Raw genomic sequence first — 57,671 nt, forward strand, 5'->3', positions numbered from 1 at the left:
CGTTCGCGACCATGATTTGTTCTAGAGGCGTCTTCTCGACTTTCTTTCTTCGATTTCTCTGTGTGATGTTCACCGTCATTTCTTATATCACGCTCACCGCACGGTTGGCTTGATCTGCGTTCTAATGTAATTGCAATCTTCATTTTCTGGACGACTCAAAGCCTGTCTGCTGGCACCTCTATCTCGACGTGAGTGAGGCCCGAAGGTTCAATCACACCACATAATGGGATCATAGTCCAGCATATTACCCTCGTACCGTACACGGAGCTTAGATTTTCAGTATTCCTCGAGACCAGGGCTCGAGCACACGATTGAAGACTCAATGTCGTCCTCCAACACCGCCAGTCCAGAGTTCGTCGACCTCGCGATCAGCACAGTGAATCAGACGAAGCACCACTACCGACTTATTCTCTCCAAGATCAACACCACCGTTGATCTCGCAACCATCGACCGAAACCGTATTTTGACTCACCCGTAGTCGACCGATAGAATCGCCTCGACTCGGGGGAACTGTCCCAAGCAGTCACCGAGTAGCCATTGGTCGCCTTGAACAGACCGACACTGCTATCATCAATCGAGTTCCCCGGCGACTACGAGCCATGATCGTGTAGTAATTCGTTCGCCGGTCGAGTTCGTCTTTCTCGACGAGACCCTAGCACGCAGTTTTTGACAGCTATCAATGAACTCGACTGCCACACCGTTACCTGCTTGACCTGTATAACCGCTTGTTGGGTAGCTGTGAAGAGGATCAGAGAACCGTTCTATAACACCCCTCTTCCCGCACCACAATTCGCCACTCATTTTGCGAAGCGATTTGTATTGGAAACAAGCATGCCGACTGAAGCCACCGTCTACCGGGTCCTCCTCGCCATGGCCGACGACATCGACCAAGAGCGAACTATCGCAAGAGACGTTGTCATCGATTGGAACTCGACGACCGGCCGTACGCAGGACATTCACCTCGAGCCGGTATCAGCCGTCCACGTCGATCTCGATAAGACCGACCTCGAGGAGGAGATCGACGCGGTCCTAGGGACGTTCTGGACGACCGTCGACGACACGAGAACAGGCGGAACGAGCCTCACTGATACGATACGACGGCTCGCACTCGAGGGTGATATACCGTCGATAATCGGGTTCTCAGAGCAGAACGTCCCCACGAGCAAACTCGACCCGGAATCGTACACGGCTGTTCAGGACTTCAGGGAGGAGTGCCGGGAGACGGGCTACTTCACGTACGCAACCCAGGAGGAGTACGAGAGTAGGCTCCAGCAGTCACTCTCTCGGATGATGGACGAACTCCTCGCCGATCCGCGGAGACCGTTTCTGGAGCAGGCGGACCACGACGGACCGAGCGAGTACGACGTCGAGGTGGATCACGATCGACTGCAATTGTCCGCGGCGATCCACCGCGAACAGGACGTGCGGAACATCGATCGGATCGTGGACCAGCTTCAGGAGCGAGACATTGAGCCGCCGTATCGCGTGCTCGACGCGGGATGTGGCTACGGAACGGTCACGAAGAGCCGGTTTGGCAACGACGATCGCTTCGACGTGATCGCCATCGATCAGTCGCGAAACGCACTCGAGGTCGCCAAAGACCAGTACAACGCTCCGAACATCGAGTATCGCTGGCTCGACGTGAACAACCTCCCTGACGCCGACTTCGAGACGTTCGATATAGTCTTCGCCGCCTACCTGTTTCACCACCTTGCGAACCAGGAATCCGTGCTATCGCTCCTCTGGGAGGCTGTTCGAGACGGTGGCTATCTGCTGGTCCGGAGTTGCGAAGACGGACAGCATCTGCACTACCCACCGGACGAGGATATGGAGTGGGTCGTCGAATTTACGGACGACATCCCGGGGAGCAGCGATCGCACCCACGGTCGACGACTCCCGACTCACATGAAGCGTCTCTCACCAGAACCCACGGACGTCTGGTTGGACCTGGAGAACTACCACACCGTGGGTTTGAGCAGTTCGGAACGGCGGGATTACTGGACGGTGTTTCACTCTAACCGTCTCCACTACGCGAAAACGCGAGCGGAACGTGCTGATGCTTCTATCGAAGAGAAGCGTCTCTATCAGCGGATGGCCGAAGCGATGGAAACACTCGAGCAGAAAATCACCGGGAACGAGCACGTCTTTGACGCAAAAAGTGTGCCAGTGGCCGTTGCCGTGAAATGATTTCGTTCTAATTATTGGTGCCACTCTGGATTCCGTTACGTATCCAACCTCAAGGAGACCGAACTTGGAACGTTCATACAGAGGTCCATCATGATCGGAAACAGTCGGTCGTCCGATGAAAGCAGAGGGCCCTAAAATAGCCTAGTCGCCTGATGAATTCAAAGTATCTGACAGTCAATACGGGTGGACCACACATCGTTCAGTACAGAGCGCGTATCGGTCGGAGGGGAGTTCTCGAACTCGAGTGAGTTCCTTATTAGTCCAACAGACGTTACTACTAGGGGAATCAGACGAACGAGCAGTCTGAGAGCGAGTAAACTGCTATTGTTCTTCCGACCAATAGTCTTATTGCATTGGTCCGTGTACCAATGGCCGAGGATGGCCTCACTGACCGGCGACGACCTCGATGGCGTAAGTGAGGGGAGGAAGTATCCCGACGGGACCGTTGTCCGCGTGTTTTGCATGCGGACAGACCGGGACGCATACCCGTCTGGGTGGGCCTACAAACTCCACTACGGCGCGACGGAGCCCGATCCGCCCCAAACGCTTGACGATGGGACGATTCGTCGGTACGACAACTCGCACGAGGATACGAAAGGGCACGAACTGCACGTCGCACCCGATCCCGACCCGGATATACTCACGTTCCCCGGAATGGTCGAACTCTGGGAACGGTTCTGGAGCGAGATCCCGAAATCCGAGTTCGAGGTCACGTGAGATCATCACACCACGGTGATACCCATGAACGATACCACGCCGCCGCTGCACCCGATGGAGCGCGAACAGCTTCAGGCAGAATCAACCCTCGTCGTGACTGTAAAGTCGTCCAGTGAGTTTCAAGACGATGTCTCCGACGGTATCAAAGCGCTCGAACAGGGCGACGCGGTGGATTCTACGCCGACGCTCTCGTTCACCAGCTACGACGACCTCATGGAGACGCTAACACCGCGCGTCCTCGATCTCATCGAAGCCATCCGCCAGGAAGAACCATCTAGCATCAACGAGACCGCGCGGGTTGTTGACCGGGACGTGAAAAACGTCCACGAAGAACTCAGTCGACTCGCCCAGCTGGGTATCATCTTCTTCGAGGAAGATGGCCAGAGTAAGCGCCCGGTCGTCTGGTTCAACGAACTCGTCATCAACCTCCCGTTCGATCCAGATTCTGGCGATACGGCAGCCGTCGCACCGTAGGTCTTAGGAGTTTTTTCACCGTCTTGGAAGTAATGGCTGGAAATTTGAGCAATCCCTTCTTACGGATTTGTCGAAACACTCAAAGAATGATGTTTTTGCTCCATCCAGCGGTCAATACAGCGACCACTTTTGCCGGTGGCATCGGCGAACGTGGGAGACGCTCGCCTTAACCCCCGGCAAAACCCGTTGATGCCGAAAGGCTGCCGTCGCGGGATTTCACCCTGATCCGGCGGACAACCGCTCGCTCCGCTCGCAGATGCTGCGCAGTACCGCAGTGTTCCATTCGTACGAATAGTGTTCGTCAGGTTCGCCGGAGCTGAATCACTCAGTACAGCGGTTGCACAGTTCAAAATCGTCTGTTACCTACGATCGGATAGCAGTTGCTGCAACTTCATCGGCCCGCCCGATGAGTTCTGCATCTAACGTTGATGCCTCACTGTGGTTTGACTCGTATGAGAGAGCACGATATGTACAACACCACCCCCAATCTTGACAACTGCGAACGATTGCGTTGAAGAGAGCAGGATACTAACCACATCTGATTTTTATTGATTTAAGTACTTACATAGTTTTATTATGTAGTGAATAGCAGTATCTAATTGTGGCAGGCGATGGTCGACAGTAATGAAAATGCAGAACAGTTGTGCCACGAACTGATATCAAATTGCAGTGATATTCAATGAACGGAACTGGTGAAACCGCGAACCGTAACGCGAGAGGTAGCTGATATGGAAGGGAAAACAGTCACCACGTCGGTCTCTATACGACCGGCAGATGCGTTGTTTCTCAGTTGGGCAACCGGGATCAACGCGTCCGGACTCTTTCGGGAAGCACTGTCCGAGCAGATGGCGTACCGTAACATCGACCGCCAACGACTCGTCGAACTCGTCGAGCGAACGGTCCAAGACGGCAGTCGGGACTTCGACGAGTTGCGCGAACGGACGTCCTGTCTCGAGGATCTCGAGGCTTTACTCGATGGCCATGACCAGCCCACACCCTCGTGCGATGAGTAAGCATACTTCCTCCAGAGCTGTCGAATCGCTTAACGAGTCATCAACGACATCGGCATTCAGCAGAGTGCGGCCAGCGGCGTTGACTTTGGCAGCCGGCCTTATGCTCTGTCTCGTCGCCGTCACACCAGCGATGGCACAGAGCGGTGTCGGCGACGTCTACTGCGGGACCGGCGTCGAAACCGGGATCAACATCGTTTTCGGTGCCCTCGCAGGACTCGGCCTTCCGGCAACGGCCTTCTTCATCGGTCGATCAGGCCTCTCGTACATGCGAGCAGGCGGTAATCCCGAGAAGAAGAACAAGGCCAAGGAGAAACTCGTTATGTCGGTGATCGGGTTCGGGATCATCGTCTTCGCGCTGATCTCGCCGGAGCTCATCGACAAGATCGGCAGCCAGATGGGATTCTCCTTCTCGGACTGTGTGAAGCCGTTGTGAGGAGATGCGATTGCGTTCCTTCCCTCCACCATCATGCCCTCCCCACGAACGATCGCCGTCTTGGTCGGAGCATTGCTCGTCTGTAGTACCGCTTCGACTGTGATAGGAACGGCTTCCGTCGCGACCGCCAACGAGAGCGAATACGGGACGACGATTCCAGACGACGGACCAGCGTACGGAGTCAACAGTAGCGACTTCTATCGACTCTGGTCGAACGATGTCGACGATGGCGGACTGTCAGAGGACGAGTTCGAGGACGGTGAAGTCGACCCTCGAGAGGGTGCCGAACGAGCGCTCGCCCGATCGACCGATATTCCGTTCGAACACCCGCCGAAAGCTGCCGAGGACTGGACCCGAGGTGACTTCCAGGATTACAACTCCGGTGGATCTGAAGAGTCCGTCGCTCCCGCTGATGCCAACCTCACGGACGGGACCTACATCAAAGACGCGTTCGTGAGTATCGCTGCCGTCCAACCCTCGACGATCCTCCACGACACCAACGCGACGAACACGACCCAGTACGTCGCCCCGGACGGTGAGGTCCTGGCAGTGAGCGATTTCCGGGTAGCTCTCCCAGACGACGAGAAGACCGATAGGGAGCGCGTAGAGTGGTCGCTCGTCGATACGTCGATCGAGACGGTCACTCTCGAGGCCGACGGACAGACGCTGAGTACGGACGACGGCCACCGATCGATACTGGGGTATTCAAATCTCTCCGATTCGGTCACGCTCGAGGTCGAAGCCACGATCTCCGCCGAGCTGGAAGCGGAAACAGAGAGTTGTACCGACTGGAACGCGAACTCAGAAGTCTGTGAGGAGTGGGAATCGTACGACGATACGATCTCCGTAGAGCAGACCGTCAGAGATACGCAGTCGGTCGTAGTGAACCAGCTGTCAAACGTCTCGGGGCGCCGGGTAAACTTCGAGGCGAAGTCGGATCGCGTCGGTGCGGCCGTCCACCCGGACACGGAATGGTCGACGATCACCGTCGACGGTGACATCCGGGCTCGCAGCAACTGGTGGTTCTACACGGCCGGGACGCCGGGGTGGGACGAGATGGTCACGCACAAAGCGAACGGGTCGACGACATCCGCGTCGTCGGTTCGTCCGGTCCAGGTCCACGCGTTTCCGAGTGAGGCTGAACCCCACGTGCCGACGGAACTTGCGAACGGCACCGTTCCGCTCCGGATCGAGGAGACCTGGGGAGAGGAACGGACCGGGCCAGAGCTTCCGTCGGTGATCGACCTCGAGACGGCCAGCCCCTACACGAACGCGGACTCGGTCGCCCTCAGCTCGGAGACCCTCGACGAAGGTGCGCTCGAGGAGGTCACCGTCGACGGTATCGTCCGCGGACAATCCGAGACGGTAACGTTGAGTGAGCTGCAAGCGGTTCACGAAGCGAATCTCACGCTCACGGTCACGGAGGACAATTCGACTCACGCGACCGTTCGGGCGGAGGTGACGGATACGACGACCGGCGACCCGGTTTCGGGTGGTCGGGTCGAAATTGGCAATCAGTCCGTACCACTCGACCAGAACGGGACGGCTGTTATCACGGTCCAGAATCCGGGCCTCACCATCCGTGGCGAATACAACCCCGAAGGGTGGTGGCGAACCGACCAGCCCTACTCGTCGGCAGCGACCACTACGATCGTCCCGCGCGAGTTCCTCGGCTTCCAGACGTTCGTCGATCTCGTCATCGTGACGCTACTGTGGTTCTTGCCCGTCGCGCTCCTCGCGTTCGGCGTCGACTACGTGACCAACGGCGAATTGCTCGGCCTCAAAAGACACTCAAGAGACAGGTAATAGTACGAATGAACCAAAAGAAGATATTTCAGCACGGAATCGACCGTAGAACGCTCCTCGCTAGCGTCACGAGCGGTATCACTGGCCTCGCGGGGTGTGCATCAGGTATCGACAGTGATCGCAACTCGAGTGACGCTGCGAACGGTGAGAACGAGACGTTCCTGACGATCGAGTGGGACGGTCCCACGTTGATCGCGACGCTTGCGAGCGACGTCTCTGCCAGCCACGTCGACCTCGTCGACTCGAACGGGGAGACGTTCAGACGAGATCACCCGCGAGACACGTCCGAGGTAGCCTACACCCTGCTCGGAGAAGGGAAAGACGGCTACCAGCCCGGAGAGTATCGACTGGTCGCCTCCGACGGGGACTCGATCGTCGACGAAACCGCGCTGTCCCTCGAGCCCGAACTGACCATCACGGACCTCAAGCGCGCCGAGGACCACCCGGACATGGAGTGGGACAAAGATTCTGGTGAGTGGGAAAACCGCGCAGCGCTCGAGATCGAGAACACGGGGACCGCCCCGTCGTTCCTCGAATCGGTCCAGTGGACGGATGCGCCGCTATCGTTAGTGAAGCAGCCGGAAGAGGTGGAATTCTACCACGACGTTCTCCTCCCGAACGGGGAATCGACGACGGTCTACTCGCCAGGTGCGATTTACCAGACGCAGGGCGTGGTCTCCGGCCGCGATCTCGAGTGTAGCGAACTCGATACTGTCGACCTCACCGCGACCGCTATCGTCCAGACAGGCGTGAACCCGTCGTACTCGCAGACAGTCGAGTACGGCGGATCACAGTATTCGTGTGAACTGTCCGTCGTCGACGGTGGCCCGGTCGACTCCAACAGCGGAGGTGATTGACAGTGGGATGGCTCCAGGAGGAGGTCGAAAACGCGATCGAGAGCGTAATCACGAGCATCAAGGATGCGTTTCTCGGGTTTGCGGACAGACTATTCACATCTCTTCTCGAACCGATCGTCGGCGTCGAGGCGCCCACATCGGACTCGCGGTACATCGTCGTCGGCGAACCGGATAACGCCCCGTGGGACGAACTCTACTCGGAGTTCTACATCGAGTACATCCTCCCGCTGACGATCATGCTGTTGACCGTCGCGCTCGCGTACATTGGGCTTCGGTCGGGATCGATCAGCAATTACAAGCGAAAACGGCTGCTTCGACGTCTCGGTCTCGTGTTTATGGGCACGTTCGTTTGGTTCCCGCTCATTTCGCTACCGCTCCAGTTCGTCAACGACATCGGGATGGCATTGGCCCCGATCGAGGACATGTCCGGCGGGTTCGAGGAGATGATCAAGTCCGGGGTCGGTGGGGTCTTCGTCGTGCTGCTCGTTGTGGTCGTCTCGAACACCATCCTGTTCGTCGCAGCGTTCATCTTCGCCATGAGATGGCTGGGTATCGTCCTTCTGACGCTGCTGATGCCGCTTCTGGGCGTGCTATGGGCGATGGACGTCTGGCCGGTCTCACCGGCCTCGCAACTCGCTCGCCGTGCAGCAGCGATCTATCCGGGGCTCATCCTGGCCGGCATCCCTGCCGCGGTTCTCTTCCGAATCGGTTGGCAGATGGATCTCACCGTCAGCGTAGATGGACTCTTCAACCTGATACTGGGGCTCGCGCTCATCCCAGCAGCCTGCGTCGCGTCGATCATGACCGTCTACTGGTCCGCACCCGCGATGAAGTCCATCGCCCACAAGGGCGTGAAGGGCACGAATCCAGCGGCCGCTGGGACCGCCGCGAAGAGCGGTGTCGGAAAGAGCGTCCGCGGTGCGCGGAACGTACACCGGGGATACGCCCAGAACGGCGCCGGAGCGCTAACGAAGAGCGGACAGACGACACTCGGCAGCGGTGGCTCGAAAGCCCACAAACTCGGCGCAGCGGCCCAGTCGGCGAAAGGCCACACTGTCCGCTACAACAACCTGCGAAAGTCCAGAACGGGGAAAATGCGAGACAAGGCCAAGACGGACATCGGACGGTCGGCGAAGATAGCGAAAGCTCGGTCGAAGCAGACGTTCAGGAACACGAAAAACAAGGTTTCGCGGTGGTGATATCCATGAGTACGAATACGGACGATGGCAAGTACAGCGCGCGACGAATTCACCACACTCTGGGCGGGACGACCGCCTTCTTCCACGGCTATTCCATCGACGAATTGCTGCTGTTCGTCAGCGTGGCGTTCGTCACGCTGGTCGGTGCCGCAGTGGTTCCGGCGGCGTTCACGATTCCGGTCATCGGCTTCGGACTCATGCTCGGAATCGTTCTGGCCGTTCTTCACAAGGTGAAGCCCTCCTACCTGTGGCTCACGGAGTGGATAGCCGCGCGACTCGGCTGGGCAGTCAAGAACAAGGAATATACTCACGGGGAGGACGACAGCGACGTCCGATACTTGACTCGCGTTGGCCGAGTCTACCCCCACGCTCTCGAGCGAACTGATGGTGCGCTCGTCGGGGCGGTGAAGATCGAACCGGCGAACATGGCGCTCGAGGACGACGAGGCGTGGGCGAAAGCCGTCCGATCCCTCTCGGAGTTCGTCAACGCGACCATCGATTTCCCGGTGAAGTTCTACATCACCAGCCGGGACGTGGACCAGGACGACGTCGTCCGCAACCACCAGCACCGACTCGGTGACGCCGACGTCCGCTCGAGGCCGGTCCTCCGACGGCTACTCGAAGAGTTCATCGCCAGGAACACCGACGCAAACGGTGACGTCGACTCCGAACGGACGACCGTCCGCGAGTACTACGTCATCACCGCCGTTCGCGATAGCGACGTCGAGCAGTTCGACGAAACCGGTGATAGCGTGCTGGCGTACCTGGCCGACGTTCGTGTTCTCGGACGGGTGTTCAGCCGGTTCGAGTCCGACGGCCTCACCGAACCCGAACGCGAGCGACTCAAAGAGGAGGAGCTGGAATCTCGCCTCGCCCACCTTCGTCGCGGAGCCTCGTCTCTCTACCGTTGCTCGGTGAGCTCGGTCGACGCCTACGAACTCGCCCGTGTGACGACGGAGTACTGGACGGGACACACCGAAACGTACGGAGATATTACGGATGCGATCGGCACGTTCCCCGTCGTCACCCACGGTATCAGCGAAAACGTGCCGTCGGACCCGCATCCGGACGACATCGTCGACACGATGGACGACAGCAAGAACAGGAAAAGCGGTGCTCGAAGCGTCAGACACAACGAAGGGAGCACGGAGGATGACGAAGAGAGTGGGGAGGACAGCGAGTGGAAAGTCGGACTCGACGATCTCGACGGGGAGAGTGAGCCGTCGGAAGCGGACGACAAAACGGAAATCGCTACCGAGGAGCACCTCGATGACCCTTCGACGATCCACCAGTCGGTGATCGCGCCGTCGACGGTCGACTGGGAGACGACCTACGCAATCATCAACGACGAGACGTACGTTCGGACGTTCTGGGTCGAGCAGTTCCCGGAAGAGCCGCCGGACGGGATGTTCGAGAGGCTACTGCTGGAGACCGACTTACAGACGGACATTAGCATCCATCTCGATCCGTTCGATAGCCAGTCGGCCGAGGACATGATGGCCGAGTGGATTTCGGATCTGAAGGTCAACCAGCACGACTCGAACAGCCTGAAGGCGGAAGACCTCCAGGAAGATATCGACCGCGGGAAATTTATGCGGTCGCTCGTTCGGCAGAACAAGGCATCGTTCTACCGTGGCGGCATCTTCATCCGTCTCTCCGCCGAGAGCAAGCAGGAACTCGACAACGAGACGACGCGCCTTCGCTCGATCGTCAAGGACGCTCCGGCGAACAGTACGCTCAAGGTAGCCAACCGCTGGCAGGAGAAAGGGCTCGCGACCGTCTCGCCACTCGGCCGAAACGAACTCGGTCGCGACCGAATGTCGACGATGACGAACCAGGCGGTGGGCGCGATGTTCCCCTTCTCGTCGAACTACATGATGATGGACGAGGGCGTCGAGTACGGCTACCACGGCCACAACGGTTCACCGGTCCGGATCAACCCGTGGGAACTCGAGACCGGGCACAGTGAGCTCGTCGTCGGGATGCCCGGCGCCGGGAAGACGTTCGGGGCGATCATGCGGCACCTGCGGATGATGAAACGCCAGCAGGAGACGATGCTCGTGATGATCGATCCGGTCGGCGGATTCGAGGGTATCGCGGACGCGCTGAACGCGAAGACGATCACCGTCGGCGGAGATACGCGGTTGAACCCGTTGGAGATCCGCGAGTCACCTCGAGAACTCCTTGAGGCCAAGGACGGAACGTCGCCGCTCTCGGCGAAGAAAGACGAGGTGCTGGCCGTCCTCGAGAACTTCCTGACCGCCCGTGAGATCGATCTCGGTACCGAGACTGGCGTGCTGTCGTACGTCATCGACGAGGTGTACAGACAGGCCGGTGTCGTCGAGGACGATATCAGCACTCACACGCCGGAGAACTCGCCGACGATGGCGGACGTCCACCGGGTTCTCGCCGACATCGCGGAGAACCCCGACGAGCACAACATCGCCGCATCCGAATCCGCTCGCGAGCGCGCAGCGCAGTACGCCGACGAACTCGCGATCGCGTTCCAGCCGTTCCGCGAGGGTGGTGCGTACGAGAACCTCTCGAAACGATCGGAGATAGACATTCTGGAAGGCGACAACAAGGTCGTCTATATCGACCTCGGGCAGATCGAAGGGACCGCCTCGGGGATCGACCGTCAGACGTTCCTGATGCAGTTGCTGCTGTCGACGGTCTACCAGCAGGCGAAGAAGACGGACAAGAACGTCGAACTCGCGATCGACGAGGCACACTACCTCTTCGAAGACCAGGCGAACCTCGATTTCCTCGAGACGGCGTTCCGTCATCAGCGTCACGCCGGCCTCCGGATGGTGTTGCTGTCACAGACCGCTCAGGAGTTCTACGAGACGGACCAGGCCGAGAAGATACTCAGTATGTGCCCGATCAAGGTCTTCCACAAACTGCCGGACCTCGACGAGGAGACGGCTGATAAGATCGGCCTCACCCGTGAACAGCGCCAATTCGTCCGCGGAGCCGACGCAGGCAAAGAAGAACTCGGATACAGCCAGGGACTCGTTCGCGTCGAGGAACACGGGACGTACCCGCTCCACGTCGTCGCCGACGACTTCGAAAAGCGAGTGATCGACTACGCGCCCGACGACAGGGCGATCATCGAGAATGCGATCAACGACGTCCCCGAGGAGTTAGTCGAGTTCGAACGGTTCGTCGAGAGCGAAGCGCAGGGGAACGCGTTACAGAATCGATTCGGATTGACCGACGAGACGGTAGCACAGCTGGCTCAACACGACATCACGGCGGAAGACGTCGTGGACGCCGTCGTCTCGAAGACGCTCAAGGAGGAACGAACTCCAGTCGCCAGACCGGACGGCGGCGAGTCGATGGACGATGAACCAACCGAAAGCACACTGGACGAGGAAGATGCTATCTAAGCTCAACCGCGCCCTTTTCGGGGCACCGCAGTACGAGGCGACGCAGCTCGGGCTCGAGGAGCCGTACATCCAGCAGGCCGAGAGCGCCCCCGGGACCTTGCTCCGAATTCGGCCGTTCAAAGAGAACCAGGGCGTCGTCGACGGCGCCGGGCTGCTCCAGTCCGTCCACGACGTGACGACGAACTTCCGCGGGAAGAATACGAGCGATCACCACTCGTTCGAGGTCTGGTACGACGAGGGGAAGATCAAGTTCTACATGCACGCCGCGACGGAGGCGGCCGCCGACAAGTTCCGACGGCGCGTCGGGAACAACTACGCCAACAGCGAGGTGTTCCCCGTTGAGAACGGCCACGCTTTCCCGGTGATCGAGCCCGGCGAGTACGTCGCCGGCGCGTGGATGGAGATGGAGAAGATGCCGTACTATCCGATCCGTCACCACCACAGCGAGGGGTTCAAAGCGGATCCATACGGTGAGATCACCAGCGAGATGCTGTCGCTCGACGATAGCACGGTCGTTACGCAAGTCGTCTTCCGGCCTGCAAAACAGTCCTGGACCGACGGTGATCGGTTCAAACACAATAGCGTCGACGAGCTTGCCCACGCGCTTCGTCAGGGAACGTCCGTCGGCTGGCTCAACCCACAGACCAGACCCCCGAGCGCAAAGGACAAACAGGCCGCGAAGACGATCGAACAGCAACGCGGTGAACAGGCGTTCCACGTCAATATCCGGGTTCTCGCTGCCTCAGCGGAGCAGGACGAAGCCGAGGCTCGAGCCCGTGGCGTTGCGGGAATGTTCAGGAAATACTACAACGCGATCACTGAGCAGGGGCTCAACGATAATCCAGTCTGGCATCGGAGAGAAGGGAAGCGAGCCAAGCAGCTCCGACGGTTCGTCCACCGAATGAGTGACCGTGAGTGGATCGATCGGCGCATGATCATGACCGTCGACGAACTCGCCGGCGTTGCCCACATCCCGAATTCAGAGATCGAGACACCGAAGATCGATTGGCGGTACACTCAGCGTGGCGACCGTATACCAGCTGATGGTGTCCGATACGAGTCCGATGAATCTCCGACCGATGGACAGACGCTCGGCGTTCCGGACGAGACGGCGGCTACTGTTGCGGATCCCGTCCGAGAACAGGAGGGATACGATGGTCTTTGATCGGCTCTTCGGCCGTGATAGAGAGGCTGCCAGTGATAGGCAGCCTAGTGAGAAATCACCAACAGCTGATGTTTCCGATGAATCACTTCCTGTCCCCGTTTCAACCGATACCGAACGGACGGACCACGATGCTGCCACTGAGCCACCCTCCCAGAAGACAGATCCTAACGAGCAATACGACATCGTCGACCGGAACACGACCCGTGTCGGTGGGAAGCCAATCATCACGGAGACAGTCGACGAGGGCACAGTCGCAGGTCCGTTCGTTCGAGAGATGTTCGAAGCCGGAATGGACAACTCACCGGCCCCTCTCTGGGTTGGCTACACTGAGGATCCTCAGACTGGATTCCGTGAGGCACCGCTACGCTTCGAGTCGCTCTTTCGACACACCTGGATCGCCGGGACGACCGGATACGGAAAAACGACCGAACTCCTGAATATGATGGTCCAGTGGGCCTACGCTGGGTACGGCTTCACCTATTTCGATCCCAAAGGACGTGACTCTCGAGAACTACTCCGGATGCTCCCCGAGCACCGGCTTGAGGACGTCGTCTGGATCGAACCAGGGTCGACTACATACGAGAAGACGGTCGGGCTGAATTTCCTCGAGGCCCCCGAGTGTGAAACGACCGGGGAATTCGAAAACGAGGTCGAAAATCGGGTCGAGAACCTGAAAGCCGTGTTCGATACGTCCGACTACTGGGGCATCAACATGGAGGCGATCACTGAATCGATGGCTCGTGCGATGATGAAATCGGAGAAGCCGTTCTCGATCATCGATATGTACTTCACGTTGCTCAACGCCGAGCGACGCGAGGACTTCGCACTCGACGTCGAGGATCCCTATCTCAGGGAATTCTGTCTTGAGATCGCGAATATGGAGGAGGAGACCATCCGGCCGCTTCTGAAACGCATCAAGTCCTGGGTCGAAAACTCAGTCATTCGTCGGATCATTGCTCATCGCGAGAGTACGATCGACTTCCGTGATATCATCGATAACGACCGCATCGTCATCGTCCGAACACCCGTCGAGAACACAGACATCAAGAAGATGGTGACGCTCGGTGTGATGCGAAACCTGTGGTCGGCGATTCAGCGTCGGTCGTACGAGCTAGATACACCGCCGGATCCCTACTTCGTCCTCTGTGACGAGTTCGACGACATCGCGAGTGAGAACCTCAACATCGAGTCGATGCTCGCTCGAGCACGGTCGATGCGTCTCTCGGTGACCCTCGCGTCTCAGTATCCCTCACAGTTCGACGAGGACACGCTGAAGGCGATGCAGAACAACTGCGACAATCTGCTCACGTTCTCGGTCAACGATAGCGACGACGCCGAGCTCTTGATGAAACGCTTCCGAGACTATACGGCGGAAGATTTGATCACGACTGACCAGTTCAAAGTGTGGACGCAGATCCCACTGTCGGATGGTCGGTACTCCGAACCCGTACTGATACGGACATTTCCACCGTATCCTCCCCTCAGAGGAACGGACGATGTCGACGAGATCATCGAACAGAGTCTCGAGCGGTATGGGACGGATCCGCTGACGGACAGCGAAATCCTCCGTAATCTCATCTATCGCGAGTACAACGAAGCAGCCAGTCTCGATGCACTCACTGTCGATCGGGTGATGGCCGAAGCGATTCGTGCCGTCCAGTTGCGTGCGGACGTTCGTGACCAGAACGGCTGGGTACCTGTAACCGGTGTCGACGAGGAGGTACTCAATCGCCTCGAGAGTGAGGACACCACTGCGGAGCTTGCGACCGACACTGATCTCGAGGAGTTCCCTGACGTTCGCCAAGAGTCGCCACTGATCGATGTCGATCTTAGCGTTCGCGATGAAACGGTCGTGGTCCGGTTGACCGAGGAGGGCGAAGCGGTTGCTGAACCCGAGACTGGCACTGTACGGTCAGCAGGTGGATCGGAACACGATGCACTGCTCTTCGATCTCGAGGATACATTGACGAAACTCGATTTCCGCGTCGAGATCCTCGAACAGGATGGAAGTGACAAGCCCGACGGGACGGCGGCCCATCCCGAGTTCGACGTCGAATTTGCCCTCGAGGCTGAAACGACGACACCGAATCGGCCGGCGAAGGTCCTCCAGAACCTCAAACGAGCCCAAGAGACCGGTCGAATTCCGATGTTCGTTGTTCGGCCCGGTGAGGACGACTTGACCGAAGTAGCCACTCGGCTCGAGAACATTCTCGAGCCGCCGATACGAGAGATGGCCGATGGAACCGAACAGTTCTACAATACGGACGATCTCGTCACTTTCGGCGGCGGAGCGGTTTCCCGTGGCGGTGTAACGGCTGTGCGACCAGAGACTGATTCACAGCGGACTGTCTGGACGCGTACTGATGATGAACGGATCCTTTCGGATGGGGAGACGGAATTCATTCGGATATCGTCCGGAGTTGGGTTCTCAAAAGATTCGGTGCCAGCCTACTATAGCTACGATCGAGAGACGGACCAGTACACTGTGTACGAGCGCGGTGAGACACACGTCTATGATACGTCGGATGACTTCGACGCTGAGTGGACGACTATTAAACGCCCGTTCGTCCCAGATTCCGAGTTCCCAGATCCAGAGTACGACCGAGATAGTTACGCAATAGTGATCCTGGCAGAAGACGGCTCTGCTCACCTCTATCGTGACGGGAAGACGGCGGCGCTGTCGAACGCTCTCGAGACACTTACAGAGCAAAATACTGGCATAGCCAGTGAAACACAGTCAACTACTGAGCAAGAGTCCCGAGAGCCTGACGATGACGTCGAACTCGACCCGGATAGCGATGGTGTCGGTGTTTTCGCTGATCGGTATCTCGTTCCAGATTCCGACGGGGCGATTCCGAAGGACGATCTCTATCAGGCGTATTCGACATGGGTGGCCAAACATGGTCTCGATAGTACCAACAACGTCTGGTTTGCACGGAAGCTTAGCGATCATCTCGATGTCGGAACTGACCGCAGACGAGTCGATGGTGACCGTGTCAACTTCTATACCGGTATCGCACTCACGGAAGACGGTGAGCGTCTTTGCGAAGCAGCAACGGAGGGAGACGAATGAGAGTCAATACCATCGTCCTCGATCGGCCCTTTTCCAGGGTATGGGAAGACTGGATTCGCTCAATACAGATCGGGTTGATGGAGTTTGCGTCAGATTCTGGGTTTTCTGTCCACGGTAGTTGTCCCTCGAGGACCTGTTGCTTTGCGAGTGTCCAGCGTAAAAACCAGGGGACTGCGGCGTTGTCCAGGGTAGATGGAGGTCGAAATCCAACTAGTATAGAGCAGGCTTCACCTGCAGAAACAGGGTGCTCGAGGGGGAGTTGTGAGACGATTTCTCTCGGACCGCTGGTGAGGCATAGACGGTCGAACAAAATGGCATCAAACAGAGGTCATACTAAATGACAGGTAGTGGAACAGGTCCCCTCGAAATAGGTAGTATTCCAACGGCGTTGCAGGAACACGAGCAGTGGATTTGTTGGCGCACACAGGAGCGGGATGGGAAGGCGACCAAGGTACCAATTGTGCCGGGGACTGGTGACTACGCCTCAGCGACAGACCCTGGGACATGGCGATCGTTCGACGATGCACTCGAGTATTACCAGCGCGGCGACGCTGCTGGTATCGGCTTCGTGTTTACCCAGGAGGATCCATTCGTTGGAGTCGATCTCGACGACTGCCGCGATCCAGAAACGGGAGCTCCAAATGACGCAGCTCGAGAAATCATCGTCGAGCTCGATTCGTTCACTGAGGTATCACCGTCAGGAACGGGCTATCACGTTCTCATCCGTGGGTCGATCCCCGGTGATCGAAGCCGGCGTGGACCAGTCGAAATGTACGAGACAGCGCGATTCTTCACCGTCACTGGCGATCACGTCAATGCGACACCCGCTCGAGTCATCGAACGAGACGGCGCGCTCGAGGCAGTCTACAACGAGTATATCGGCGAAACCGAGTCACCTCGAAACAAGGACCGAGTGGATGCGCAGCAGGACGCTCCGTCGGAGAGTGAGAGCGGCGACGGGGTCACGCTCGAGGACGAGGAACTCCTTGAGCGAGCGCGGAACGCGACGAACGGCGAGAAGTTCGAGCGGTTGTGGCGTGGCTCGACTGCCGGCTACGAGAGCCAGTCAGAAGCGGACATGGCGCTATGTTGCTTACTGGCGTTCTGGACTGGTGGTGACGCCGCTCGAGTCGATCGACTCTTTCGGCAGTCGGGGCTGCTCCGAGACAAGTGGGACGAGGTCCACTACGCGGACGGGTCGACCTACGGAGAGAAGACGGTCGAACGAGCAATCGCGAGTACGGACGACGTCTACGATCCGACCCAGTCTCGGTCGGACGACGAGGGTCGAACCACGAAAACGGAGGCCCAACAGACGGATACCTCATCCGGACAGCCCGTAGCTCGAGACGACCAGGGATCCGAACCAATTGTCGGTGGCTCCACTGGCGCACGCGTTGCCCATTTAACCGAGAAGAATCAGCTTCTGACGGACCGGATAGCTGAACTCGAGAATGCTCTCGAGCAGAAGAACGAACGAATCCAGAACCTCGAGGAGGAAGTTGAACGCCTGGAAGCAGTGCTCTTGAATCGAGAGTCCGTGCTGGATGAGCGCGTGGAGTCTTCTGACGAACATAAAGATGGAATGGGAACGACGTCCGTCTGGGCCCAGGCGAAACAACTGTTTCGATCGAATTCTGATTGAACTGCTCGTATTTTCCGTGCCAAAAGAATGAGATATGAAATACCCTATTGAGAAGAGCGTCGTCAGTCTGAAGTACATGGACTTCGAACTAGCGACCATGACTTCTGATCGTGACTGTATTCGTCCGGATGGCGGAATCGACGCGCTCGATCCACCGCCAATTGACATCATGGATGAGGAGACACTCGAACCAGAGGCGCTGGCCCAAAACGCATCTCGGCTCGAAACGGTTGTGACTCTCCTCAATCAGCCGGCTCTGGCCCGCGTCTATGTTTACGTGTGCTATTGGGGCCCGGTTTCGCCACCGAAGATCATGGAGGAGTTAGACCTCTCGAAATCAACGGTATACGAGTACGTCGATCGGCTGGTGGACCTTGGGCTCGTCGATCGCGACGATTCGACGCGTCCCCAGCAGCTCACTGCGGAACCCATCATCATCGTCGAGCAGTACGTTCCGATCGTCATTACACCGACAGTCCTCCACGCGCTTGCACTCCAAGAAATCGACGAGGACGTCGAATACTTCATCGATCGCTACGGGTTCGGGAAGCTCATCGCCGCGTTACGCGGTGCCGGGCTCCACTTTGCTGGGGAGACGACCCAACGAATGGTCGCCAGCGATATCGACGTTCGAGAGACAGAGGCGATGATGATCGTATACGCCCTCCAACCGGCGCTGGCCGCTGGCCAAGAGCACGATCCGTTCTTCGAACACCTGTTCCCGGATGTCCGCGATCGGATTGAACTCCCCAATCTCGGTACCACGGACGATGCGCCAGGACACTCGTCGGCCGCTGAGGAGTGAGCAGATCAAATGGGTCGAGATACTCCGCTTTCCTCCGATATAGATCTCATCGTCGACGCGAACATCTTCTTCGCCATCGGGCATCCTTCGAATCCGAAGTTCGCACGATTTCGGAACGAAGTCGAAAGAGTCGGCGTCGTCTGCAAACTCCCTCGACGCGTCATTGGTGAACTTGGTGGACCAGAGACAGACCGTGTCAGAACAGCGCTTAATGAGGGATGGGCCGAAATCATCGATGCGCCAGTACCGACAGACGGTGATGCCGTCGCGGCAAGTGATATCGCGAGGCGGACAATTGCGAGCGAAACTGGCCAAGCCGAACATGCGGTCGAAAAAACTGACACTATTATTGCAGGATTGGTCGTTCAGTATGTTAGAGATCACACGGCAACTGACGTTGTCGTGCTCACCGACGATAGGCCGGCCAGAAAAGGCATCGAAAACGCAGTTGATGCACAGGGGTACACGGATGCGATCAGTGTCTACGGATTAACGGATATTCTTGGAGATGAGTCCGGCGATTCAATGCGATTGATCTAGTCGGAAGATTTGAGGACAATCTCGATTGATGGCCAAGAAGTGATCTAAAGAAGATCTCAGGTGGACAGTAGAGCCACATTCGTGGAACAGACTCAAGGAGCGAATCAGAAGAAACAGAGATCGCTCGTTCCAGTAAGAAACTGCTTTCCTCCACCAACAATCTGCTCTCGAAGCTGTTTTTTCGCGCCTGACGGGTGAGGCGCGACCCCCGTGCTTCGAGAGAACCCATGAGTACAGATCGACCGATCCAGAGCAAGCAACACCAGGACCACCAACATGATTGCAATGACATCAGTGACCGAGAGCGACGCTATCCCGGCGACGTTGCTCGACTAAACGGGCACGAACTCGTCGCTATCGACGAGTGGCTTCCAGGCACGGAACCAACACCGTACGAGATCGACCTCACCGATGGTTTTGAGTACCGCACGCGGTACTGGCGCTGCCGCAACTGCGGCCAAGAACGAAATCGTCGTGATGAGTTCATCGAGCACTGTGAGACGCCAGATCAACCAACTATACTCGAGGCCGGTGGCTACTCGATCGAGGATTCGCGAACCCGGCGTGCATTGAGCGAGGAGATGGACGTCCGGTTCGCCAGGGTGGGATCCATCTACGAGGTCGTTAGCGAGAGCGGGAACACTTACGAGGTTGACGTTGAGACGGAGACGTGTACCTGTCAAGATTGGGAACAACGCCAGCCGACCGGTGGTTGTAAGCATCTCAGACGTGTTGATCTCGAGATCCGAACTGGGATCACACCCGTTCCGGATGGGACATTCAATCGAGAAACCGTGAGGTCAACTGGTCGTCCGCTTGAGAAGGTTTGTCTCCCCCAAGAGGGGTGCGGGGGGCTCGACTGAAGCCCGCCGTAGCAATCCATGCGAACAACTGATGTAGCAACAGCGTCGCCAGACGCGGAAACGACTCAGTTCCTGAAGCGAGGTATCGTCAGATGACCGACCGCAACGCGTGTCGGATGCCGAGTTGTTCGGCACTCACTCGCGATCAGGCAGGATACGCTGGCCGATTCTGTTCGGACAGTTGTGAGGTCTGATACGACCACCTGCAGGCGGACGCTCGAGACGCGGCTCAGGGGGCTGAATCCTGATGCTCGAGCAGATCGACCACTGCGATAAGCGGTTCACGATCGATGACGACGATGTCGTCGACGACGGGAGAATCGACCGCTGTCGTTGGGCGGTCGCCCTCGAACGGCAGGCCCAGGAAGAGCGCCGCGAACTCGAGTGGGAGAAAGCGGTGGCTGGTCCAGCTGGTGCGAATCCCGACGTCGAGGTGCTCGAACGATGACGCCAGAGGAGCCCAACTCACAGGGCGCCCCTGAGTTCGACCGAACTCTCGGTGTCGGCGATTTGGTCCACGACTCGAAGTACGGTGATCAGAGGTATCACCTAGGACGTAGTGCCGTGAATGGCGGGAAGATTTCCGTGAACGATCTCTATAAGGTACTCCATGAGGTCGAACAGACTCTGAGAGATCGACGAACAACTTCCTGAACCACTGACGCTCAACAGGTCACTCGCTGAACTACGCGCCACTGCAGACGCAGACGCTCGGCTTGATTCTGAACACCGCAATAGTGGGGACTAAGTCACCGTACGTAGCGTAGCCGATTGTCGGTAGATCCCTGTCCCCTCGGAAGTGTATGTCTTCTTCGACACTTCTGCAGAAGGCGACTAAATTAACCAACACTTCGAACTCTTTCCCACACTGCGTTGGTTAACACTGTGCTGACTGAATCATTTCCTTCCACCCCTACTCGCCACCTAGTCCCTTGAGTTAGCGTTCCCTGGCGGCCAGTCGACACAGACACCCGTCGTAACAGGATTTATCGGACTTCTGTCCGTCGAGAGCCAGTATGGTCGTCATTGAGCACGTCACCCGATTAAGCGAACGGCGCACGCAAACCACGTCCGAGACGTTTCCAGATGGTGCGTTGGCGTCGATTCGGTCGGCCGTCGAGGGCGTCCCGGCAAGCGTCTTTGACGGCTCGACGAAACGCAAAGAGATCAGTGGGTTCGACGCCGCGATTGCCGACGGACTCCCACAATACGAGTACGAAGGGGATGCCGCCGGCGGCTACAACCCGAACTGCAAGCTCTGGTCGCATCAGGGATTTAACTACAGCGTTGACCTCTACGACGCCGACGCCCGCATCGCTATCGAGGTCGAGAAGACCGAACGGAAGAACGTCAGCGACGGCCTGCTCAAGTTCCAGAAAGGGTACCGCACCCAGAAGGACGGCCGGCCGAAGATCGAGTTCGGCTGTCTGGTGGTGCCGGTAAACTACCTCGGCCGACATAACCTGTACCAGCACAGTCTGACAAAACTCGACTTCATGAAGGGCGTCTTGTTCATTGACGATGTCGCCGTCATCGGATATCGCGATCCCCGACCTGACTGACGCTGTCCCTCCTGACTGTTTGTCGGCGCCAGGAGGCGTGCAGCGCGCGACAGCATGCGCGGCGTGACTCACCATGCCTGGCCCTGATCCTCACGACGACACGAGTACCGCCTACGAACAGTTCGAGAAAGCGCAGCTCGCCCAGGACCGCGACACCGCCGGCGTCGACACGGCGGCCGTCGACGACGCGACTGCCCAACGCCAGGTCAGCGACCTCGCCGACGCGGACGTCGTCACTCCGGTTCCCGAGGACCGCATTCTGGTTCACGAGCCGAGCGGCACCGCGTTCGACTCATCGACGCAGCTGGCCGTCTTCCACCGTGGCTGGACGGCTCGCTGCGACGCCGACGCGGAGGGCGAGTGATGCAGCAAACCCTCGTCGGCTGTGCGTTCTGCGACGCCCCGCCTGGTACCGAAACTGGCGAAGCGCACACCTGGGGACAGGACGAGCGGGTCACCCACCCGATCTGCGTCGACTGTGCTATCCAGGTGGAGCCGGATCCCGACGAGCGCGATCACGTCGCGTGTGACGGCTGTGGGCTGGTCGTCGACACGCTCGCAGCGTTCACGCGATTCCGGGTCGAGCTCGGGCATCTGGAAGGCCAGTTGCAGCTGTGCGCCCGCTGTAACCCCGGTGGCCTAGCCACCTACTGGACGCGCAACCTCGAGGACCACCTCGTCACGACACCGGTGGAGTGACCCAAACACTCTCTACTGTTTCGGTGGAAACTGTAATTGAGAACGACCCGTGTCACGCACCTCAAATCGCGCCGACGGCGACATCGTCCGCGACTTCCTGTCGGTCGCGGACCTCCTCGAGGGGCCACCGCTGGCCCAGCTGTACTCGTATCTCGCCCGGGAGGGCGAGGCGACCGTCCAGGACGTGATGGACGATCTCGAGCTCGCCCAGGGGACCGCCTACAGCTACGTCAACCGGCTCGTCGACGCCGGCGTCGTCGATGCCACCGACGACGAGCAGCCTCGGTGGTACGCCGCCTGGGAGATCGACCTGACCGTGACGACGTCCGCCGGCGACCGCGAGTACACGATTACGCCAGCCCTCATCGACGCCGTCGGGCGACGTGAGACGAACGCCGACATCGACACGTACATCGACCGCCACAGTGTCGCGGCCTCGCGACGGCGCTCACCTACGCCGTAGCCCGCGAACGCGGCGAGGTGACCCACCGGCTGATGGCGGAGGACCTCGATATCTCGCCGTTGGCTGCGGAGATGATCCTGCAGGCACCCCGGCCCGTCGTCCACGAGCACTATGAGATCGAGGCGTCGGGCGTGTCGCTCGACGGGTTGGACGTCGACGACGCGTGAGGGCGACGGTGACTTGGTGACGTTCGTGCACGGCTTCCGGTTCATCGAAGATATTTGTCGGACGACAGCTAACGTTAATTCGGTTCCAGGTTTCGTGCGTCGAGTTCACCGGCGAGGTACTGCTCGACGTCTTGACTGACGAAGAGCCGTGTTCAGCGGACCAGTAGCGAAGTCACGGTCGATGTCTCAGACCATCCCTGAAAGCCTGCGCCCGCTCGGCATACCGCGACCGCCACTGCGCGCCTCGTGCCCGCGGTGCTTACGGGGTCGAGGGACGACCGAGACGGCCGCGCCCTTTCTGAGCCCGACCAGAGCGGTCGCTGATTCAACGAGTGATGTAGCCGATTGACTAGTGATACGTAACGGCCCGCCCCGCTCGCCGCTGCCGCCCTCCGCGTCGCTCGCGACCGACCATTCCGGGCATGCGGGCGCTCTCCACACCGCCCGCGCCCGTTCCGGGCTAAAGTGTATGTGCCCTCGGCGCCAGCGGGTAAGCGCGAGGAGTTGCGCGGCGTAGCTGCTCACCCCCCACGCTTACTCCGCTGGCCGCTCGCTCCGGCCGGGTCGGTGCGCGGTGCTGGTTGGGGATACTTCACTCAAGCGCGCTCTCGCTCGCGCCCTGTAGGGCGCTCGCGAAGGCGCGAACGAGAGCGCGCAGATGATTCTGTAGATCGTAGTCGTCGGAAAACCGCGATGTAAGGGCATCGCGGTGTCGGGCGCTGAGCGCCTTCAGGAGCTAGTGAACTCCAATGTCAAGTAAGAACGTCTTCGGTAATGAGGTTTCGGTCAATGAACAGGCATCCGAAAAAGTGGACGAAGCAGCGGTCGATGAAGATGGCTTTGAGGTGGTCAATGAGACGCCGGAGTTCCAGGCGACGGTGCAGATGGAGGTGCAGGCAAAGGTCGATGCAAACCACCCGGACGGGATGGTTGAGACCACCGAAGAGCGAATCCACGGTGCGACCCTCGAACAGGAAGAGCGCATTCGGGCGCGAGAGGCCGAGCTGGAGCGCATCAGAGCCCAGGCGGAGCTGGGGACGCAAGAAGGGCGGGAGAAGCGGACGCGAGATATCGCGGCGAAGCGGAGCGCTGAGCGGCGTGCTGAGTTCCAGAAGCGGGCGGCGAGCGTGGACCCGTGGGCGGACCCAGAGCGGAACGATCCTCGTGCAGAACTCACGCAGGAGCAGTTGGCAGCGGTGAACAAGCAATCGATGCGGCTGTCCGGGAAACTGGATGGGTGGTCGCGAGCGGCGATTGGTCGGCGGCTGGGTGAAGCCGTGGTCGGTGGGAAGGACCTGATGAGCGCGGTCGTCGCGGTGTTCGAGGAACTGGAGACGGCGCCGGGACAGGTGGTTCCCATCGGGAAACTTGAGGGCGTCAATCGCAAAGAGGTGAGCATCGAAGGTACTGTGACGCAACTGTGGGAGCCGTCAAGTCCGAGCATTGCTCAGGTCGGTCTCATCGAAGATGAGAGCGGGCGCACGAAGTTCACGAGCTGGAAAGCGTCCGATGTCCCGTGGATCGAAGAGGGCGAACGAGTTCGCATTCACGGAGCGGCGAAGAACTGGTACAACGGGCGCGTCTCGGTGGCTCTGACCGGCTGGACCACGGTCCACTTCTCCGAGCGCGGTCGGTAGTGGGAAGAATAGCCAGTCGGTGCAGGCTTCTTTTTTGCTGTGTGCCGGACCAACCCAAACCCCGCCGCCCCACCCTCCGCTCCGTGCTCGCTTCGCTGCGCGCGCAGCTACGACCTCCGATGCGGTTTATCTGGCGCCATGGGTGCCGGCGCAATTAGACCGCCAAGTGACAGAGACATGGCGAATGTAACCACTGCGACGCGACATTCGAGACGGTCAACGGTCTCGGTGGCCAGACCTCGATCGGACGTGACGAACTCACAACAGAACTCCAACGGCTCGCCGATCACCTCTGTCGACCACCGACCCGTGCTGAGATGGAAGCAGACGGGACCTTTTCGTACTGCCCACCAAAATGAATTCGGCTCGTGGAGCGGTGCGCTCCGCTCAATCGATTTCCAGCAGTGCAAGAAGCCCAGGTTCCAGATGAGGTTCTCCTAGAAGCGATTCGGAACCTTGCTGATGAACTCGGACGCGTCCCCACCGCGCTGGAGATGGACGTGAAAGGTGCTCCCTCAGTAGGTACGCAAGTCCTGCACAGAGTCTTTGGTCCCCTCAATGGGTGAGGGGTTCACCGTGCTGGCGAATCTCCAGAAAAACCAGTGGCAAAACATGGCGATAAGAGATATCTACAAAACGAGCTTCGACGAGAATGAGCGCTAACTCGATTCGGGTCTTCGCGTTTTTCTCGTAGAGACGGAAGTTGAGTGGACGCTCACTCTGATCCCTCTGAATTGTCCTCAGTTAGGACTGAATCGGCAGGCAGGTTCAACAGGTAAGCAGACTTCTTAATCAAGTAATTGCGGTGTGCCTGAATCGCTTCTGGAGACCAACCACCATAGTTTCCGCGAGCTACTCGCAGTGCTAAGTCAAAACTCGAACGCGGTTTACCCCGCCTCCCCTGATAGATAGCAGCTTTCTCATCGAATGGCTTCTGAGCTGCCTTTGCATTGAGATCGTACTGTAGAGGAATCAAATTCCCAAGCGTGTTTCTCAGCTGACTTGCCTCCTCTCTACTGAAATTGTCTTCCCAGTAATCGTATTTTTCCATCGCAGAACCGTACGATTTGGGAAGCACGTGTTCTATGTGCATTCCACCGCCTCTCTTTTTGATCTGCTCAACCTTCTGGGAGTCACTTAGACTGTATTCAATAGCAACCAGCAGGCTCTTGTGCCACTTCTCATCTCCATATACATTATCAGAATACAGGCCGTCCCGAACCCTTTCCGGAATATTATCACGTTTTCTCTTACTCTCGATGTAGTCCTTGATCTCCTCCAAACTGGCCTCGTCACGAAGCAGAGTCAAGATCTTGATCGAGGGTATTTTGATTTTTTCGCTAGTATAATCTCCAATCCAGTAGGAATAATAAAACCCGATTAGCTCATCACGCAACTCGTCAAAGTAATCAACACCGTCCTTCTTAGCAGCAATAAGAATTGTTTTCCAATACAGAGTATGTGACAGATTTTCCAAGATGAAGATCTCTTTGGAACCCGAGTTTTCGATCCCGTTATAGTTGTCCACGAAGCTCCGAATATCGTTGACAATTTCTTTAGGATCCTTTCCCTCAAACTCAGATTTTAGCTCCTGATATCTCGTTTCCTGTGCCTTAGACTGCTGGAGATACAGTCGGTACATCCCAAGAATGCTGTCTAGGGTATCATAATCATCATCGACCTTCGTAGTGATGTCCTGCCAAACCTCGATCACATCGTCCTTGTCTTCGTCATCCTTCAAATTGCTCAGCAGATAGCTCTTAGTGAGATCAGAGACCGTCAAATCTTTTCCACGAGTGTTGATAGTCTGGAAAAGCCTGACAGCATGTGCAAGATTATCGCTGATAATTCTAATTAGTTCGATATTCTGATCGACGAACTCAAAGAAGTCGTTGAGATCTTCGTCTCTATCCCCGAACTTGACCTCCAGACAATCTATCAGGATTTCGGCAGCCTCGGTGTACCTGTTTTTCTCATCCAAGTCTATCGACTTGAGTACTGACTGTTCAAGATCAGTTTGCTTACTGGTCCTCAACCGCGGTTTCTCCAACGCCTGTTCATGGACTCTTCTCTGAACCCGTCTCTTGTTCCTATCGCTCAAGTAATCGTGGAAATGGTCGTTGAAAATCGCATAGAGAATTATTAGAGAGGTCATCCTCTGCTGTCCATCCAGTATATCATAACGTGAATCACCGTCCTCCTTCACCAAAATGACAGAGCCGAGATAGTAGGGACTGTCTCGGTCCTCATTCCACGATTCATAGAGGTCATCAACTAACTGCTCAATATGCGATCTCTCCCAGCTATACGGCCGCTGATACCGAGGAATTTGATACAAGTCATCCTCACCATCAAACAGATCCCGGCACTTCACCGGATCCGGTTTGAAACTATGCTGCATTATACAAACCAGATCAAACTACAGTTCTTTAATCATTTCCACAAAGTCCCCAACACATATTCTGACCGGGCGAAAGCACAGAATCCCCTATATCGATAGTAACTGTTCGGGGGTGCATTCCCGAACGGTATTTGAGGAGCTCAGTGCAGGTATCGTCGAAGGTTCAATTTATCAATCGGCCCAAACCAGCTCGCCCGCGGTTGTTTATTCCCCCTGAGAGGGGTGCGGGGTGCAGACGAGACGCCTCGCAAACTACCAATGGCGACGAGAGACATCTACGAAAGCGGATTCGACGAAGACATCCAGACGACTACAACTGCTTGCCCCGATTGTGGTGGCAGTATTCGACGGACCGGCCATGAAACGACCTGTGAGGACTGTGGACTCATCCTCGAAGAGAGCCGACTCGATCGAGGGCCCGATTGGGGGCGAAGTAACGGGCAGCAATCGAAGAAACGGACTGGCGCACCACTGACGCCGACGCGTCACGATCGCGGTCTGTCCACTGAAATCGGCTATCACCGAGATGGGAACGGAAACACGCTTTCGGGCCAGAAGCGACGACAACTGAACCGACTGCGTCGTGAACAGTCTCGAGCACAGTGGCAGTCGAAAGCGGAACGGAACCTGGCGTATGGCCTCAGTGAAGTCCGGCGGATCGTCGCTCGCCTCGGTCTGGCGGAGAGTATCCGTGACCAGGCGTGCACGCTCTTCCGACGGGCCTAATCCGAGGGGCTCTGTCACGGTCGATCGCTCGAGGCGGTAGCCGCAGCCAGTGTCTATGCAACAACTCGGTGTAACGGGCTCGGGCGATCACGGGCAGAAATCGCTGCCAGTGCTCGCTGTGATCAAGGGAGACTCACCAACGCCTACGATGCGATAAACGTTGATCTCGAGTTGCCGACACAGCCAATATCGGCAACCGATCGGATTCCAAAACTAGCAACAGAGCTCGAGGTTCCGGACCAAGTCCGTCGACGGGCAGTTGAGCTCGCACAGCGAGCGAGTGAAGCTGGACTCACCGTTGGCCGTCGGCCGAGTGGCGTCGCAGCAGGGTGTCTGTATCTCGCCGCTGAGCAAGCTGGACTGTGTCTCTCACAGCGCCAGATCGCCGATACTGCAGGAACATCGCCGAATACACTTCGAAATCGACGGGACGAGCTACTCGAGCTCGACGCCTGATCCGATCGGAAAGAACCGGATAATGTGGGTAGCGAGGCTCCGCTCGAACGGTGACTCGTGTAGGTTTTTTCACCCCCTGAGGGGTGAGGGGCGTTCTCAGAAGTGAGCGTCCGTCATCGAAACCAATGACTACGAGCGACTGTTCGCAGGTGTCCTTCGAAAACTCGGACACCAGACGCGATGAGATGCACAGCGCGATGGAAGCCTGGGCCGAAGAACTCGTCGAGGAAGTCGACGACGCAGTCTCGAGTGAGCAGTTCCAGGAGTGGCTCAATATGCAGAGTCGCTTCCACGACTACTCCTACCGAAATACGCTCTTGATCAACCGGCAGTGTCCGCATGCGATTCGCGTCGCCGGCTATCGGACTTGGCAGACCGAATTCGATCGCCATGTGAAAGAAGGCGAAAACGCGATCTGGATCTGGGCACCGATCATCGCGAAACAGTGCCCTGAATGTGAAAACTCGCCCTCATACCACGGGCGAAGCGACTGTGAATACGATGAGACGCCACCTGAAGAGTGGTCGAAAGGTCTTGTCGGCTTTCGGCCAGCACCAGTGTTCGACATTTCCCAGACTAAAGGAGAGCCACTGCCCGAACTTGAGACCGAAGCGACTGGAGATGCCGATGAACTGTTATCAGTACTCCTCGAAGCGGCCTCGATACTCGACATGAATGTGGAAGTCGTCTCCCAACCAGAGTGGACTCACGGCGATGCCAAGGGCGTCTGTCAGTATCGGTCTCCTGCAGAGCGACCACTACTCGAGATTCGAGCTCGTGAGAACAACGCTGATCTCGCTGTGACGCTCGTCCACGAATACGCTCACGCACTCCTACACAGTGGCACCGACGACAAGACCGAGCGCTCGAAACGCGAACTCGAGGCAGAGGCAGTCGGCTACATCGTCGGACGGTACTTCGGGATAGATACGAGCGGGTCGGCGTTCTATCTGGCCGCATGGGAAGGTGACGAGCCAGAGGTGATCTTCGACCGGCTTGAGCGGATCAGTTCGACTGCCCAAGAGATCATCGACGTCGTCAACAAGGTGACCGACGATGAGTGATCGACCGCTCCTGGTCGAGATCATCAATGCACTCGAAGAACAGGGCCTTGACCGGGACGAGTACCAACTCCAACAGGTGATTGATGTCGAAGCCCTCGAACGACTTGTAGACTCAACGGGCCCACACACTGATCTCGAGATTTGGTTCTCAATTGGTGAGCTCCGTGTAATAGTAACACCATCCGATGTCGCCGTAATCAAGGTGTCGTAACGGGAGTGCGCCGAGTCAGACTAACAGTCAGTCCAATTCTCAGTAACCGCTCGGTGCAGTTTGTGTGGTGCCAGACCGGTCGACTACGACAGAACGTGCGACGCTCTCGGAGTTCGCTACGAACCAGACGACTGACTCGATGCCAGCCAGTCAGCTATTGACCGCTGAGATCGTGACGATGACAGCTGACAGGCGGGTTGCAATCTCTCAAGTGAAAGCTATTATCGTCCACTTTTGCCAGCTTAAATATTTCTATCATTAGATTGTGTGGATTCTTACTAGACTAGTATATCGTTTTTATTCACCCAGAAGGGTGAGGTGATAAAGTGAATTCACATAGTGGTTCAGGAACTGAAATCATCAGAACTCGAGTGGGATATCAGTATCAGAGCTAGACGGAGTACTCATTATCAACCCAAATAGCAGTTCAAAGTCCATGACTCACCATCAACTATATACAAGTGCACCAACGATCAGGGATAAGAGCATGTCGACGCTACTTATTCAATCTTGCTCAAAGTCTAAAAAACAGACAGATGAGCCCATCTCTGCTATGGAATTGTACTCGGGATACTTCTTCAAAATCATAAAAAAGTCGAGAAGAGAAGAGACGGTAAATTCAAACATTGATGTGGGAATTCTGTCTGCAAAATATGGATTTGTCAAGTCTGATGAAAAGATAACCGCTTATGATCGCCAGATGAACTCTGAACGGGCAATGGAAATTGGATCAACAATGAGAGAAGAACTTCGAAATTACATATCACACGAGGGCTATGACCGAATTATCATCAATGCTGGAAAGGAATACCGGAAGGCGATAAATGGATTCGATGATGGCCTGTCTGTTGACATATACGAGATTACTGGTGATGGCCTTGGGTTAAAAGGCCGATCGCTGAAAAGATTCTTGAGAGGAGATGAATCCGGTATTATGAGGGTGAACTAATGTCCGAATCAGTTATATCATCTATCGATTTCGAGGTGACTTCGACGGCTGGAGATGCTCGAGCAGGGTCATTATCAATCAGAGATACAGTAATTGAAACCCCTAATCTCTTCCCCGTGCTGAATTTCTACGGAGGAGGGACGATAAATAGCAACTACGGAGGCGGAATTCATCGGACTGTCAAGGAATTCATGATCGGCCATGAGCGGATTAACGGCGGTGATTATTCCAAGTTCTTTGATGGAGTAATGACATCCGTTTCGTCACTGACTGACTACAATATTACCAGAGAAAGGTATGATGATTATGTGTCACAGCCAATCAAAGAGCGTGATGTGTTTTCTCCCTTTTCTGGCATATTATTTATTGATTCTGGGGGATTCAAATTCCTCAGCAGTGATGAGCTTGATGGGAGCAATTTCCAGATTGAAATAGATCAAGAGAAAGTTTATGAGATCCAGCAGAAGCTGGGTGCGGATATAATTGTCAATCTTGACCGACCGATTTCGCCTGACGATACGCATAACCAGCGTATCGAAAAAGCCCAGCAAACTGGAAAGAACATCGCGAAGTTCCTTGAACTTTCATCTGATTTTCGTGGGGCCCGATACCTAACACTTCACGGATACAACTATTCGATGATGGATGAATTTCTTACTGAAATTACTCGCTATACTAGCGCTGAAACGCTTCGATCAGCTTTTGATGGAATCGCCCTTGGAAGTCTTGTTCCGAAGAAGGATGATCGGAACGCGCTGATTGATGCCGTTATTGACTGTCGTGCCGTTCTCGAAGATTGGGGATTTGAGGAATTACCGCTTCATGTTCTTGGAATCTCGAGCCGAGCAATTCCACTTCTCGTCGCACTCGGAGTAGATACCTTCGACTCGTCAACATACCTTCAAACTGCAATAAACGGAGGGTATTGTACGTCGCTGATGGAGACAGTAGACGTCTCCGAAGCAAATCCTAAACAGTGTGACTGTCCAGTCTGTTCGTCAGAATACTTGAGAGAGTGGATGCTAGGAGATGCACCATACCAAAAAGATATGCTGGGAGCAGTTGCGATGCATAACTTAATAATTCAGAAACGTTCGATCTTCGAAATACGCGACCGAGTCAGACGCGGTGAGACGGAACCACTAATTGAGTACATCGAATCAACCGTGGCACAAGATAAGCCAACGAGAGAACACGCGCATCGGGTTGTCAACCATTCGCTTGGAGGGTACTTCTAATGAGAAAAAATCCAAAAGTCAACGAAGTAAACGAATTTCTTGAGATTGCCAGCGATTTCGAAGATCCACTCGAGGTAATCCGAGAATCACTATCGAACGCATACGACGCAAACGCTTCGAACGTCGAAATTGAAATCAGAAGCCGTGAGATGGGGTCTGATATCATTATCGATGACGACGGCGACGGGATGAATCAGCGCGACCTCGAGTCATTTTTCGACTTAGGGAATTCTCGAAAGACAGATTCGATTGGGTACAAGGGCCACGGTACGAAAATCTTCTACAAGAGTGATCGCATCGTCGTCAATACTGCTTCTGATGAGGCGAACCTCCGTGCAGAGATGGACAAGCCTTGGGAGAAGCTTAACCAGAGAGAGCTTCCGCAGTATGAGGTAACCGAAACTCCAGTTAGGAAAGGGAACACTGGTACGAGGATTCGAATTCGAAACTTCCGATCCGGACAAGGCTTCGATCCAGAATCACTCACCTATAATAAGATTGAACACTACCTGAAGTGGAAAACGATTGCTGGATCGACGGCATATCTGTTCGATGACGAAGATCGGGAGATGGACATCACCGTAAAGTTGGGTGATGAAATCGACGATTCCAGGCCAAAGCTCGAAACGACAACTCGGTTCAAATTCCCCGAGGAACAACTCGAGCCAGATCGGTCGTCCGAGTTCCCAGCCGAACGGATGTGCAAGCACTACAAACCAACTGAAATTGAAGTAGAATACGAGGGTGGGACAACGACGTTACAGATCGTTGGTATGGTCGGTGGGAAAGCCGCCCGAAACGAGCTACCGACCTACGGTAAACACTCCGCACAGTTCGGTGTCTGGCTAGCGAAAGATCACATCAAGGTTGAGCGATTGAACGAGGCAATTTCGCATGACAACGAGTTCCTCCACTTCTTCTTCGTTGTCAACTGCCAATACATTGAACTCTCAGCAAACCGAGAGTCTATCCGGAATAAATCCAGTCCTGTGTACCAACGGCTTACAGAGGAAGCCGAATATTACCTCTCCAAGGTCGCTCAGGATCCATGGTTCAAGGAGTATCTCGAGACCCGGCGGGATGCCGAAATCAAGCGTCGTGCCCGAAACCGCCGAAGCTCGTTGAAAGACCGACGAGAACGCATCGAATCAGGGCAAGCGCTTGAGCCGACCAACCGGACGGAAGTCTTGCTCACACTCGAGCGTGCCAACAGCAAATCAGATGCTTCGACGATCACTGTCGAGGATTTCGACCCCAACGCCGACGTTCACGCAATAGTGAGACAAGGTGGTAAACTCAGAAACGCAGCTGTACATCATTCGCTGACGGATCACTTCGAAGATGATCTTACATTCGAGGAAGTCGATCTCATCATCTGCTGGGAGTATGGCGATCCCACGACGCTGCGTGAGTACGAACGAACGGGCTATCTTGGTGGCGAGGTTGAGTTCCAGCTCGAGAATGATGGGCTCGTCTACGAAGACGATGGACAGTCTTTCATCGAAATTCTCTGCCTGAATCAAGAATCCGATAAAGTGACCCAGCAAGCGGTCATCAGCGACTAAGTCGATAGGTGAGGTACCAAGTGCGGTGGTTGGGTTGCCTTCGTAGCGGACGTGATTGTCGTAGAGGTAACCGAACAGGTTGACCAGATCACTCGCACCGTCGAAATTACATTCATATAATAACAAATAATATTCGATATTTTCTAAGACAATCTTCGCGTGAGAACACACCGACGGAACGCGCGTGTCCTCGCGGCGTTTCTGCACCAATGGTGCCGCGGTCGCCCGCTGGAGCGGGCTGACTGCGGCCCCTGGTACGACTGGCCGCTCGAACTCCTCGCCTGCGACTACGAGCGCGAAACCTGGGGAAATCGCTCGCTCATCGAAGTCTGGTTCGGAATCTTCGAATACCGAACCAGGCGCTTTTGGCACCGATTTCCCCACGATAGCACAACTGAATCAACTAGATCGTGGCTCACAGCTTTCGCAACCCACCACAATACGACGGTCTAACCTTGACATCCTCCAGGAATTACCAGAATCTATTAGTGAGGTCGTAGCAACGAAAGGGTATGGATTATGCTGACAGACATACGGATTTTTCTCGATTCGATGCATCTCTTCAAACCCTTCTGCAAGGCATCGTTTTCAATAGGCAACGGTGGGGGGACGAGGACGATGCTGCATTGGTGACGGACGCGATCAAATATCACCAGCGTCCCGTTAAGCGCCCGGACCGTCGACCCTACACCGGGGGAGACGAGTATATCCGTGAGGTCTTGGAGGAAATTCTCGGCTTTGACGAAACTATTCCGTTTCAGGAACGCTGTTGGGAGCGGCTGAACGAGATGCGGACTGCCCGGACGGAAGAAACTTCATCACAGGCTGCTATTCTGTCAGCGCCGACCGGGTTCGGGAAGACAGAGGGATTCGCCGGCCCCATTTTCCACGATTTAGCGACAAACCAGGGCCGAGGCTTCGGTAAAATCGTCATCGTCTATCCTCGTAACGCACTACTTGAGGATCAACTTGAACGGTTCCTTGTGACGATGGAAGAAATGCGGTCACAGTACGGGTCGGACATCTCTATTGGTATTTACAATGGTGACGTCCCACAGGACAACAGCGGCATCAAATACTCATCGCTGGTGGATTGGGGTGAATTCCGGATCGCACAATGGACTGGAGGAGATGAGCCGGTCCCGCTCGAATTCACTTATGACGATGCTGATAAGACATATACGCTCGAAGCGCAATCGCTCGAAGGGCCTACTTTTGATGAATCTCAAATTAAACTCTCTCGGAAGTCGGTCCGCGGTGGCAACGGCGGGAATCCTCCTGATATCCTCTTAACCACCATCAATTCGCTTGAAAATTTTGCGGTCAAGCCTAATTACGATATTATCGACGCATATCGGACGTTTGTCTTCGACGAGGTGCATCTGTACCGCGGCACGTACGGAGCCCACGCATCGAATGTCATTCGCAATACCAAGCGGTCGATCGAAGAGCGTGTCGATGACGAGACGGGGTTACTGTTCGTCGGGTCAAGTGCGACAATTGACAAACCGAAATCGTTCGGGAGCGACATTTTCGATATCGATCGCGGCGATATCTCGGTTATCGGAACGGATTCAGGAGATATGCAGGATTCCGATGACACGGAGCACTTCCACTTTGTCACGTCGAATGAGGACGTCGCTACAAGTTCCACGTTTATTCAGCAGATTCTGTTGTTTGCGCACGGTCTTCTCGAAGAACGGAACGGCCGTCCACGAAAGAAGGCGCTTGCATTCATCGATAGTGTCAGCCAAGTAAACCAACGCCACTTTCAAATCCGCGATTTTGAAAACGCTTCACGATGGCAGTACCACGATGAAGACGAGGATGATTGGGCGGCTGTCGCCACTGAAACGCCATACCTCAACTCCGATCCAGTCGGGACAACTCCCGGTCACGAGTTAATTGATGACGACCTCACGACGCAACCCACATCCGCCGACCTGCGTCTTCGGGCAGACGAATTCGGCGATACTGATCTAATTTTGAGTACGTCACTGTTGGAGGTGGGAATTGATATACCTGCTATCAAGGTCATTAGCCAGTACCGAGCCCCGTGGGAGATGTCGCAGTTCGTGCAGCGAATTGGCCGAGCTTCACGGAAGGAAGGGAACGATGCTCACTTCCTTATCGTCCTGGGAGATGATGCCGGTGATCGAAGTCTCTTCCACCGGGCTGATACCTTCCTTGACCCAGAAATTACCACGCCACTGAACGTCGACAACGAGATTCTGGAATGGATCCATGACCAATTGTACGAGGCATTCGAAACCGTCTATCGGATCCGGAGTGCGGCAAATCAACCATCACTAAATCGGCAACGAGAACTGTTTATTGAACACTTCCTCCAAAATTCCTCCGAAGAATCTTTCGAGGACTTTGCTAACTTTATTTTTGGACCGTCTAGTGAACTCTCAACATTGCTCCGACAGAAAGTTGTTGCTCCGAATTCCCTGCAGGATCTTGAATCAGTTCAACAAACATATAATGTGCTCGACCATATCCAACAAGACGCGCTATTGTCCAATGTAGCCTCGCTGGTGAGGGAACCAGCCCCTCGCGTAACTCTCCAAACAGGAAGCCTGAACGGTCTGTCTCAGAGAGTCAACAGTGCCATTCAGAGGACTATCTCAGAGGCAGAGACAGTCATGGATAAGGCCACTCCTCAGAATCAGTCTGCGGAGGATACAGTTGAAGACGTTCGTGAGAAGCTCGGCCGAGCATCGGACATCTTGGAGGACGAGCAGTACGATCGTCGCGACCGATACGACCAGCTTGATGACCTGTTCAACGAAATCAACAGCGAATTAGTCGGCGTCGCCGATAACCTCGAGGGGGTTACCAAGTCCTTTCCCTTCGACTTGGGTCTGGAAGAAGTCATCGCTGCCGCGCAGGAAGCACGCACCATTCGTAGCGACGACGACATCGAAGAGAAACGCCAGCGATGGCAGCGGATCTATTTCCTGAAACGGTCGCTACAAGAGTACTACTGTTTCGAGAATCAACGATTCGAAGACGGAAGGGTATATGGCCACCTCATGGTGCCCGCAATCAAAGCTCTTCTACGGGCAATCTATTTCTACCATCGCGCGGGTAACCTCGGTAATCAGCGTGCAGAGCTTGAGCCGCCACACTTCGTTCCCACGTCGTATTTCGGCGAAGCTGGCGAGACATTTTCGGTAGTCCCGGAAGACGAAGGGAGCGAAATTGGGGAGGACGACAGTGTCGATGCACTCTATGAGAACCGATTCAAAAGCGATGACGACGATGAAGATGAAGTTGAGCAAGGGGACGTCCCGCTGACGAAGCTCTTTTTCGAGTATGCTCCCTATATGTCAAAGTACCTCTCTGACGGGTCTCTGCAGATGTTCAATCCTCCTGTTGAGGAGGCACCCATTGATGCTACAGAAGACTACTACTTCGATGTCTCCGGCCTCTCTACTGAACCCGGGGAAGAAGTAATTACACCAAGTACGCTGCCTGTCAAAAGCGTCACCGACCAATCTGGTGATCAGGCTCGTGCTATCGTTTGGTACTGTGAGGAGTCTCTCTATGTTGGGCGCGATACGTGGGACGCCGGTCCGGAGGGATCGGATACGATGGCTTATGGGCAACTCCATTCGAATCCACAAGTCGGAACCTCGTTTGAGCCTGAACGTGAGGTTACAGACGAATTAGGGGTGGAGTATATCTCTGCAAACGTTCGGCTGGACAGTGTCGACCTCACTATTACCCCAGCATATCCGATGGGAGACCCGACTGGCGATGGTACGACGCCGTTCCGGACCGATCGCGACAATCAACAAGAGGTCGACATAGGCTTCAAGCAGCCACTTGGGTTCACGCTCAACACCCGGGGAGCTATCTGGAACTTGGACGAGTTCATTGACATTCTCGTTGGCGACGAGGTCTTTGAGCGCGAATTCGCACGTCATAATCCGGACGCCGACATTGAAGAAGTCGCCCACTATACTGCAGCCCATTTCTTGCTCGAGATTATCTCTGACATCAGTGGCGTTAACCAGGCACAGCTCCTCTATGGGGTCGACATCGAGAATCACCGAGTCGCTGTCTTCGAGCACGCTGAAGGTGGGCAAGGCATCGTCGACCTCTTTGAGCAGGTACGCACCCGAACGGATCACGAACGCATGTTGCGTGCCATCAACCGGGTAGCGGCGAATCCCCAGCTAATCAACGGCTCACTCTGGGCTGACGAGGACTTTGTCCAGGCTGTTCAAGACGATGATCAGGACCAGATTGATCAGTATGTTCGAGACAGAGTTGTGGTCGCGACGGACAGAATTGTAGACGATGTCAAAGAACAAGTTCACCACACTGTCGACCAGCTTGATGAGTTTGCCGACGTGACCGGTGTGCCTCAGGACGTCGCTTATGAGATACGCTACATGGCTGCCCAAATGCAGTTCGAGGATGGAAAACACGACCCAATCGATACATTGGTGGCTAACACGCCGGACAGCGTTCTGGCAGAAGAACTCCGGAATCTCATAGTGGACCCTGATGTCGACGACTGCGTGGAGAACCTCCACCTCGCGTACAGTATTGTCGAAGATCAGAGCGCTGTGTTGAGTAACGTCGTGCTTGAGCGACTTCACGATTACGTGACCGAACAGACGAACAATGACGACTGGGATGAGGAAGTCTTAGGCCGTGAGGCGCTTCCGGGGGCAATCATCGATGGTTCGAACATTTTCCATTCACTCTGAAGAGATTGCCAAATTCCTCGGGACGGCCTTCCTCAACGCGGATCAAATGGCCGTCGTGTCCCCATGGGTCAGTGATATCACCGTTCGATTCCCTGACTCTGACCGCATCTCGGACCAGAGGCTTCGGTTTTCCGAAACTGTTCAGATACTTGATGTCGATCTCGAGGTGTTCGTGGACCCAAACCAGAATCATCACAACAGACGGAAACCGACCTCGCTTCTCCCGCGGATTAGTGACCACGTGTCGATTCACGAAGTTGACGGGCTGCATGCGAAAGCAATCGTGACTGACAGGGTACTCTATCAAGGGTCAGCAAACATGACGTATAACGGACTGAACGTCAATATCGAGTTGTGCGATATTCGAGAAAACGAGTATGGGGATGTCGACCAGTTTCTTGAACATCAGCTGGGAATTTCTCCGGATCGGCAGTCCATCTGAGGTCGTGAAACGACCCTCGGGAATAATCATATTTTAGATTGAGTCTACAATGAAACGATCATCTCCTCGCGGACACTCGACTGGGAAGGGACCGCTGGGACGTCCTACTAAATCTCAACAACAAAGGGTTTCAACAGACCCATCTGACTCAAATCGCTAACGGCTATTAACAACATCTTGTATGAATTTCTCCATATATGATATAATCTCACGGGGACGTAGCGGAGTAGACGTGCTTCACTCCCACCCACAAAAGGACAAGGAGCGCTGCTTTCTGTTTAAAAATCAGAACAGTAGATGTCAAGCTCTGCCTCGAGATACGCTTCGATACTCTCGTATTCGTTCTCGATGACTTCACAGAGTTCGCGGTTGAGAGAGAAGCCACCTCGAGTGATGTTTGCAGAACCCAGGTACACGTATTCGTCACAGATCACGGCTTTCGCATGAAGATCGTCGAGTTCGATGAGAGTAACGTGGTCTGGCAGTCTGCGACGAAGATAGTCGTTGTGCGATTCGCCTTCCTTGACGATGATCATCACTTCCGTCTCTGGCAGCTGGCGGAGAGCCTCGGATAGACGAAGCGTACGCTCTTCGAGAGCGTTCGTGACCGGGAACTTGAGCTCAACGTCACTCATCCACGGCGAAACGATCGCGACCCGTTGGGCATGGACGAGCGTGTACCCGATGAAATACGCGAGGCTGTTAGAAGTCAATGAAAACGCTTGTACCATCTATCTCACCTGCAGGCGGAAGCTCTCGATCAAACATGGCGCTGGTCGCGTTTTCAGAAGGGACTGTAGTAAGGATGAAATCACGGAGTGCCTCGAGCACCACATAGCTTAACGAGTCCTTCTGATCGTGTCCGGATATACATTCCGAGAGATGGAGGTTCTCGACGCAGCCGTCGATATCCGGCGAATAAAACATAGTCTCGACGCGGTCGACGTCATCGATATCGACCTCGAGGGCCGATACTTCGTCTTCCGGGAATTCGTCTGCACCGCCGACCTGCTCACGTGCAACGACGTGTTTGGTTCGGATTGCTTCGGCTAGAGTCACTCCCTCGTCAGCTTCGAACTGACGACAGCGATCGACGGTCGAAATGATTTCCTCCTCGACTCGGTCGACAACGTCGTCGTAGAGGACCTCGAGATGAGATTCGATTAGGCCCCGTATCTGATCGTCCGCGGCATTTTCTGCGATAACCTCGTCGACGAAATCCTCATCGGCCCATAGCCGTTCGGCGATCACCTGCTCGTTGTACGTGAGCCGCGTAATCGCCTCGAGGACGGAACCGGGATCAGTCCGTAGTTCTTCGTATACCAGGTCCACGATCCCCTGTCCACCTTCTGAGCGTTCGAAGACGTAGACCTCGCCTTTCTCCTCGTCGAAGCCATAGAGCAACATCGTGGGATTGACGCTGCTCACGTCTGCAGTCAGCTGTAAGTAGAAGTGAGCTGCCGTGTGATAGAGCAAGTGCTGGTAGTCTACTTCGTCGAGGTCCTTGTACTGGGCCACTTCAGCCCGAAAACCGTCTTCGATACTCTCGAGGAATGGTTCGATATCGAAGATGAGACCTCTCGTTTCGAGCTGGAAACCCAGTGGTGTGTCCGGACTCGAGATTTCGCGCTGGAAGCGTTCTTTCGAACTGTCAAAATGATAGCCGATGTCTGGACCCATTGGCTTCGCAGGTTTGATGTCAAGCGTTACTCCAGCGAGTTCGATAGCGGCCGTGAAGTCTGCGAGCGTCAACGTGCCCGTAGACTCCTCTGCAACCCGTTCCGTGACTCGCGTGTTGACGTTCGCGGTCGAGTGGATTTTGCCGTATTCACGGTCGTCGTGGCGGAGACACACATCGAGGTCAGTGAGGATCTGGAGACACTCGGGGCAGTACCGGACGATGTTGAGCGCCCGATCGCCCGTGAGATCAGTGATTTCGCTCGTGCGTATCGTATCCGGAACGAGCATTCCATCCCGCTCTTCTCCCGAGATGTCTTTCTTGAACTCGAATTCCACGCCGTCTTCAGTCACCCTCGTGTGTGGCAAGAACGCTTGCATCACACCCGAGTCTGACTGGTACTCGCTTCTGTACGGAGCGTACGTGCTTACAAGCTGGTCAATTGACTCTTCAGTTCCTTCATGGTCGTTCTCTCCACGGAAGACGGTAACGTATCGTCCAGTATCTCCGTAATAGTTGGGTGGGACGTACCAGACTTCTCTGGCGAGACGATCGCCGTCGACTCGCAGATAACGGTCGACGTAGTACGCTGCCCTCAGCAGATGTTTGACCGCGAACACGCTGAGATAGGGTGTATAGTAGTCGACGTATTCTTCGAGTTCGCTTAGAGCGGATTGCAGGTAATATACGCGTCGCTGAGTGCGGTAGAATTTAGCCAGCCTATCATCGGACGAGAGTGCGTCGAGTTGATCGACCGCTTGCTGAACCGCCTGGAGCTCATCCATGTTCACCGTTGGCACTGACCGGTCAGCCGCAGTGTTAGCAGCGGTCCGGAGGTGGATGAGATCGCCAGTACAACGGAAGACGTCCGCAAGAAGGACGGAGAAGTGCTCTACCCGCTCCGAAGGGGATCCTTCGGCCGACGAAGCTCTCTGACGGATGTTCTCGAGTGTGTCTCGTAGTTCGCGAGCGTTCTCTTCGTAGTTGGATTCTCCCGCTTCGCGAAGCACCGATTCATACCCCCCGGTCTGACCCAGGAAGGCCTTTACCAGCGTCAGAATTTCCTCCTGAACGTCATCGAGGTGTGAGTCGATGGCGCTCGATCCTCGGACGATTTCACCACCGTCGACGTCGAAGTAGCCTTCGATGTCTTCAAACTCGTCCTCGAGCTCTCGAACGTGTCTCGCGAGATCCGCACGGACCTCTTGAACGATCTCTTTCGATAACAGTGATTCACTCGTGACCTCAATGTCGAACTCTTCTTCGAAGAAAGCACTCGGCTCATCGATCATGTGGTAGACGCGATCGAAGCCGAGGTCGTCGACGAGATACCCATCGAGAAACGCAAGATGGCTCTCACGCGATGTGATGTACTGATGGCGGTTTTCCCTGACCTCTGAGGCACGGTTGTAGTACTTTCGGAGACACTTGTGGATCCACTCGACGACGCTGTTGTCCGTTTTCAAAGGAGTTCGAATCTCTGATCCGAGGAACCGATCGGCCCGATAGAACATGTTAGCGTCTCCGGTGAGATTCGAGAGGAAGACGACGATGTGTGCATCCATTCCCGGTTCTCTCGCTGCTCGACCCGCTCGCTGGAGAAACGACGAAAGGTTCCATGGCGTTCGATACTGGGTAACGATTTTGATCTCTCCGACGTCGATTCCAACCTCGAGGAACGATGTTGACAGGAGGACATCGCTCTTCGATGCCGACTCAGAGTCAAATCCTGCATCCGAGTAGACTGGCATGAGCGACAATGGTTCGTCGATGAACGCGTGATCCATCTGATCGGCAAGCCACGGCCAGTCGTCGGTCGCCTCACGATCAGTGTGATACCGCCATAGTTCGCGCTCTCTATCGGCATCTTCGAGCTGGATCCGTTTTTGATTCACCTGCGAGATACTGTCGATGAACCCCAGGAGCTTGCTGCGATCACCGTCTTCGTCCTCGAGAAGGCTGTGACCCAGCATCATGTGCTGCTGGATGGACATTGGAGCCGCACCGGGTCCATCGCTATCTGCGAGCAGGAAGTAGTAGTGTTCGTAGTCGTCGTGATCCTCATCGAAGTCAGACGCGGGCGGTTCTTTCGTTTCGATGTTGTCAGATGAAACGTCAAAAAGACGTTTTCCGAACCTATTCGCATTATCGATTGTTGCACTCGATCCTAACCACAGGATCGGATCGTCAGATGCGTCGTTTACGTTCTTGATTACGTTGGCTGCATGCGATCCCCGTAGCTGGGTGTAGAGGTGAACCTCGTCAAGAACGATCGTGTCGATCAGGTCGACCAGCGGGTAATTCGGTTTGAGAGCGAAGCCCTCGAGAGACTCGAGGGTCGTGAGGATAATATTCGGCTGGTTGTTCGAGACGAGTTCCTTTCGAGCGAGAACCAGATCCCGGTCGGTGAACGTGTGCTCTTCAGGGTGTTGCTCACACCGCAGTTCGTAGGACCTGGATGAGCCGTGGAATTCCAATGCGTTCGATCCGTCCCCACACCAGCAGTTCGTCAGTCTGAACCGAGGAGGAACCTGTGATTGATCGAAGAAGCGCCCATTGCCGGAAACATCTCCGAGTTCGTATGGCTGTCGGCCGACGTAGACGCCTGCTGAGAGTTCGTCACCGGTTTTTTCACGGATGGTATGGATGTGCTCGAGGATACGCCCGAGTTGGTCCTGGAGTAGTGCTCGGCTTGGATAGACAATCGCAACGGACTCTTGGCGTCCGTCGCGAAGAAGTTGATAGAGTGGTCCGAGGAACGCTTCGGTCTTCCCGAATCCAGTGGGAGCCGAGAAGATCGCGGCTTTGGTCCGACCATCCTCTCGTTGGGCACGCTCAAGAGTGTCGACCGTTTGCCAGCTGTTGATCTGGAAGTCTAGTGGATCGAAGCCGAAAATATCGATGATATCGTTGACGAACTGGTTGTCGCCGTCATACGGTGTCGTTTGACGACGCTTCTGTTGCTGCGAGGCGTATTTCAATGCACTGGTGAGGAACGCTGCATCATCCTGTTCAGTGTCGAACAGTTGGCGATTATGGAGGAAAGACTGGATGAGCGGCCTGACCTCTGGCTTTAGACGATTTGGATCAGTGTTCCGATCGATATGTTTCATGTGATAAAGATGCGAGTTACTTCGTTGTGTTCAATGCGACTGTATGAACGTTTCCCTCGTCGGTGAACCGCCCCAGGGCATTCGCCTCGGCCGCCTGTAAAAAGAATAAGCGGCTGTGTTGAATCGCCATACGGAGTTGGATTTCGCTGTTTGACAGCCTGCTTGATGTTATAGACGCCGCATCAAGGTGGTTTCACGGAACTCTCGTCACCAGAGTATGAATAGAAGGAGAATGTGCCGTGTTCAGATCTCTCAGATCGTAACTGCAATGTACTGACCAGCCGACCCGATGTGGCCGGTCACTCCAGCGGCCCGACCACCTCCTCCAGACTGGCCCCTAGTCGGTAGCCCAGCACTTCGTTGACCCGCTCGTATCTGAGCGCGTATCGCATAACTTTCCGAATGAAGCGGGCGTTTTCCTCGATCGTCTCGATGGTCGCCGGGAACGACAGGAAGTTGAAGGCCTCTTTGTTGTACTTGTACAACAGCCAGACTAGGTGCGGATAGCCCCGAACGAGGTGGAACTCGGCGGTGAAGCTGTCTGCAGTCAGGCCGGTGAAGTCATCAACGAGGGACAGTCCGCCCGTCCGGACGATCCTGTACACGCCGCTCGGCGTCGGGACGTCCTCGACGCGGTCGAGGGCGTCTTCGTAGATAGCGAACCTCGATTTAAGGATCCGCCTGAGGTGTCTGTTCATCTTCCGTTGTTCCCCGGCCGTGAGCATTGAATACGACAACAGTTCCTCGTCGTGTTCGAACAGGATACCCAGTTCCCGCGCGGCCGCGGTCATCTCCTCGACAGGCACTTCCTCCTCGCGGGCGATCTGCCGGAACAGCGGGCCGAGGATTTCCCGGGCCCGATAGGCCACGAGTTCGTCGTACTCGACGTGTAACGGGACGCCGATAAGCCCAACCTGGTCCGGGTCGGCCTCGCCACCGGTCTGGGATCCCACGCCAGTTTCGCTCGACCGCTGCATCTCGTTCCAGCTCGGAACGTTCGGTCGCGCCGTCCGCTCACCGAAGTTACGCTCGAAGAATTTACGCGCCTTCTTCGGATCGAACTCGGGAATTTCACCGCTCGCGTGTGTCACAGTCTGATCACCAAATAATAGTACGCCGCGTCGGCGCATAAACAGTGTGTATAGTTAGCATTCAACAATTATGGGATGGCAGGACCCCGGATCATACTCTCCGTGAGTTATTGATTCGCTTCTATCAGTCTTAAATGATGAAGTGAAAATCACTGTCTCATCTAGTGATAAGATCATTGATAATTTGTTCCTGTTTTGACCGGCTCACGCGAGTCAGTTTCGCTGAACAGTGGATTGAACGATTCCTTCCGAACATCCAGAGGTTATGCTAATCACTCTTGGGCGGTGGATTCGCCAACTATGCCCTCGTTTCGCTGTATTGTCACCGGATTTACCTCGACATCTCCTATCAGATGACAATCGATCTGCTAAAAGAAATGTTACAAATAACAGGGAAGATCGGCCTTGATGTAGCCGATCTCCCCGCACTTTCCACACTGTATAAAGCGTTTGATCGGATCAAGATGAGCATCTGTCGAGTGCTGCTGCGCCAGTCGACGCAGCTGCACGACCTTTCCGAGCACGCTGCTATCGATACAACCATCTACGAACGAGATCGTGCGAGCCGCCACTATTGCCAGTGAACGAATTATCGCGTCCAGATTCTCAAAGTCTCAAAATTCATCGATACATCAACGCAGGCTGTACTCGATCTTCACTGTTCGACGACGTTAGAAGTCAGTGACGCGGATCTTTGTGAGCATATCACCCGCCAGAACGCGGGCGATCTGCAGTCACTGGCCGCTGATAAGGGCTATGACAATCAACAACTCCGCGAACACGACATTCACCCTTGATTAAACATCGAATCTTCACGCCGTACGATCACGCACACAACGCTCGTATTGATGAATATCGGTACGCTCAGCAGTCAATTACCGAAATCGTCAACTCAGCCGTTAAGCGCTCGCTCGGCTACGCCGTACGGGCGCGTAGCTGATATCGAGAGTCCATGAAATTGCTCTAATGTGTGTCGTCTACAACATCAGGCGTGCCGTCAAACAATGAAATTCACCGCCTTACAGCGATTCAACAAAATCGAATAAGCCAGTCAAGGGACTGATGACGGTGTTTCTTATTCGTCTAGTTTAGATAGACTGTTAGGCATGGGAGAGTTCGCATCAGCAGTACAACACCATCTTCACGAGCAGCTTGCCGCATCGTATCCAGAATTTAATTGGAAGACAGAACACAACATTGCTGGAACCCCGGTCGACGTTGCTGGACTTGATGATGAGACACTAATTCTCATCGAGCTAGAGTGGCGTCGCGCTGATCCAGCGGATAATTCTGCGAAGCTGTTCCGTCATTTGAGCACGGGAACGATAGAAGCTTCAGAGGTCGTTGTTTTCCACGTCTTTACAGGATACTACGACCTTACTCGAGGTGGCGTTTCATCGAAGCGGAAAAACGCCGAATTCGTTGGTCACGTCGCGAGCGGCGCAATTGACTATCTTTCCTACTATCCAGTCGATTTTGATTTTGAGCCGCCAAAACGTGGTGAAGAATGGCCAGATAGTTGGCAGATAGCTGGAGATGCAGTAGTGAATGAAATACAAAATCAGTTCGAGACACATCGTTGACCCCTGCGTAGGATGACAGTTTGGGCCGTAGTAGGTAGCGTTTTAACACCGCCTTGCCAAAATGCTAGGTATAAACAACGAACGAGTGTCATGATGGAGATCTTGGCTTCGATTGTTTCTTCTCTCAACGGCGGTCAGCGTAGCCAGGGCTGGCAATCAACGGCAGCTTCGGCACAACTCATTGCAGATGGGGGAAAGGAAGTGGATAAGTTTGAAGACAGTACTGAAGAAGTCGGTGGCTTTGTTTTCGGACAGGTAGAGGAGCGAACTGATTCGAATTCGTCAACCCACAGTGAAAGAGAGAGAAGAGATGATACGGTCCTCTCTTCGGAAGCACAGGCGCGATTAGCAGACCTAATCAATCTCCAACCAACGAAGAACAACGAACTGCAGGAGCGTTGGAACCTAGATTCTGGAAGTGAGGTTCATCAGTACCTCGAGTCAGAATTGAAATCGTATTACTACCGTGATGAAAATAGCCTCATCCGGGCCACTGATGGGGCAGAGCAGCTTCTGAATGATGAACCAGACAGTTCGACTAAGAAAGGGGCGTCTGAAGACGAACTCGAACACTCCAGTACAGCTTCCTCGCCTGATGAATCTATTGACCTGCAAGAACGCGACCTCATCATCGAATTAGTTTCTCTCACCCAAGAAATGGGGCGGCTTCCCACGGCAAGCGAGGTTAATGATCAGTGTCGGAACACCCATCAGGAATACCGCGAGGTGTTCGGGTCGCTGGTTACCGCGTACAAGCAGGCTGGTATTGTTCCCGAAGACGTTTCAGAGGCAGAACTCACGACTTACACCACAGAGGAATTTTCAGGCAAGAACGGAAGTGAGGCAAAGTCAACATCGGATACTTCCCGCCTTAGTTCTGCGTCTTCTGATAAGGAGGGTGGCAATACAGGAGAAGTGACAACCCACTCCGGTGCGTCCAGCAAGCTTGAGAAGCCCGCAACACAGGAGCAGACGGAAGACCATGCTGGACAAGTAGAGGTGACCGAGGACGCGCTTGTCAAAGATATACAGCGTTTTGCGGAGATAATCGATGAGCCTCCGACTGAAGAACTGGTCATTTCCTACGGCGAGTACGGATCGACAGCCTATGAAACGGTTTTCGAGTCGTGGGATCACGCACTCGAGGAAGCTGGATTCGATTCTGCAGACGTCCCGGATTGGACTAATCGAAAGTACACTAACACGAAAATCCTCGATGCGATTTCGGACTTAGCGGAGGAGCTCGGCCATCCACCGACGACAACTGAAATGAATAAGTACGGTGATGTCACTGGTGGAATTGGATCTCTTCGATTCGGATCTTGGGCCAATGCTATCAGTCTCGCTGGACTCGATTCTGACGAGCGATCTTCAATCCAAAAAGCTACGGCTGCCAGCGATGGTCAATTTGGTAGTTCTACAGCTGATAGCGAGGGTTCTGCGGAAGAGATTACTGTTACCTCAGATCCCACGGACGCTAGTGCTGAGGAGTCAAGTCTCGAGGAACTAACAAGCGTCAGCGGCGTGCTCAAATCAGATGCAATCGCTCTCGCTGAAGCGGGGTATGCGTCGAGAGAAGCACTAAAAGAGGCCTCTGTTGACGATCTCCAGAAGGTAGAGAAGATCGACCTTCAGATCGCATTGCGAATCAAAGCCGACGTTGAGGAATAGTTAATATTGTCTATACAGTTATCAAGAAGATCACCTCCCATAGCGGCATTTTGGGGGATATGTATCCGCTGCCGGTTGGCGAGGTAGGAACTACAGCGACCAGATATTGACGGCAGCGTCCGTCATCTCTTCTGACAGCTGGTCGGTCTCGGCGAGTCCCCACTTCGAGTAGTTGTCAGCGACATCGTTCGCCATCGCATATGTTGAGTACAAGACGGCTGGATCCCCGGCTACGTGACGCTCATGGAGTGGGGCGAGCAGGACGGCGACCCGCTCGAACACAGCCAGCGCGACAAGCTCTTCATCGGCGACGAGTTCTCGAGCAGGTGCGCCATACTGGCGATGATCCGTCTCGAGCGTGGACCGGACCGGACGGTCGCTGTCCAATCGAACGTACCGTTCGCGTCCTGTACGTTGCTGAACGAGTGGGGGTGATCGAAGTACCGGCGATGGATGCCGACAGACTCCACGGCTCGGCAAAGCAGTTCGTGGTACCGGCGGAAATCGATGTTCGATCCGTTGAAAGGTACTTCGAAACCCTCTGTGTAGTTAGGAGAGAGAGAGCTTGACGTAGCTTTCTAGATCAGAGTCGCGAAGTTCTTCAATTTGATCGTCAGTCAACGAGTCGAGGTATAACGGATCGTCTGATAAGAGGTCGTCAACGATCGGTTCAATCGGAGTTCCCTCATACGGCCCGAAGATATCGTCTCGAGCCTCTTCGAAAAACCGTCGCATATCTCGTCCGAATTCTGCAGCATTCGATTTGTGAGCCTCAAGGCTGTCATCCTCACCTCGGTACACATGGCCTTTCCAGTCCCAGTTGTCTAAGAGTTCGTCGATGGCAGTGATCTTTTCCTCACTAACTCGTTCGACGCGACTGTTGAGCCGCTGCATACCGTTGACCATACTGTTCATGTTGATCCGTTCTTCGTGGATCTTGTTGCTAACCTGCCGTTCCTGATCCTCGACCAACTCTTCTACGTTATCAATTATCGAGTTCAGCTCTTCGTACTCGTTATTCTCAAGGTGGCGACGAGCGTTTTGGACTGCTTCCTTTGCCTCCTGATCGATCTCAATCGTGGCTTGGAGAAACTCCCCAGCAAGAACCTGCTGGAGAACGGTTTCCTCCATTGTTTCCGCAATTTCATCGAGACGGCTCTCGAGTTTCTTGTGGCGATACTGCTGATAGATATCCTCGATTTGTTCTTCGAACGACTTTGATTCAGTTGACATAGTGGTCACTCACCTCCACAAACCGGCCACCAAGACGCTCTTTCCCTGCATCACCCTCGTTAATCTCGAGTGGGACGTTCTGATACTGGTTGACGACAGGCATCACCGTTAACTTCTGACTGATCAGCGCCGCGCGGATCCGTTCCGCTCGGTCACCATCCCGAAGTTCCCTCGCACGGATCGCTGCATCTACGGATTCATCGATATCCTCCTGGGAGTGCCGACAGAATTTTCCAAGTTCTTCGATGAAGTCAGGATTCACGTCATCGTACGTTTCGAGGCTCTCGTAGAGGTCCGTAATCCTGTCGAGGTCGACGCCGGCGAACTCTGTGGAGACCGTTTCGACGGCCTCGTCGTCGAACTCACGTTCGCTGATCTCGTCGAGTTCACGTCGGACGTCGTACATCGCGTGGGCGAAGTCCTTCAGCGACTTTCTCGTGTCGAACCGCACTCGGCTCTCGATGTTGTTGATGTACCCGCGTCCAAGCATCGTCAGGACATCGTATGGCTCGGAGCGCTCCATCCGTTGGCGGACAGCAGGGACGTCGAGACTCCCGGACGAGATTGCAAGTAACTCGCCCATCATCCGCTCGATGTCGTCCGCGTACTCCATCGCAGATTCAATATGTTCGTACTCTTCTGGCGGTAGTGCCGCCTTCAGTTGTTCCCGAAGTTGTGAGTCCACGGAGAACTCTTCGTCACTCTCAAATCGATCATTGAGGTTTTCTGGAGTGGGATCCGTCCACGGCGAATCTAATAGGCACAGGTGGGTGTAAGACGCGAGAACGAAATCGGTGAAGTCGTACTTGGCGTGTTGCTTATAGAATACGCTGTCGTCCTCGAGGTACGTGTCGATGATTTTCTGCCGCCACTGGTGGGCGTAATCGGTCAGCTGCGTACCCAACTTTTCTAGCGTCTCCTCAAGGTCAGCGGTATTTTTCTTCTCGACTCGCCTGACACCGAACTCGACGAGCGTTCGAAGATCCGATCTCCGGAACTCGTGTCGATCGATGACGATCTGGTCTGGATCCGGGGATTCAGTACCATCTGGATAAACGAACGGGTACTTCTGGCTACTGAGGTTGTATTCTAACGGTTGTCCCTCGTAGAAACGATATTCGTCCGTCAGCTCTTCGAGCAAGACACGGAGAGCGGTTTTGATGTATCGATCAGTCTCCGGGTGATCGGTCGGACTGTCGAGCCAAGAGTCGATCGTCGCCTTTTGATCATCGATCGTCTGCTCGAGAACGGACTTCTCTTCGACCTGGGTTTCTTTCGTTTTCGTCGTTCCTGTTTTCGTCGTAGTCGTGACTTCACCACTGGCACCGGATTCTGCGACGAGTACCTGTTGAGATTGCTGATCGACCGTTATCTGCTCCGGAAGCTCATCCGGGTCTTCAGGAATGAGACCGAACGCATCGGCGAACCGCTTGTCGATGACGATCGCTGGATTCTCGCCGCTCCGGTCGATGGTGCCGTACCACTTCGCGAAGTCGGCGAACTCCTCTGCATCTTCGTAGACTTCGTCCGCGGCGGAGACTTTGTTCGTCAGACTTCGGAGAGCGCTCGCACTCGAGGGAACATCGACGAATCCCTCGTGGTACTCCTCGAGCACCTCGAAGACGGTCATAATGAACTCTCGGGGTGATTGCTGGCTCTCATCCAGACCAGTATATAGTCGGTAGAGGAAGGTCTGGTTGAAGGGGAACAAGTCGCGGAACGACTCGTCACAAAAGTCACACCGAGCACAGATCGACCCGGACGGCGCTTCTTTGAGTGTCAGATCACCGGAGTCGTTCTCTTCGTATCTGACGCTGTCGTCGAACGACTTGATATAGCCGAGATACGGCCGAACGAAGTCGACGGCGGTGTCTTCGTCCAGGAATAGCACGCTGTTTGAATTACGCTCGTTCGTTTGGAAGAACTCGAAGCGATCTTCGGCAGTCTGCGTGTGCAAGACGCCAGTCGAATCGCGAGTACCGGCAGCGATGAAGTCCCAGTTATCACTCCCCTTGTCTCGCTCCATGTAGTTCCGGAGTTTCTCGGCTTCCATCGCCGTGATCGAGAAGTCCTCGAAGATGATGACTGGCCGCGTATCCGTGAACTGGCTGCCGACGTGCTCGAGGACATCGTCGAGCGACGCAGTGTTGTATCGGTCACGGACTTCCCGCCACAGTTCCTGGTTGAACGCATCGACCGCTTCCTCTATACCGACAGACTGCTGGAAGATTTGTAGCTCATCTCGTTGTTTGTACTCGCCCTCGGTGATGAACTTGATCTCGCGGGCGTACTCGCCCTTTTCCACGAGTAGCTGGAGTTTTCCCCGGATGAAATCGCGGATATCGTCTTCCTGATCGCCCGTAGGACTAACCTCGTAACCGCGGCTTCGGAGATTGAGAATTGCCCCTGAAGTTGCGTTGTTTGCGACAGCCTGGGGGATGTTTTGGATGTCGTCTCGGAGCTGTTTGAACTCCGATGCACCCGGAAGTTCTTCGCCGAAGTGTTCCTCGTAAAACTGGGGAATCCGCTCGGACAGGATCGACATCAGGTCGTCGTCCTTGTCGATGTGGAGGAGTGGTCGCCCGTCGTCACGCAGGCGGTGGGAGAGATACGCACAGAGCTCGGATTTGCCCGTCCCGACCTCGCCTTCGATCACGACCGCGAAATTACCGACGCGATCGGAAGAAAACAGGCGGTAAACGCGTTCTTCGCCCCACTTCTCTGCATCAGCTGCGTTCGTTCCCCGGAAGACCTCCATTCGACGATGTGTAAAGTCGAACAACCGACGGTCCTCGGATCGAACCGCCGCGACTTTACTGAACAACCGCCGAAGGGTCTCTTCGTCGATCTGGTCGAAATGCGGGCACCGAGCATCCGCCATGGCTGGAGTCTGGAGTTCGTTCGTCGTCATCCGATCACCTCGAGTGTGTTCGCTTCTCGGTCGATGTCGCTGTGACTCGGTATGCGATCGAGACTGATTGCACCTGCATCACCGTGTTCAACGATTCGTATCGCGCCGTTTCGAACGAGCGTGTACAGCACACGAGCGAACGGTGCAGGGACGGTTCCATCGGATGTCAACTCGATCAACAGGAGATTCTGGTTGAGCCAATCGAGATAGTCCTCAATCGAAATCCGACCATCATCACCGATATCTTCAACGGCAAATCGGATCGAGTGCTCGATCATGTCTAAATCGGGATAGACCGTGTGTGACCGCCCGCTCATTTTGTAGATGAGTCCGAGTGAGTCTACGAGCCGCGTCCAGTTGATGAACTTTGGCTCGTTGAGGACGATCGGTCCCTGACTCGAGCGGGGCCGATACCCACAGTCACTCTGCTGCCAGTCGTTAATCTCGTTGAAGAGAACCTCGTCGTTACTCTCGAAGTACTGGATGTCGTGTTGGAGTAGATACTGGTAGTTCAGAAGGACGACTGACTGTTTGCCCCAGTCACCGGGTTCCGCTCGTGTCGCCAGCTGGTTGAGCGCGGTCATGCGGAAGTCGAGTTCGCGATCGGCGGTCTCCCAGGTGTACTCGATCGTATAGTAGTCCGGCTCTTCGCGACCGATCATGCCAAGCTGCTGAAGCCCATTGAGGCCTTGCTTAAGCAGATTGGCTGGGAGGTCAGTATCGTCGCGTAGCTCCTCAGACGTCGTATGACCCCTGTGGATCGATTCGAACACGGTCCGTAGTGGACCAGGTGTCTGTACCGTGTTGAGGATGTATCCTTGATTTTCACTCATCGTATCATCAGTTTCGTTAGTTGATGTCCGAGAGCCAACCGTGATAACGTGCATCGATCTGGCTCTCTTCGGGTGCTAGTCGTTGTCGGGCGGTTCGTGCATCGCGAAGTTTTGGACTCCGTCTGGCATAGGAGGGGTCGAACGTACTCCCATCGTCAGAGACCGTGCGGTTCAACGTTTTGGCAACGTCGATCGCGGTTTTTCGATCCCACTCGATTCGTCGACGAAGCCAGTTGCCCAGGGCGGGAACTTGATCATCCGAATCTAACGGAACGCTCCCGTATTCATTTGGACGGGCAAAAACGTCACAGAACACCCAGTATAGCGGAAGATATGGTGCCTCGGGAAGACGATCAAATAACTCGGTCGTATTCGAGAGGTCTTCGCCGGTCACGAGTGAGTAGAGTGACGCGTTATCTTGGACGAACAGGTTTTGCGTGTCAGTTAGGGGCAATTCCCAACCCTCCTGATTATAATACTCGCTGAACGCCTCGTAGATGCGGTCCGCAGAGCCAACGCGCGTTGCAAACTGCTCCTGGGAAAGAGGACGCTGCCCACCATCAGGCGTGAAACGTTCGTTTTCGGTGATTACAACGAGCGTACCCTCTCCTGTCGAGAACTCTGTGACCAACGGTTGGATCGAATACTGAGTCTGTGACTCGTAGTACTCGTTTGTCAGGGCACAGAGATTAGATCCCTCTTCGAGATCAATACCCCCGAGCACGTGATAGTCGTATCCGGGGAACTGGTACTGTTGGCCCCCGTCGAGCTGTCGCCATGACGTTGGGAACGTACACTGACCGATCCCGAGATACGAAATCGCTGGCAACGTTCGCAACAGCCACCATCGGGAGTCGGGTACCTCATCGTAGATAACCGCAACACCCGTTCGTGTCAACCGGTGTTGGATCATCTCGAGACTCATCTAGATCACCCTCTTTTGAACGCTCACGTTAGTCTCCCCCGATTCCAACGATTCCAGCAAGCGTCCGTCGGTCCAAGAGGTCGTTCTCGAGATAGTACGCAGGCGTTCGTGAGAGTAACAGACACTCATCACAGTAGCTGTGACATCGCTCACAGCTCGCGATGTCTATCACGTGTTCTTCGAGCGTGTCTATCTCTTCGAACACCTGCCAGGTGATCCCGTTGCCTCCCTGACGACCGTCGACGATGAAGATGTCTAACGTTTCGTCAGTTGTACTCACCTTTACGTTGAAATCGGATCGGTCAGAGTTAGCGACGATTGCGACCGCCTTCTCGAGCGATTGCTCGAGACTGACCAACGCCTGGGGCCAGGACTTCTCGTCGTGGCCCACACCATCGTATCGGTCCTGAACGCTTGCGAGGTCAACACGGAAGTGAAGCCCCTGTGTATGGTACTGCTGGCCGACGGGACGATACGTCTCTTCCTCGACGTCCTCTAACTGATCAAGCCACGAGTCTCCGGCCGAATCCGACTCGTTCTCATCACGCTCGACGAGTGCCTCTGATCGCAGGGTCTTCTTTTTCGGGCTACTCGAGTGACGGCGCTCGAACGCGTAGATGAAATTGGTCAATTCGAACTGGCCGTAGCTGACGGTCGCTGGCAGGCCAAATAGCGTGATTTCTTCCGACTCGTGGAATTCCTCCGTCGCACGGCGGACGTGCGTCGTCATGAGCCCACGGGTGCTGTAACCGCGTTGACCACCGACGGCCGTCTTGCACTCGACACTGCTTACGCCGTGGATATCCGTTATCTCGAGTGGCTCATCACAGTGGGGACAGAACTCCAAATCCGTCTCGTAACTCTCGAAGGGGCGGTCGCAATCTTCGTTCGTACACACGGCGAGTTCCACGATTGGTGAGGAAGTCGCTCGAACGTCATCGACGATGTAGTCGGTCCCGTGAAGCGTGAGCACCGCCCCCAAGTCGTTCTCCTCACCGGGGTACATGTCATACAGCCGCCCCGACGATTCGAAGCTGATGTGCTCTCTGCGTCCACTGAATTTTACTGGGAACGTCTGACCGAAGTTGCGGTAGTTCGCTAAGTATCCCAGCCGTGAGAGCCACTGGTCAAGTCGGCTGTTCGTCTCCGTGAGGTTCTTGTTCGCGTCAGCCCCGCTCGACATCGACGTAAGCCGTGAGAACGTCTGCTCCGTTCGCGTCGACAGCGAGAGCGGCCCCTCATCGAAGAAGACCTCCTCGTAAACCTCGATACCACGTGGGCCGAACACCGATTCGACGTGTTCTCGGAGCGGTTCGTCCATTTCCTCGCGGATGAAGTTTCCAAGGATCGAGAGGTGCTTCTCCACTGCAGACACGTAGCTATTCAAGTTCTCTCGCTGGGGCTCGGAGAGCGTGAAGACGCGCTCGAAGACGTTCGATTCGTGTGGGTTCCGGGCCAAGTAGGCGAACACCTCCGTCACGACGTGGCCGGCGAGTAGTTCATCGAAGTCGTACGGGTCCGGCACTCGGATCGGTTCGAACCCTGCGAGATATCGCTCGAGGTTTCCGTAGTAGTGTCCGTCGACTGGGTGAGTCCCTCGAGCGACGGTCATTACGAGCGACGAACTACCGCGGGTACGGCCCGTTCGTCCCGACCGCTGCACGTAGTTCGTCAACGTCGGCGGGATCCCCACCTGTGCTACCGTGTCGAGAGTCCCGATGTCGACTCCCAGTTCCATCGTCGGCGTTGCACTGACGACGTTGACGTCCGGGTCGTCTTTTCGGAACCCTTCCTCAATCGCCCCACGGAGCGTGTGTGGGATATCTCCTTTGTGTATTCCGACGGTTATGAATTCAGGCTCCTCGCCGTCGTGCAACGGTCGCGTGACGTCGTGGGCCCAGTGGTCGATTGCATACGGCCAGCCGGAATCTACTGTTGCGTAACCGGGGTCGGCCCTGAGCGTATCACCTTCGCGGGTGAACCGCTGATATGTCTCGAGTGTGTCACCGCAGTTCTGGCACTCGTGGACACCGTCTCCGTCGTCAGGGACTGGATAGGACGAGTAACAGGAAGAACAGAACGCAGCACGCGGGAGTAGGACAATTGTCGACTCGTCGCGCCGAGGCGTTCTGATGAAGACCCCGCTATCCGCTGGCTCGTCCTGGAGAGATGCCTCGTTGACTTTCTCGCGTGCGTCCTCGAGGTACGCGTGTACCTCGTCGCGCGCAGACTCATCTATTCCAGCCGTCTGCACGGCATTTTGCACTTCTTCCCAGGATTGGAGCGAAACGATCCCTTCTTCGAGGAACGTTTCGAGGATGGTGTCGAGAACGTCGTCGATCCGTTGTCTCGAGATTTCCATCCGACCGTCGAGACGGTCGACCATCTTCTCTCGCGTCAGGCCATCGAAAGCGACCTTGTTGTACCGGAAGGTATCGCTTTGGCCCAGCACAAACATCGTATACAGTTCGTGGGCAACGACGAGCGCTTCCGGATCGTCGAAGGACGTCACCGGTTCTGCGGTTATCATCGCGCTCTCGATGAGATTCTCACACCGGCTCAGCATCGCGTGTGCTTCGATGTCGTCGAGGAGTGTCCGCAGGAAGTTGTAGGCTGTCCCGTCTTCGTCGATTTCGTTCTGAATGAGTGGCTGCCAGTACTCCTCGCGTAGTCGATCCGAAACGGCGCGGAACAGCTCGTAATTGTCCATCTCGCCGCCAGCCTTGATGAGTTCCTGGACGTAGAGCGTCTCTGCCATCAGCCCGTACTCGGTTTCGATGATCCGGTCACCGACGCTTTCAGCAGCACTTCGAGAGTCGGAGAAGACAAGCGTCTTCTGAGACGGAGTCACCCGACAGACCTCGGTCAGCATGTACGACAATAGCGAGGATGTTGGAACACCGGCGTCAGTGGTGTTAATCCAGCCCCCACAGCCGGGACACTCATCGACGGGGCCATCTGCACTGATCGGTGCAAACACCGTTTCATCGCCGCTGTCGTCCCACTCGAGATACGGCTCGTGACACCGTCGACAGAACTGCATCTCCGGAAGCGCACTGTTACACTCTGGACACTTGCTGTCACGGGTCACGAGATCGCACTCTTGACACCAGTATACCTTGTACGGCGGCTTCAAGAAGACGTGATACTTCTCAGTGATGATTCCTGCGAGCTGACCGAACGCCATTACGGTCTCGAGGATACCCTCAGGGTCGTCGAGTCCGAGTTCAGTCGCTTCGGCGATTAAGTCGTCGTAAGCTTTGAACTCAACCTCACCTGTTGTCCCTGAGTCGAACCACGAGGTGAACGCAGGAACCTCGGGGATGGCACTGATGACGAACTCGTACCAGCCGCTGAAGAAGCCGCTATCCTCGATGACTGCTTCGACGACGGTGTTTCGGCCCTCTGTCGAAGCGAGAATCTCGAGTTCGTCTTTATCTTCGTGATCGAGTAGCTGTTTGTCGAGGGCGTCGACGATCGGCTCGAGCATCCAGTCCTCGGCTCGGGGTCCGAGCTGAATGTCATCGGTTGCGATGAGCCCGATAGAACGGAGCGTCTCGAGTGCACCCTCGAGGTCAAACTGCGCGATCTGTGGTTCTGCGGGTTCATCTACCTGTGCCAGCGCCAGTGTGTGAACGATTTCCTCGAGTGTGGCTGGTTCGAACCGGTCGAAGTTTGGTGTATCCTGAACGGGGAACTCACGGGCAGTAAAGGAGATGTCGTTGATGTCTCCTTCTGGAGTTCCCGTTAGGTCACTTGCCAGCGAACGCGGATCCTCGACCGTCGCCGACACCATGGTAACCTGTGGGTCTCGGTCAGCGTAGAACGATTTGAGTCGCCGGGAGAGAAGCGAGACTGCCGATCCCTGGATCCCACTCCAGACGTGTGCCTCGTCGAAGACGATATGTTTGACCGGCTGATCGTTCGGCTCGGTGCCGAGGATTGCACGGGTCTCCGGATTGTTCGAGACGAACATGTAATCGAGTGCCTCCGGGACCGTCAGCAGAATATCGACGCCGCGACGGATCCCGTCACGAGTGACCCGCACCCACGAGTATGAGTGGTCGTCAGTTCCGACAGACGTCTCATCGAAGACGCGCAACTTCTCCGACTCGTCACGTGGGTCGACGAGCCCGCGAACGTAGGATCCTGCTTCGATT

Annotated in this window: 43 protein-coding genes and 5 pseudogenes (2 of these 48 only partly in view); 37 read left to right on the forward strand and 11 right to left on the reverse strand. The window is 55.4% G+C overall.

All coding sequences use genetic code 11. The features are described from left to right. Positions 1-79: the beginning of a M48 family metallopeptidase gene (locus BMX07_RS04650; protein WP_090614346.1), read on the reverse strand. 977 nt of this gene lie to the left of the window's left edge; the window shows 79 of its 1,056 coding nt (coding positions 1-79); its start codon is at positions 77-79; its stop codon lies beyond the left edge, outside the window. A 752-nt stretch (positions 80-831) separates the two neighbouring features. On the opposite strand from BMX07_RS04650, the gene BMX07_RS04655 reads away from it, so the two are divergent. From BMX07_RS04655 to BMX07_RS24995, 24 genes and pseudogenes are all read left to right on the forward strand, one after another. After that, positions 832-2,187 carry a class I SAM-dependent methyltransferase gene (locus BMX07_RS04655; protein WP_090614350.1) on the forward strand — a complete coding sequence of 452 codons (1,356 nt, stop codon included), beginning with the start codon at positions 832-834 and terminating at the stop codon, positions 2,185-2,187. 378 nt (positions 2,188-2,565) lie between these two features. Then, positions 2,566-2,904, forward strand: a complete 339-nt coding sequence (locus tag BMX07_RS04660; RefSeq protein ID WP_090614352.1) for a toxin-antitoxin system TumE family protein — start codon at positions 2,566-2,568, stop codon at positions 2,902-2,904. A 24-nt stretch (positions 2,905-2,928) separates the two neighbouring features. Further along, positions 2,929-3,378: an HVO_A0114 family putative DNA-binding protein gene (locus BMX07_RS04665; RefSeq protein ID WP_175480036.1), complete on the forward strand. Its 450-nt coding sequence runs from the start codon at positions 2,929-2,931 to the stop codon at positions 3,376-3,378. Positions 3,379-4,106: 728 nt separating this feature from the next. Then, entirely contained in the window at positions 4,107-4,391 is a 285-nt protein-coding gene (locus BMX07_RS04670; RefSeq protein WP_090614356.1) for a hypothetical protein, read from the forward strand. Positions 4,392-4,521: 130 nt separating this feature from the next. Further along, positions 4,522-4,824 (forward strand): pilin, encoded by a 303-nt coding sequence (locus BMX07_RS04675; protein ID WP_245742043.1) that lies wholly within the window; start codon positions 4,522-4,524, stop codon positions 4,822-4,824. A 99-nt stretch (positions 4,825-4,923) separates the two neighbouring features. Continuing rightward, positions 4,924-6,630: a DUF8186 domain-containing protein gene (locus BMX07_RS04680; protein WP_245742044.1), complete on the forward strand. Its 1,707-nt coding sequence runs from the start codon at positions 4,924-4,926 to the stop codon at positions 6,628-6,630. An 8-nt stretch (positions 6,631-6,638) separates the two neighbouring features. Further along, the gene (locus BMX07_RS04685) at positions 6,639-7,487 is read left to right on the forward strand and encodes a hypothetical protein (RefSeq protein ID WP_090614364.1); all 849 of its coding nucleotides are present in this window, start codon (positions 6,639-6,641) and stop codon (positions 7,485-7,487) included. Positions 7,488-7,489: 2 nt separating this feature from the next. Further along, the gene (locus BMX07_RS04690; protein WP_090614367.1) at positions 7,490-8,686 is read left to right on the forward strand and encodes a TrbL/VirB6 family protein; all 1,197 of its coding nucleotides are present in this window, start codon (positions 7,490-7,492) and stop codon (positions 8,684-8,686) included. A gap of 5 nt (positions 8,687-8,691) precedes the next feature. After that, on the forward strand, positions 8,692-12,075 hold the full coding sequence (locus BMX07_RS04695; RefSeq protein ID WP_090614372.1) for a VirB4 family type IV secretion system protein: 3,384 nt from the start codon (positions 8,692-8,694) through the stop codon (positions 12,073-12,075). Then, complete coding sequence (locus BMX07_RS04700; RefSeq protein WP_090614374.1) at positions 12,065-13,240, forward strand: DUF8128 domain-containing protein; 1,176 nt, start codon at positions 12,065-12,067, stop codon at positions 13,238-13,240. The genes BMX07_RS04695 and BMX07_RS04700 overlap by 11 nt, the downstream gene beginning before the upstream one ends. Further along, entirely contained in the window at positions 13,230-16,313 is a 3,084-nt protein-coding gene (locus BMX07_RS04705; protein ID WP_090614377.1) for a TraM recognition domain-containing protein, read from the forward strand. Before BMX07_RS04700 ends, BMX07_RS04705 begins: the two co-directional genes overlap by 11 nt. Before the next feature lie 337 nt (positions 16,314-16,650). Beyond that, positions 16,651-17,958, forward strand: a complete 1,308-nt coding sequence (locus tag BMX07_RS04710; protein ID WP_090614380.1) for a phage NrS-1 polymerase family protein — start codon at positions 16,651-16,653, stop codon at positions 17,956-17,958. A gap of 97 nt (positions 17,959-18,055) precedes the next feature. Next, positions 18,056-18,763, forward strand: coding sequence for a DUF7437 domain-containing protein (locus BMX07_RS04715; protein ID WP_394328380.1), 708 nt, complete (start codon positions 18,056-18,058; stop codon positions 18,761-18,763). A 9-nt stretch (positions 18,764-18,772) separates the two neighbouring features. Next, the gene (locus BMX07_RS04720; RefSeq protein ID WP_090614383.1) at positions 18,773-19,303 is read left to right on the forward strand and encodes a PIN domain-containing protein; all 531 of its coding nucleotides are present in this window, start codon (positions 18,773-18,775) and stop codon (positions 19,301-19,303) included. 227 nt (positions 19,304-19,530) lie between these two features. Further along, positions 19,531-20,166, forward strand: coding sequence for a hypothetical protein (locus BMX07_RS04725; RefSeq protein ID WP_245742045.1), 636 nt, complete (start codon positions 19,531-19,533; stop codon positions 20,164-20,166). A 247-nt stretch (positions 20,167-20,413) separates the two neighbouring features. Continuing rightward, positions 20,414-20,614: a hypothetical protein gene (locus BMX07_RS04730; protein WP_090614385.1), complete on the forward strand. Its 201-nt coding sequence runs from the start codon at positions 20,414-20,416 to the stop codon at positions 20,612-20,614. After that, on the forward strand, positions 20,611-20,820 hold the full coding sequence (locus tag BMX07_RS23565; RefSeq protein ID WP_139210804.1) for a hypothetical protein: 210 nt from the start codon (positions 20,611-20,613) through the stop codon (positions 20,818-20,820). Before BMX07_RS04730 ends, BMX07_RS23565 begins: the two co-directional genes overlap by 4 nt. 362 nt (positions 20,821-21,182) lie before the next feature. Next, positions 21,183-21,728, forward strand: a complete 546-nt coding sequence (locus tag BMX07_RS04735) for a hypothetical protein (RefSeq protein ID WP_090614390.1) — start codon at positions 21,183-21,185, stop codon at positions 21,726-21,728. A 73-nt stretch (positions 21,729-21,801) separates the two neighbouring features. After that, entirely contained in the window at positions 21,802-22,092 is a 291-nt protein-coding gene (locus BMX07_RS04740; protein ID WP_090614393.1) for a DUF8069 family protein, read from the forward strand. Further along, the gene (locus tag BMX07_RS04745; RefSeq protein WP_090614396.1) at positions 22,092-22,427 is read left to right on the forward strand and encodes a DUF7558 family protein; all 336 of its coding nucleotides are present in this window, start codon (positions 22,092-22,094) and stop codon (positions 22,425-22,427) included. The genes BMX07_RS04740 and BMX07_RS04745 overlap by 1 nt, the downstream gene beginning before the upstream one ends. 49 nt (positions 22,428-22,476) lie before the next feature. Next, positions 22,477-23,057 (forward strand): annotated as a pseudogene (locus tag BMX07_RS04750) (DUF7437 domain-containing protein). Between the two features lie 749 nt (positions 23,058-23,806). Next, the gene (locus tag BMX07_RS04760) at positions 23,807-24,694 is read left to right on the forward strand and encodes a DNA-binding protein (RefSeq protein ID WP_090614398.1); all 888 of its coding nucleotides are present in this window, start codon (positions 23,807-23,809) and stop codon (positions 24,692-24,694) included. Positions 24,695-24,936: 242 nt separating this feature from the next. Continuing rightward, a complete protein-coding gene (locus tag BMX07_RS24990) occupies positions 24,937-25,053 on the forward strand; it encodes a homing endonuclease associated repeat-containing protein (RefSeq protein WP_245742055.1) in 117 nt (38 codons plus the stop codon). 45 nt (positions 25,054-25,098) lie between these two features. Further along, positions 25,099-25,260, forward strand: coding sequence for a homing endonuclease associated repeat-containing protein (locus tag BMX07_RS24995; RefSeq protein ID WP_245742046.1), 162 nt, complete (start codon positions 25,099-25,101; stop codon positions 25,258-25,260). A gap of 149 nt (positions 25,261-25,409) precedes the next feature. Here BMX07_RS24995 and BMX07_RS04765 read toward each other — a convergent pair whose 3' ends face one another. Next, positions 25,410-27,095: a DUF262 domain-containing protein gene (locus BMX07_RS04765; RefSeq protein ID WP_090614401.1), complete on the reverse strand. Its 1,686-nt coding sequence runs from the start codon at positions 27,093-27,095 to the stop codon at positions 25,410-25,412. Positions 27,096-27,353: 258 nt separating this feature from the next. On the opposite strand from BMX07_RS04765, the pseudogene BMX07_RS25000 reads away from it, so the two are divergent. From BMX07_RS25000 to BMX07_RS04800, 8 genes and pseudogenes are all read left to right on the forward strand, one after another. Then, a pseudogene (locus BMX07_RS25000) lies at positions 27,354-28,277 on the forward strand (transcription initiation factor IIB). A 125-nt stretch (positions 28,278-28,402) separates the two neighbouring features. After that, positions 28,403-29,341: an ImmA/IrrE family metallo-endopeptidase gene (locus BMX07_RS04775; RefSeq protein ID WP_090614404.1), complete on the forward strand. Its 939-nt coding sequence runs from the start codon at positions 28,403-28,405 to the stop codon at positions 29,339-29,341. Beyond that, positions 29,334-29,552, forward strand: a complete 219-nt coding sequence (locus BMX07_RS04780) for a HalOD1 output domain-containing protein (protein ID WP_090614407.1) — start codon at positions 29,334-29,336, stop codon at positions 29,550-29,552. The genes BMX07_RS04775 and BMX07_RS04780 overlap by 8 nt, the downstream gene beginning before the upstream one ends. A 487-nt stretch (positions 29,553-30,039) precedes the next feature. Then, on the forward strand, positions 30,040-30,501 hold the full coding sequence (locus BMX07_RS23575; RefSeq protein WP_342708156.1) for a DUF6884 domain-containing protein: 462 nt from the start codon (positions 30,040-30,042) through the stop codon (positions 30,499-30,501). Then, entirely contained in the window at positions 30,501-31,739 is a 1,239-nt protein-coding gene (locus tag BMX07_RS04785) for a tRNA-guanine transglycosylase (protein WP_217643671.1), read from the forward strand. The genes BMX07_RS23575 and BMX07_RS04785 overlap by 1 nt, the downstream gene beginning before the upstream one ends. Then, positions 31,739-33,304 (forward strand): ATP-binding protein, encoded by a 1,566-nt coding sequence (locus BMX07_RS04790; protein WP_090614409.1) that lies wholly within the window; start codon positions 31,739-31,741, stop codon positions 33,302-33,304. The genes BMX07_RS04785 and BMX07_RS04790 overlap by 1 nt, the downstream gene beginning before the upstream one ends. Positions 33,305-33,816: 512 nt before the next feature. Beyond that, a complete protein-coding gene (locus tag BMX07_RS04795; protein ID WP_090614413.1) occupies positions 33,817-38,031 on the forward strand; it encodes a DEAD/DEAH box helicase in 4,215 nt (1,404 codons plus the stop codon). Continuing rightward, positions 38,003-38,473: a phospholipase D-like domain-containing protein gene (locus BMX07_RS04800; protein WP_139210807.1), complete on the forward strand. Its 471-nt coding sequence runs from the start codon at positions 38,003-38,005 to the stop codon at positions 38,471-38,473. Before BMX07_RS04795 ends, BMX07_RS04800 begins: the two co-directional genes overlap by 29 nt. A 278-nt stretch (positions 38,474-38,751) precedes the next feature. Here the strand turns inward: BMX07_RS04800 and BMX07_RS04805 are convergent, their stop codons facing one another. From BMX07_RS04805 to BMX07_RS04815, 3 genes are all read right to left on the reverse strand, one after another. Further along, a complete protein-coding gene (locus tag BMX07_RS04805; RefSeq protein WP_245742047.1) occupies positions 38,752-39,204 on the reverse strand; it encodes a phospholipase D-like domain-containing protein in 453 nt (150 codons plus the stop codon). Beyond that, complete coding sequence (locus tag BMX07_RS04810; RefSeq protein ID WP_090614420.1) at positions 39,176-43,264, reverse strand: DEAD/DEAH box helicase; 4,089 nt, start codon at positions 43,262-43,264, stop codon at positions 39,176-39,178. Before BMX07_RS04810 ends, BMX07_RS04805 begins: the two co-directional genes overlap by 29 nt. A gap of 299 nt (positions 43,265-43,563) precedes the next feature. Continuing rightward, entirely contained in the window at positions 43,564-44,394 is an 831-nt protein-coding gene (locus BMX07_RS04815) for a hypothetical protein (protein WP_139210808.1), read from the reverse strand. Positions 44,395-44,636: 242 nt separating this feature from the next. Here BMX07_RS04815 and BMX07_RS04820 point away from each other — a divergent pair. From BMX07_RS04820 to BMX07_RS04835, 5 genes and pseudogenes are all read left to right on the forward strand, one after another. Then, positions 44,637-45,363: pseudogene (locus BMX07_RS04820) on the forward strand (IS5 family transposase); the annotation flags it as partial. Between the two features lie 98 nt (positions 45,364-45,461). Then, on the forward strand, positions 45,462-45,938 hold the full coding sequence (locus BMX07_RS04825; protein WP_090614426.1) for a hypothetical protein: 477 nt from the start codon (positions 45,462-45,464) through the stop codon (positions 45,936-45,938). Between the two features lie 357 nt (positions 45,939-46,295). Beyond that, positions 46,296-46,443, forward strand: a pseudogene (locus BMX07_RS25610) (DUF5797 family protein); the annotation flags it as partial. Positions 46,444-46,565: 122 nt separating this feature from the next. Continuing rightward, positions 46,566-47,609, forward strand: a complete 1,044-nt coding sequence (locus BMX07_RS25010; RefSeq protein ID WP_281246930.1) for a homing endonuclease associated repeat-containing protein — start codon at positions 46,566-46,568, stop codon at positions 47,607-47,609. 234 nt (positions 47,610-47,843) lie between these two features. Next, positions 47,844-48,044, forward strand: coding sequence for a hypothetical protein (locus BMX07_RS04835; RefSeq protein ID WP_090614433.1), 201 nt, complete (start codon positions 47,844-47,846; stop codon positions 48,042-48,044). Here BMX07_RS04835 and BMX07_RS25755 read toward each other — a convergent pair. The 6 genes and pseudogenes from BMX07_RS25755 to BMX07_RS04860 form a co-directional block, all read right to left on the reverse strand. After that, positions 47,978-48,118, reverse strand: a pseudogene (locus BMX07_RS25755) (DUF7845 domain-containing protein); the annotation flags it as partial. The gene BMX07_RS04835 and the pseudogene BMX07_RS25755 overlap by 67 nt on opposite strands. Positions 48,119-48,158: 40 nt before the next feature. Next, positions 48,159-48,842, reverse strand: coding sequence for a hypothetical protein (locus tag BMX07_RS04840; RefSeq protein ID WP_090614436.1), 684 nt, complete (start codon positions 48,840-48,842; stop codon positions 48,159-48,161). Next, a complete protein-coding gene (locus BMX07_RS04845; RefSeq protein ID WP_217643672.1) occupies positions 48,832-51,753 on the reverse strand; it encodes a hypothetical protein in 2,922 nt (973 codons plus the stop codon). The genes BMX07_RS04840 and BMX07_RS04845 overlap by 11 nt, the downstream gene beginning before the upstream one ends. After that, entirely contained in the window at positions 51,750-52,415 is a 666-nt protein-coding gene (locus BMX07_RS04850; protein ID WP_217643673.1) for a hypothetical protein, read from the reverse strand. Before BMX07_RS04850 ends, BMX07_RS04845 begins: the two co-directional genes overlap by 4 nt. Positions 52,416-52,602: 187 nt before the next feature. Next, on the reverse strand, positions 52,603-53,511 hold the full coding sequence (locus tag BMX07_RS04855; RefSeq protein ID WP_090614441.1) for a hypothetical protein: 909 nt from the start codon (positions 53,509-53,511) through the stop codon (positions 52,603-52,605). 28 nt (positions 53,512-53,539) lie between these two features. Beyond that, a protein-coding gene (locus BMX07_RS04860; RefSeq protein WP_090614444.1) for a DEAD/DEAH box helicase crosses the window boundary here: on the reverse strand, positions 53,540-57,671 show its 3' portion. Its footprint extends 524 nt past the window's final position; only the last 4,132 of its 4,656 coding nucleotides appear in the window; its start codon lies beyond the right edge, outside the window; it ends in the stop codon at positions 53,540-53,542.

The sequence above is a fragment of the Natrinema salaciae genome, assembly GCF_900110865.1.
Taxonomy (GTDB): Archaea; Halobacteriota; Halobacteria; order Halobacteriales; family Natrialbaceae; genus Natrinema; species Natrinema salaciae.

Coding starts and splice junctions, on each gene's coding strand:
- BMX07_RS04765 (WP_090614401.1), bottom strand. CDS start 27,095: ATGCAGCATAGTTTCAAACCGGATCCGGTGAAGTGCCGGGATCTGTTT.
- BMX07_RS04715 (WP_394328380.1), top strand. CDS start 18,056: ATGACTTCTGATCGTGACTGTATTCGTCCGGATGGCGGAATCGACGCG.
- BMX07_RS04815 (WP_139210808.1), bottom strand. CDS start 44,394: ATGCGCCGACGCGGCGTACTATTATTTGGTGATCAGACTGTGACACAC.
- BMX07_RS04705 (WP_090614377.1), top strand. CDS start 13,230: ATGGTCTTTGATCGGCTCTTCGGCCGTGATAGAGAGGCTGCCAGTGAT.
- BMX07_RS04745 (WP_090614396.1), top strand. CDS start 22,092: ATGCAGCAAACCCTCGTCGGCTGTGCGTTCTGCGACGCCCCGCCTGGT.
- BMX07_RS04845 (WP_217643672.1), bottom strand. CDS start 51,753: ATGACGACGAACGAACTCCAGACTCCAGCCATGGCGGATGCTCGGTGC.
- BMX07_RS23565 (WP_139210804.1), top strand. CDS start 20,611: ATGACGCCAGAGGAGCCCAACTCACAGGGCGCCCCTGAGTTCGACCGA.
- BMX07_RS04850 (WP_217643673.1), bottom strand. CDS start 52,415: ATGATCGGTCGCGAAGAGCCGGACTACTATACGATCGAGTACACCTGG.
- BMX07_RS23575 (WP_342708156.1), top strand. CDS start 30,040: ATGTCGACGCTACTTATTCAATCTTGCTCAAAGTCTAAAAAACAGACA.
- BMX07_RS04760 (WP_090614398.1), top strand. CDS start 23,807: ATGTCAAGTAAGAACGTCTTCGGTAATGAGGTTTCGGTCAATGAACAG.
- BMX07_RS04675 (WP_245742043.1), top strand. CDS start 4,522: ATGGCACAGAGCGGTGTCGGCGACGTCTACTGCGGGACCGGCGTCGAA.
- BMX07_RS04710 (WP_090614380.1), top strand. CDS start 16,651: ATGACAGGTAGTGGAACAGGTCCCCTCGAAATAGGTAGTATTCCAACG.
- BMX07_RS04720 (WP_090614383.1), top strand. CDS start 18,773: ATGGGTCGAGATACTCCGCTTTCCTCCGATATAGATCTCATCGTCGAC.
- BMX07_RS04660 (WP_090614352.1), top strand. CDS start 2,566: ATGGCCTCACTGACCGGCGACGACCTCGATGGCGTAAGTGAGGGGAGG.
- BMX07_RS04775 (WP_090614404.1), top strand. CDS start 28,403: ATGACTACGAGCGACTGTTCGCAGGTGTCCTTCGAAAACTCGGACACC.
- BMX07_RS04700 (WP_090614374.1), top strand. CDS start 12,065: ATGCTATCTAAGCTCAACCGCGCCCTTTTCGGGGCACCGCAGTACGAG.
- BMX07_RS04740 (WP_090614393.1), top strand. CDS start 21,802: ATGCCTGGCCCTGATCCTCACGACGACACGAGTACCGCCTACGAACAG.
- BMX07_RS04695 (WP_090614372.1), top strand. CDS start 8,692: ATGAGTACGAATACGGACGATGGCAAGTACAGCGCGCGACGAATTCAC.
- BMX07_RS04655 (WP_090614350.1), top strand. CDS start 832: ATGCCGACTGAAGCCACCGTCTACCGGGTCCTCCTCGCCATGGCCGAC.
- BMX07_RS04730 (WP_090614385.1), top strand. CDS start 20,414: ATGCTCGAGCAGATCGACCACTGCGATAAGCGGTTCACGATCGATGAC.
- BMX07_RS04780 (WP_090614407.1), top strand. CDS start 29,334: ATGAGTGATCGACCGCTCCTGGTCGAGATCATCAATGCACTCGAAGAA.
- BMX07_RS04800 (WP_139210807.1), top strand. CDS start 38,003: ATGGTTCGAACATTTTCCATTCACTCTGAAGAGATTGCCAAATTCCTC.
- BMX07_RS04670 (WP_090614356.1), top strand. CDS start 4,107: ATGGAAGGGAAAACAGTCACCACGTCGGTCTCTATACGACCGGCAGAT.
- BMX07_RS04810 (WP_090614420.1), bottom strand. CDS start 43,264: ATGAAACATATCGATCGGAACACTGATCCAAATCGTCTAAAGCCAGAG.
- BMX07_RS04685 (WP_090614364.1), top strand. CDS start 6,639: ATGAACCAAAAGAAGATATTTCAGCACGGAATCGACCGTAGAACGCTC.
- BMX07_RS04665 (WP_175480036.1), top strand. CDS start 2,929: ATGAACGATACCACGCCGCCGCTGCACCCGATGGAGCGCGAACAGCTT.
- BMX07_RS04790 (WP_090614409.1), top strand. CDS start 31,739: ATGAGAAAAAATCCAAAAGTCAACGAAGTAAACGAATTTCTTGAGATT.
- BMX07_RS04840 (WP_090614436.1), bottom strand. CDS start 48,842: ATGTCAACTGAATCAAAGTCGTTCGAAGAACAAATCGAGGATATCTAT.
- BMX07_RS04795 (WP_090614413.1), top strand. CDS start 33,817: ATGGATTATGCTGACAGACATACGGATTTTTCTCGATTCGATGCATCT.
- BMX07_RS04805 (WP_245742047.1), bottom strand. CDS start 39,204: ATGGTACAAGCGTTTTCATTGACTTCTAACAGCCTCGCGTATTTCATC.
- BMX07_RS04735 (WP_090614390.1), top strand. CDS start 21,183: ATGGTCGTCATTGAGCACGTCACCCGATTAAGCGAACGGCGCACGCAA.
- BMX07_RS04725 (WP_245742045.1), top strand. CDS start 19,531: ATGAGTACAGATCGACCGATCCAGAGCAAGCAACACCAGGACCACCAA.
- BMX07_RS04855 (WP_090614441.1), bottom strand. CDS start 53,511: ATGAGTCTCGAGATGATCCAACACCGGTTGACACGAACGGGTGTTGCG.
- BMX07_RS04785 (WP_217643671.1), top strand. CDS start 30,501: ATGTCCGAATCAGTTATATCATCTATCGATTTCGAGGTGACTTCGACG.
- BMX07_RS04825 (WP_090614426.1), top strand. CDS start 45,462: ATGGGAGAGTTCGCATCAGCAGTACAACACCATCTTCACGAGCAGCTT.